The following is a 57,671-nucleotide window of genomic DNA, read 5'->3' on the forward strand; positions in this document are numbered from 1 at the left end:
GCGGAAAAATGGTACAAGCATTAAAATTAAAAATGAAAGAACAAAAAGGTTTTACTCTAATTGAATTGCTTGCAGTTATTGTTATTTTGGGGATTATCGCTGCGATTGCAATTCCTGCGATTGGGAATGTAATTACTAAATCGGATAATAAGGCAAAAGTACAAGATGCTTTACTTGTAATCAATGCTGCAAAATTATATGTTGCCGATAATAAACCTGATACAGAGATATTCTTATCTAAAGATGGTGGAGCTGTAACAGGTGTAACAACTGCATCTACCCCGATAAAATTAGGAGATTATCTTGAACGGGTTAAGGATGGTGACTTTGTTGTAAAAGTGTCTTTCGACGCTACATCAGGGAAATATACTTATTCAATTACTAATCATGATGCTGTTAAAGTTGTTAAAGGTACAGCCAAAAATGCTGGATATGCATTAGAGAATGAATTAGTAAATAAATAATGCTTACTTACAAAATTTTATTATTTATCTATGGCCTCCTCCTAGGCTCCTTCTTCAACGTAGTAGGCCTAAGAGTACCATTAAAGAAATCAATCGTAAAACCAAGATCATCATGTCCAACATGCGGGCATCAGTTGACCCCATTAGAACTTATTCCGGTTTTATCTTATATGCTTCAAAAGGGGAAATGCCGCGGCTGTCAGTCGCGGATTTCTCCTATCTATCCATTTTTTGAATTACTGACCGGAGTCTTGTTTGCAGCTGCACCATACTTGGTTGGATGGTCTGGAGAATTATTCGTTGCTTTAACGTTAATTTCAATGTTTATAATTATCATCGTATCTGATATTCATTATATGATCATCCCTGATAAAATTTTAATTTGGTTTGCAGGGATTTTTTTATTGGAACGAATTATTATGCCGTTAGACCCATGGTGGGATAGTGCAATAGGTGCTGTCACTGGGTTTTTACTGCTGTTTATTATTATGATCGTCAGCAAAGGCGGTATGGGCTTTGGAGATGTAAAGCTTTACGCCCTGCTCGGTCTAGTCTTAGGGTTTAAACTAGTTCTTTTATCATTCTTTCTTTCAACATTGTACGGTGCTGTAATTGGCGGATTAGCTCAACTTTTTAAAATTGTAAAAAAACGCCAGCCGATTCCATTTGGTCCCTTTATTGCAGCTGGTACTTTGACAGCCTATTTTTGGGGTTGGGATCTGATTGATTTATATTTTCAAATTCTTTTATAAGGATTTTTCATAAGGGGTTCATGATATGGCATTTTCCCTCTTCTCAACTAAAAACCGAATAATCAACTTAGTAATAAATGACCACTCGGTTCGCTTTTTAGAATTGAAACAAGCGAATCCCCCTACACCGCAAAGGTGGAATGAACGCTTCTTGCCGCCTGGAATTATTACGGATGGAAAAATCGTCGATATTGATTCACTTTCAAACATTGTTGAGGAATGTATTGATGAATGGAAAATTCGCAGACGTTCGATTCGCTTTATTGTTCCAGATCCGCTTGTCATTATTCGGAAAGTATCAATTCCTGCTGATGTGCAAGAAGATGAAATTAAGGGGTATCTTTATTTAGAGCTAGGTTCTAGTATACATTTACCGTTCGAGGAACCAGTATTCGACTATTACTCGCTTCCAGAGAACGGCAAGACAAAGGACTTGCTGTTATTTGCAGCGCCGGAACAGAACGTGATGGAGTATGTCGATTTACTCACAAGCCTTAAGTTAAATCCTGTTGCTGCAGATATCTCGCCACTATCTCTCTATCGCCTATATCATCATTTAGAACAGGCTGGCGAGAATGAAGTGCTATTTACGGTCCAATTTGATTTAACGAGCGTAAATTTGTGTATCTTTGATGATACAGTACCGTTAGTTATGCGTCATTTTGCTTTACCGTTTGATTATGACAAATGGGAGATTTCTAGAGATGTACTTGGTTTAATGGTTTGCAAATATACGGGTGAACCGGATGATTTGGTTCTTCAGTTTGAAGATATTTTTAAAGAAATAAATAAGTTGTTGGATTTTTACAGGTATTCCCTTAATAGTGAAAAGCACGATGTCACAAAATTTTTATTAAATGGCGACCATCCGATGCTTATGGCAATTTATGAAGAAATGATGGAAAGATTTGAAATTCCTATTGAACTAATCAATATCGAAAAGGAAGCAAAGAGTAAACCGTTTAGTGTACCGGCTAATTTAATACTGCCTTTAGGTCTTGCTTTAAAAGAGGTGCAATGATGTTAGTAGAAATTAACCTGCTTCCTCAAAAAGAGCCCAAAAAATTCAATATTATTTATTTAACATCTATAGTTGCAGTATTAGTGCTCATAGGCGGTATTTACTTTTGGCAAATTCAGTCTGTTAAAAGTGATTTGGAAGCTGTTGATAGTCAAATTGCGATGACAAAAAAGCTTGCAGATAAACAGCAGCAAAATGCTAGTCAAGCACAAGTAGCATCTTCTGCTGGAACATTAAAATCAGCCGTTGATTGGGCGAAAAACTATCCTATTCAAACAGTACCAGTAATGAGACACCTTACTTCGCTATTGCCAGAACGCGGGTTTATTCAATCCTTTGCTTATACTGAGGCAGGGACTGTCACACTTAGTGTTCAATTTGACAGCGCTAGGGAGGCTGCGTATTTCCTAGATAACTTAAAGGATTCAAAGTGGATTGCAGATGCCAGTCTTAATTCTTTAACTGCTGTCGAGTCTAAGGAAACCACTGGGACTACAGCGCAAAATACCACAACTAATACAAGCAGTCAAAGCACAGGTACCACTACAACGGTGGATAATCAAAATACGGCTAGTTCAAACACTGCAAACACAGGAAATCAAAGTACAGAACCTGCAGGTCAGGCTACTGCAACAGATCCAGCAACAAGTACCGCAAATAATTCAGGTGACGCAGCTAATGTCACAACTACCCAACCTGATAATAATATTCTTCCAAGATATCTTGGGCAATTTGAAATAAAGTTTAATAAAGATGTGATCAAAACTGATTTGAGCAAGAAGAAGGATGAAGGGGGGACTGGATCATGAAGTCTCGCCTCTCAAAATTAGATAAAATCATCGTTGGGGCTGGTTTGCTAATAATAATTCTGGTTTTTGTCTATGCCCAGTTCCTATCGCTAATTCCTTTGAAATCAGATTTAGCATCAAAGCAGCAAGAACAAAAGACTGAACAAAAACTGTTAGATATAATGAGTAAGAAACAGACTGATTCCCAAAAGACAGAACCTGAAAATACAAACGAATTGCAAAAGCAGCTGCCAGTGATGCCGCTGCAGGAACAATTTCTTTTGGATTTAGAAAAAGCTGAAACAGTTTCTAACAGTCAAATAAAATCCATGAGTTTCACAAAAGATGCCGATGTGGCACCACCAGCTAGCGAAACTGCTGCAGCTAACAATGGTACGAATCAAGGAGCAGCACAAAATCAAGGCACAACAAATCAAGCGAATGCTCAAAATCAATCTCCATCGCAAACTCAAACTGCAACTAATCCGGGTACCAATAATCAATCTGCTGCTCAGCAGCCAGCTGCAGCGGCTGCTCCGAACGGATTAAAAAAGATAACTGTTCAACTCCAAGTGGAATCGCAGACTTATGGAGACTTAGAAAAATTCATCGAAACGTTGGAATCCTTACCTCGAATTGTTGTAGTTGAGGCGATTAACTATTCAGGCGGAGAAGAGGTCACTAAGCTTGATCAAGAGAAGCAGCCGTTAAGCTATTCGCTCACACTATCTGCATTCTATATGCCCGGTTTAACTGATCTTGCTGGACAACTGCCAAAAATTGAGGCACCTGCCCCTGCAGGTAAAGATAATCCATTAAGCCAGTTTCCTGAAACGGCAACAACTCAACCATAATTAAAAGTATGCCGAACTTATAAATAATTTGACGAAACTCTAAGATAACAAGACGACAAAAGTCTTGTTATTTTTTTTTGCCGGTATGTTAGGATGGAACATATTACTGTCGAATAGAAAGGAGAGCGTATAGTGGACAAGCCTAAAAAGGGCAATACTATCACGATTAAATTAAATGGAGAACCCAAATCCTTTCGTGAAGAACCCCAAAAAATTGCGCCGGAACCTACACCAGAACCTATTCCAAACGAAATAAAAATAGATTCAGAATTACACGAATCAGAAGGAGTCAATGAAGCAGCAGCGGCTCAGGAATCAATCGAAGAAAGCTTTGATTGGATTATTCCTGAATCCTCTGAAAATGATGTAGAGGAATTTACAATAGCCAATTCCCAAAACTTTAAAAACAGCAAACCTAAAAAGTCTTTGATGTCATTTGCTAGTTTTTCCAACAAAAACAATCGTCGGCCGATAGGATCTATTGTCATTACCGCCGTTTTTGCGATTCTCATTGGATTAACGATTGGTTTTTTTATGCTGAAGCTAGTCATAACGGAATCGGGTGAAAAAGCTGTCACCGAACCAAATGTGGTTGGAGAAACAGGAAATGGAAAAGAACAACCGGAAACAACGGATAAAGCAGCATCAGCAGCTATCGAACAGTTGAACACCTATGTAGTCCAAGGCGGTGTTTTTACCTCGAAAGCAGGTGCAGAGGATACTGCTAAACAATTAAAGTCTAAAGGTATTCCTTCTGAACAGGTAGAAATCGGCGGCAAGTTTTATTTATTTTTAAGCGTGGCGGATTCGCTTGAAACGGCCAAATCAATAAGTACCAAATACAAAGATAAGGGTGCCGAGGGGGCCTTCGCGAAACAATTGATGCTAGATGAAAAGAAGCTTTCAAACCTTACAGATAATGAAAAGAGTTTTATCGAATCACTTCCTAGTATTTATCAATCTCTTTCAACCCAGGTTTCTGGAGCGCTTGTTTCGAGCAGCGTTTCTGCAGATGCTGGTAAAAGTGAAAAACTCAAAATAAACAATATTAAAAATGAAAATATCAATAAAATGAAATTAGAGTTAGTGGGTGCTGACGAAAAGGTAAAAGCTTTTCAAAAGTCCAAGGATACAAAAAGCCTGCTTGAAGCTGAGCAGCATTTGTTGAACTTCCTGTCCATTTATAATTCGTTGTAGCATCTTTTGACAAACTAAACCACCGCTCGATATTTTCCGGGAAATTATTGCAAAATAAAGCCTGCCGAATAGACGGCGGGCTTTTTATAGCACGCTATTCGGCAAATATTGATAAAAGTTGTATAATCTGACAAATTTCTTCAAAATTTAATAATATAAAAATTGTTTGCACCGCTCTTTTTTGATACGATTAAGTTGTATCTCCCTAAAGCGTTGCAAAAAAAGGTAAGGTGATGAAATGCAGAACCTCATTTTAGCCTCTTCTTCTCCACGGCGAAAAGAACTTCTAGAAAATCTCCATTTAACATTCGCAATTTCAAGCAGTGATGTGGATGAAAGCTTTGACCCCAAGCTTTCTCCGGAAGAAGTCGTAATGGAATTGGCGGAACGCAAGGCCCAGGCTGTTTTTAAAGAAAACAGGGATGCCTTTGTGATTGGTTCCGACACGATTGTGGTTGCAAATAATCAAATCTTGGGAAAGCCAGCTGATGAGGCGGAAGCTGTACAGATGTTAAAAATCCTTTCAGGCAGTCAGCATGAAGTATTTACAGGTGTTTCAATTCTATCTCCAACTAGCTCTACAAAGTTTTATGAAAAAACAGATGTTTGGTTTTGGGAGTTAACGGATGATGAAATACGGTCATATGTGAAAAGCGGTGAACCGCTTGATAAAGCAGGGGCATATGGCATTCAGCAGCTTGGAAGCATGCTTGTCAAAAAAATCCATGGGGACTATTTTGCGGTTGTCGGCCTGCCGGTTGCAAGAACAATTAGGGAATTGAAACGGTTAGGCTATCATTTGCCGTATTAATTTTTTTCTAACATTAACTCCCGACATTAAGGGAGGGAAAAGTAATGTCAAGCGACACATTAATGATTCGTGATTTCCCGCAAGATGAACGGCCAAGAGAACGGTTTATCCAGCATGGCCCGCAAAGTTTATCCAATCACGAGTTAATTGCAATATTGCTTCGTACCGGAACGAAGGATGAATCAGTGTTGCAATTATCGAATCGCCTCTTAACTCATTTTGAGGGTTTAAGGCTTTTAAAAGCGGCCACTTTAGAGGAAATTACCGAAATAAAAGGGATTGGCTCGGCGAAAGCGATTCAGCTTCTGGCGGCTGTTGAAATTGGCAGGAGAATTGCCAATTTGGAATATAATGACCGCTATGTGATCCGCTCGCCGGAAGACGGGGCCAAGTATGTCATGAACGATATGCGTTTTCTGTCGCAGGAGCATTTTGTCTGCTTGTATTTAAATACCAAGAATCAGGTCATGCATAAGCAAACGGTATTTATTGGCAGCTTAAACGCTTCCATCGTTCACCCGCGTGAGGTATATCGGGAGGCATTAAAGCGGTCTGCTGCATCCATTATTGCTCTTCACAATCACCCATCCGGTGACCCCGCGCCTAGCCGGGAGGACATTGAAGTGACAAAGCGGCTGGTAGAATGCGGCAAGATCATTGGCATCGATCTCCTTGATCACATCATCATCGGGGAAAATAAGTTTGTCAGCTTGAAGGAAAAAGGATATTTGTAATGCTATTATTTTATTTGACGTTAGGCTATAATATTGTTTATGATTTTTTAGGACTGCCTATTTATGTACGTTACAATTTTTTGAAATTTTTACGATAAACACCTGCCTTAGGACAGTGCATTTAGTATCAGAAAGGGAGATACAACGTTATGTTTGGAATTGGAACAAAGGATCTTGGGATAGATTTAGGAACTGCCAACACCCTTGTCTATGTAAAGGGGAAAGGGATTGTCACAAGGGAGCCATCTGTGGTGGCCATGCAAACAGATACAAAACACATAGTTGCGGTTGGAAATGACGCAAAAAACATGATAGGCCGGACTCCGGGAAATGTGGTGGCCGTTCGCCCAATGAAGGATGGCGTCATCGCTGATTTTGAAATAACAGCTATTATGATGAAGCATTTATTCCGCGAAGCCCAAAAGAATAAAGGCTTTTTCGCCGGTAAGCCGTATGTGATGGTCTGTGTACCATCAGGGATTACCGCAGTTGAAGAGAGAGCGGTTATCGATGCAACAAGACAAGCGGGAGCAAAGGATGCTTACACAATTGAAGAGCCGTTTGCTGCCGCTATTGGTGCCAACCTTCCAGTCTGGGAACCGACGGGAAGCATGGTTGTAGACATCGGCGGAGGTACAACGGAAGTAGCGATTATTTCTTTAGGGGGAATTGTTACTTGCCAGTCAATCCGTGTTGCCGGTGATGAGATGGATGAGGCGATTATTTCCTATATTAGAAAAACATATAATTTGATGATCGGTGACCGAACTGCGGAAACAATCAAAATGGAAATCGGTTCTGCAGGCACGCCTGAAGGTATCGATAACATGGAGATTCGCGGCCGTGACCTTCTGACTGGTTTGCCAAAAACAATTGAAATTTCCGCTAAGGAAATTGCCTCCGCTTTAAGTGATACTGTTTATGCCATTGTTGAAGCAGTGAAGAATACGCTTGAAAAAACACCACCGGAATTGGCTGCCGATATTATGGACCGCGGCATCGTCCTCACGGGCGGCGGGGCGCTGCTGCGCAATATTGACCGTGTTATTAGCGAGGAAACAAAAATGCCTGTCCTGATTGCAGAAAACCCGCTCGATTGCGTGGCAATCGGCACAGGAAAAGCTTTAGATCATATCCATTTATTTAAAAATAAAGCTAAAGATTCTAGATAAAGAGAAAAGCGGAAGCGCCTTGTTCAGGGGCTTATGACCCCGAGCCCCTAGGCGCTGGAGCTGGACAATGAAAAAAATAGAGGTGTAATATCATGCCACAGTTCTTTTTGAATAAGCGTTTGATCATTTTGCTCGTCAGCATCATTGTTCTCGTGGCATTGATTGGGTTTTCTTTAAGGGAGAGAAGTAAACTTACCTGGCCGGAACAGTTCGTCAAAGACACCACCGGTTGGGTTCAATCCCTGGTTTCAAGGCCTGCCCAGTATGTTGCGGGCTTTTTTGAAAATCTTCAGGATTTGCAAGATACATATGATGAGAATAAGGGATTAAAATCACGCGTTGAAAAAATTGCCAGCCTTGAAGCAGAAGTTCAAGAACTGAAAAAAGACAACAAAGAATTACGTGACGTTCTCGATGAAAAAAAGACCCTGAGAGATTTGGAACCAATGCCGGCAACAGTTATTGGCAGAAATCCTGATCGTTGGCATGAAATGATTATTATCAATAAAGGCAAGTTAGATGGAATTAAAAAAAATATGGCTGTTGTAACAGCAACAGGATTGATTGGAAAGGTGAAAAACGTCACCCAATTTAGCTCAACAGTGCAGCTATTGAGTGCGATGGACCCGAAAAACAGGATTTCTGCTGTGATTCAGGGGGAAACCGAGGTTTACGGATTCGTTCAGGGCTTTGATGATAAACAAAAAATGCTTCTCGTTAAAGCAATTCCATCAGGAGCAAAGGTGGAAAAAGGGCAGACGGTCATCACCTCAGGAATGGGCGGTGTTTTTCCTAAGGGGTTGATGATTGGAAAGGTAGAAGAGGTGAAACCGGACCAATATGGCTTAAATCAAACCGCACTAGTGAAGCCGGGAGCGGACTTTTACGATATTGAAAATGTCATGGTCATTAAAAGGTTAATGACAAGCCCCGAGGAAAGTGTGATGAAATCTGGGAAGGAGGAAGACTTGTGAGGAAATTCTTTCTCCCTCTTTTGTTTTTGCTCCTTTTTATTTTTGAAAGTCTGTTTGTTCAATTTTTGCCCGCTGAGTCCTTTGGAAACCGTATACTAGTTCCGCGGTTCCTGTTTGCCACTCTGCTTTTTTTGACAATATATGTTGGGAAAAATCAAGGGATTATCTATGCGGCCATCTTTGGACTTTTATTTGATATCGTATATGTCGAAATTATTGGCATCTATTTTTTCTTGTTTCCATTTATCTGCTACCTAGCAGCAAAGGTTATGCAGGTGATTCAGTCCAATATCGTTGTCGCTTTCTTCGTTTCCCTTTTGGGAGTTGCGCTGTTAGAAGCGGGCGTGTATGAAATTAATTATTTAATTCATGTGACAAATCTTGATTTTATGAGCTTTGTCAATTTGCGTTTCTATCCCACTCTTATATTAAATGGAACTTTTCTCCTGATAGCAGCCTATCCTTTAAAACGCGGCTTTGAAAAACATGCCGAAGCACTGCGGGAGGATTTATGAATCGGGGAATGGGGCAGGTATGGCCGCTTCCTCATTCACAGTTTTATCCTGAATAACAAAGTTTGGGGAATGTTTTTTTTAAAAAGGAGAATGGACAGTTCGTGTCGAATTCTTTAAAGATGGATGTTTATGATTTGGATTTGGAAAATAATGGCTTAAATCCGAAATTGTTTTTGTATTTTGAGGTGAAAATTCTCCATGAAAAATCGGCAAAATGTTACAATAAAAGGAACAAAGGACGGACTTGTCCTTCATCTGGATGATACCTGTTCCTATGAGGAATTAAAGCAAGAACTGGACCAAAAGCTCTCCGCCAACTCTAGAACGGAGGAGGAGCGCCACTTAATTTCTGTGAAAGTGGATATTGGCAATCGCTATTTAACGGACGGACAAAAGGAAGAACTAAAAGAATTAATCCGCCAAAAGAAAAACTTAATGGTGGATGATATTGAATCAAATGTGATTACGAAGGAAGAAGCCAATCGTCTAAAGGAAGAAAACGAGGTCGTAACGGTTTCAAGAATCGTCCGTTCCGGGCAGGTATTAAGAGTACCAGGGGATTTACTGTTAATTGGCGATGTGAATCCAGGTGGAACCGTGATTGCGGGCGGGAATATTTTTATAATGGGTGTCCTCAAAGGAGTTGCTCATGCAGGGTGTTTTGGCAATGAACAGGCAGTCATTGCCGCTTCGAGCATGAAGCCATCGCAGCTAAGAATCGGCGAATATATAAATAGATCCCCAGATTCGAATCCTGCTAATGAGCACAGAGAAATGGAATGTGCTTACATAAATGAGAACCATTATATTATTATCGATAGATTACAAGCTTTAAATCATTTAAGGCCTAATTTAACGAGATTAGAAGGGGGACATTAAAGTGGGAGAAGCAATCGTAATTACATCTGGTAAGGGCGGCGTCGGCAAAACAACAACCTCTGCTAATATCGGCACTTCGCTGGCTCTTCAGGGAAAGAAAGTATGCTTAATAGATACGGACATCGGCCTTCGAAACTTAGATGTCGTAATGGGGTTAGAAAATAGAATTATTTATGATTTAGTCGATGTGGTTGAAAAAAGATGCAAAACCCATCAGGCACTCGTTAAGGATAAGCGATTTGACGGCCTTTTGTATTTGCTTCCGGCAGCGCAGACTGTCGATAAGTCAGCTGTTACACCCGAGCAGATGCAAGAGTTAATTACTGAGTTAAAGCAGGACTATGACTACATAATCATCGATTGCCCGGCCGGAATCGAGCAGGGCTATAAGAATGCCGTGGCTGGTGCGGATAAAGCCATTGTGGTTACCACGCCGGAGGTTTCTGCTGTCCGCGATGCCGACAGGATCATCGGACTTTTAGAAAAAGAAAAAGATATGGAGCCGCCAAGGTTAATCGTCAACCGAATTCGCAATCATATGATGAAGACCGGTGATATGCTTGATATCGATGAAATTACCCAACATTTATCAATCGAACTGATTGGCATTGTTGCTGACGATGAAGAGGTCATCAAAGCCTCCAATCATGGTGAGCCGATTGCACTAAACCCAAACAGCAAGGCATCGATCGCCTACCGAAACATCGCAAGAAGAATTCTCGGAGAGTCCATCCCGCTTCAATCACTCGAAGATCAAAATAAAGGTGTATTTTCAAAACTGAAGAAATTCTTTGGAGTTCGATAAAATCAAAGCCTGTTCACAAGATCTGCGGACGGGCTTTTTTATATGCTTGTCATACTCTATTAAAACTCTACATAAACTTGTACAAACTGTGTGAAAAGGGTTGATGAGTATGGCGCGGTCTACTCCGGATGAAATACGGCGGCGAATCGCAAAGAGAAAAAAAGAGATGGGCAGCAGCAAGGCAAGTGCGCCAGAACGGAATTTGTTATGGCCAGGTGATGAAGAAAAATACGAATATAATTATATTCCCCCGTCTACAGGTGGCGATGATGATGATGGACACCCTTTATTTAAAAAGGAAGTCTTCTTTTTCAAAATTTTAGCATCCATTCTCTTGTTCCTAGTGGTGGCAATTATGTTCCGCAATCAATCGGCCACATTTCAGCCGGCGAGGGACGTCGTCCTAAAAACGATGGATCAAGATTTCAAGTTTGCTGTTGTTTCTAAGTGGTATGAAGATAAGTTCGGCAAGCCGCTTGCTTTGTTGCCTTTTTCTGAAAAAGACAAATCGGATGCGAAAGAGCAGGTCCAAAAAGGGGCTGTGCCTGTTACAGGAAAAATTCTTGAGAACTTTGAAAAGAACGGCCAGGGAATTATGATTGAGACTGGCAAAGGAGCGGCGGTCCAAGCAATCAGTGACGGGTTTGTCATGGATGCTGGAGAAAAAGAAGGCATCGGGAAAACCGTCGTGATCCAGCATTCCGATGGAACAGAAACATGGTATGGGAATTTAAAAGATATCAAGGTCAAACTCTATGAATATATCGATAAAAGAGCAGTGGTGGGGACAGTTTCTGATTCAGGGGGAGAGGACAAAACAAAAGGCCAGTATTATTTTGCTGTTAAAAAAGGCGAAGAGTTCATCGACCCAATTCAGGTGATTCGTCTTGAATAAATCGATCGAGTTACTCCGGCATGTTCACATCCACCCGCTGTTATGGTTAGTCATTGCACTATCAATCGCCACGGCCCATTTTATGGAAGTGAGTTTACTCCTGGGTATCATTTTCGTACATGAAATGGGGCATGCGGCGGCGGCTTCTTTTTTTTCCTGGAGAATCAAAAGAATCACCCTCCTGCCATTTGGCGGGGTCGCGGAGATGGATGAGCACGGGAATCGTCCATTAAAGGAAGAGGCGATTGTCGTCTTGGCAGGTCCGCTCCAGCATGTCTGGATGGTGGCAGCGGCATTTGCCCTCCTTCATTTCAACCTGTTTCCCGAGGATTTATTTCCATTATTTATCGAATATAATCTGATGATTTTAATTTTTAACCTTTTTCCAGTTTGGCCGCTCGATGGTGGGAAACTGGTATTTTTACTGCTATCATTGAAAAATTCTTTTGCAAGTGCCCATCGCACCACGCTGATGATTTCCTTCGTCAGTTTATGCATGTTTTCATTTGTAATATTAGCCACAGCACCAGCCCACATCAATGTTTGGGTAGTAATCGGCTTCTTATTCTTCTCGCTTTATTACGAATGGAAGCAGCGGCGCTTTATTTTCATGCGCTTTTTACTTGAACGTTATTACGGGAAAAAATCATCAAGTCCAGACTCCTTGAAACCCATCCAGGCAGACGAGCAGGATCTTTTGATTAACGTTTTGGAAAAATTCCAGCGCGGCTGCAAGCACCCTATAATTGTCGAGGTCGACGGCAGGGAAAAAGGCACTCTCGATGAAAATGAACTGCTGCATGCCTATTTCACAGAAAAACGTTTAAACGACAAAATTAGTGACCTTCTCTTTTTGTATTAGTAATGTATAATAGATAGAAAGCAGGGAGCGCTCGTGTGGGTACGAGCGCTTTTTCCTGTAACTTTGGGTAAAATAATGGTTAACCCAATAAGCTATTTTTAAAAAGGTGAGGAAACAAGGTTTGGAAACATTAATTATAAATTACATAGGGCGGGAAAAGCGCTTCGCTTATCTCCGTGGAAATCGTCTAGAAAAGATTATTTTTGACCGGCCAGAACATCGATCGCTGGTTGGTAATATCTATTATGGGACCGTGACAAAGGTTCTGCCCGGGATGAATGCTGTTTTTATCGATATCGGGGAAGAGAAGAATGCTTATTTACATCGTGATCAGCTTCCCACATATTTGTTAGCATCAGAAAAACAAGGAAATGTATCGTCCTATGTTCATCAAGGGGAAAAGCTGCTTGTTCAGGTTGACAAGGATGCGACAGGCAATAAGGGTCCAAAAGTAACAGGCATTATTGAAATACAAGGCACAAGCCTGATTTACATGCCAAAAGGGCGCTATGTAGCGGTATCGAAAAAAATTGCCGATGAAAAGCAAAAAGCAAAGCTCCGCCGGACTGGCAACCATATGAAAACCGAAGAAGAAGGCCTGATTTTTCGGACATCAAGCATTACCGCAACCGAAGATGAGCTCCGCGAAGAATTAAGCAGCCTGCGTATACAATATCAAGAATTTACCAAAAAAGCTGCGACCTTAAAAAAGCCGGGACTAATTTTTCAAAAAGATACCTTTCTCGAAATGATTCAAAATCAAGCCGAAAAAATGTCGGCGGGTGAAATCATCGTAGATGATCTGGAATTCAAAAAACTACTCGAAGAAAAGTATCCCTGCACCTATTATAATGGAAAAGAAAATATCTTTTCCGCTCACCAAATTGAGCATGAAATCGATAAAGCTCTAAAGCGGGTTGTCTGGCTTGACCATGGTGCCTATCTCATCTTTGATGAAACAGAGGCCCTCACCATTATTGATGTAAATACCGGGAAATTTTCCGGAAAAGCGGACTATCAGGATACCGTGCTTAAAACCAATCAGCTGGCAGCGAAAGAAATCGTCAGACAACTGCGCCTTCGTGATATTGGCGGTATTGTGCTTATTGATTTTATTGACATGAATCGTGATTCGGACAAGCAATCGATTCTAAATCTTTTTGAAAAAGAACTGTCAAAGGATGAGAAGAGAACGAAAGTGATTGGCTTTACGCTGCTAGGGATTCTGCAGCTGACTAGAAAAAAAACGAAGGTTACCTTGTCGGAAGCGTTGCAGGATAAGTGTCCGGTATGTGAGGGGACTGGAAAAATCTTAAGTGCAGAGACGATAGCGTTCCGACTAGAAAGGGAGCTATTGGAGCATCGCTATTCTGAATTTGAAGCAGTCCTGGTAGAAACGACAAAAGAGGTTAAAGAGCATCTCCTTCCCCATTTAGAAATCTTGGAAGAAATGCTTCATTTTAAGGTGTTTTTTACAACCACCACAGTCCCAGCACATTATTATTTATTGAAGCAATTCGGGCCAGTGGATGAGATATCCCAAAAAGCTGTTGACACTTTCGTCTAAATTATGTATGATTTTAATGTTATGTTTGTAGCGCACCCGTGCTACAACCGCACATGACAGGTAGTAAGTCTTACGCCTTAGCATAAGCGCCTGTTTTTGGCGAGTCTGAGTTTATAAGGAGGTGCAGTTCATGTACGCAATTATCGAAACTGGCGGAAAGCAAGTGAAAGTTGAAGAAGGTCAAGCTATCTACATTGAAAAACTAAATGCAGAAGCTGGCGAAACAGTTACTTTTGACAAGGTTCTTTTCGTTGGCGGTGAAAATGTAAAAGTAGGAAGCCCTGTTGTTGCAGGCGCTACTGTTACAGCTAAAGTTGAAAAACAAGGCCGTCAAAAGAAAATCATTGTTTTCAAGTACAAGGCGAAGAAAAACAACCGTAAGAAGCAAGGTCATCGTCAACCTTATACTAAAGTAGTCATCGAAAAAATCAACGCGTAAGGTGTTGAGCAATAGATGATTCGCATTACGATTAATCGTACTGAATACGGACTCGTTCACTCCTTTACGATGAGCGGACATGCTGACTTTGCAAAACATGGCCAAGATATTGTTTGTGCTGGTGCATCGGCTGTTTCATTTGGAACAGTTAATGCCATCGAGGCTCTTACGGGAGTCAAAGCACAAGTTAAACAAGGGAATGGCGGCTTTCTCCAATGTACGTTTCCAGAGAATATTTCAAACGAAACACAAGAGAAAGTACAGTTATTGCTTGAGGCGATGATTGTCTCACTCCAAGGGATTGAACAGGAGTACGGAAAGCACATAAAATTAACCTTCAAACAGTAGGAGGTGGAACAAATGTTAAGATTAGATCTTCAGTTTTTCGCTTCTAAAAAGGGAGTAGGTTCTACAAAGAACGGACGTGACTCAATCGCAAAGCGCCTTGGTGCTAAGCGTGCGGACGGTCAATTCGTAACTGGTGGTTCTATCCTATACCGTCAACGCGGTACTAAGATTTACCCAGGTGAAAACGTTGGCCGCGGCGGAGACGACACTCTATTTGCGAAAATCGACGGCGTTGTAAAATTTGAGCGCTTAGGTCGTGACCGCAAAAAAGTGAGCGTATATCCAGTAGCTCAAGAAGCTTAAAGTTACTAGAAAACTCTAACCATAACGGTTAGAGTTTTCTTTTTACCTTAACACCTCACCTGTTTATTCATCATCATTGCACTTTTGCCTCTCCAAATCGTATCATTCAACATAAAAATTGCTTACTCATGGTTGTTTTTTTGATATACTAACAGAAAATAGTTTCCGATAAAGGATTGGGAGAGTACGCATGGAGAAAGAATGGGATATTATCGAAGTGCTGCGGCATTCACGACATGATTGGTTAAATAAGCTGCAGCTCATCAAAGGTAACCTCGACTTAAATCGAATTGACCGGGTTAAAGAGGTCATAACGGAAATTGTAGTGGAGGCACAGCATGAGACAAAGCTGTCTAATCTGGGACTTCCGCAATTTGCCTCATTATTATTTACAGCTAATTGGGAAAGTCATTCCTTTCAGCTAGAATATGAGGTTTTTGAGGATTCTGAGTACATAAAGATTAATGACTTCAAATTGACTGAATGGACAAAATCCCTTTTTACCGGTTTAAATCAGGCGATTGAAGCATTTCAAGAAAACCATTTATCCATAACAATTGAACCGCAGTCGGATGGAATTCGTTTCTTTTTTGATTTTCGCGGGATAATAAATAATAAGGAACTGATTGAAAAATTCCTGTCCGGATCACAAGAGGTGACCGTAAAGGAATTTACCGAAAGCGAATTCGCGTTAGAGGTGTTTATGCCTGCTGTTAAATAGAGGTAAGCACTTGCGATCTCGTCGCATTCATCAGTTATTTCAAAGTACGACGGGAGGATCAACATGTTTGTCGATCAAGTAAAAATTTATGTAAAAGGCGGCGATGGCGGTAACGGAATGGTTGCGTTTCGCCGTGAGAAATATGTACCTAATGGCGGTCCCGCTGGAGGCGACGGCGGTAAAGGTGCTAATGTAGTTTTTGAAGTAGAAGAAGGCTTGCGGACGCTGATGGATTTCCGCTATCAGCGCCATTTTAAGGCACCTCGGGGCGAGCATGGCATGTCCAAGGGGCAGCACGGAAGAGGCGCCAAGGATATGATTGTTAAAGTGCCGCCTGGAACGGTTGTCATGGATGCGGCTACAAATGAGGTCATTGCCGATTTAGTTGAGCATGGTCAGCGTGCAGTTATCGCCAAAGGCGGACGCGGCGGACGCGGTAATACAAGATTCGCGACTCCAGCAAACCCTGCACCTGAGATAGCCGAAAATGGTGAACCGGGCCAGGAGCGCGATGTGATCTTGGAATTAAAGCTCCTTGCTGATGTTGGTCTTGTTGGATTCCCAAGTGTTGGAAAGTCGACATTGTTGTCAGTTGTATCTTCAGCCAAGCCAAAAATTGCGGAATATCATTTTACGACCATCGTTCCTAATCTCGGAATGGTTGAAACCGAAGATGGACGCAGCTTTGTCATGGCCGACCTGCCTGGCCTTATTGAAGGGGCACATGCGGGTGTTGGGTTAGGGCACCAATTCTTACGTCATATTGAACGGACAAGAGTCATCGTCCATGTCATTGACATGGCGGCAACTGAAGGCAGGGACCCGTATGAGGACTATCTAACGATTAACCGGGAACTGCAAGAATACAATCTCCGTTTAACTGAGCGTCCGCAGATTATCGTCGCGAACAAAATGGATATGCCTGATGCAGAAGAGAACTTGCAAAAATTTAAAGAGAAGCTGCAGGAGGATTACCCGATTTTTCCGATTTCTGCACTATCGCGGAAAGGCCTCCGCGAGCTGTTGTTTGCCGTTGCTGATAAGATTGAGGAAACACCGGAATTCCCGCTTCAGCATGAAGAAGAAGAGGAAACAGGTGTTCACCGCGTTGTATATAAACACGAAGCCGATGCTGATGCGTTTAACATTACAAGAGACCCGGATGGAGCATTTGTCCTTTCAGGTGAGAAAATTGAAAGGCTGTTTAAGATGACTGATTTTTCAAGGGATGAATCTGTGCGCCGTTTTTCACGCCAGCTCCGCGGCTTTGGGGTTGACGATGCCTTAAGAAAAAGAGGGGCAAAAGATGGGGATATCGTGAGGCTGCTGGAATTTGAATTTGAGTTTTTAGAATAAGTTGAGGTCCCTAAGAGGGAGAGATGAGCATGGCTAACTTTGATAAAAAATTTTATTTGGTCCGTGAGGATGTTCTGTCGGATGCGATGAAGAAAACCATCGAAGCGAAGGACATGCTGGAAAGAGGGAAGGCTGAATCCATTGGGGATGCAGTTCAAAAGGTGGATTTAAGTAGAAGTGCTTTTTATAAATATAGAGACACTGTCTTTCCTTTTTCTTCGGTTTCAAAGGACCGGATTATGTCGCTATTTTTCCATTTGGAGGACCGTTCCGGAACCCTGTCAAAACTGTTAAGTGTTGTTGCGGGTTCAGGCTGCAATGTTCTAACGATTCACCAAACGATTCCGCTTATGGGGCGAGCTAATGTTACACTTTCATTAAACACTGCAGGTATGGTTCATGATATAGATTCTTTGCTGGCCGAACTGAGAAAGCTAGAATTTGTAGAAAAAGTTGAAGTGCTGGGAACAGGTGCATAGTGAACAAAAGTTCACTGGCCCGGCTCTCAGCTTTCTTTTTAGAAAGGGAGTAGAGAAAAGTGAAGGTAGGATACTTAGGACCAAAGGCGACATTCACAGAGATAGCCGTAAGAAGAGTTTTTTCGGGATTTGAACATATACCGTTCCAGACGATTCCGGGATGCATGGATGCTGTTGTTGAACAGGAAGTGGATTTCGCTGTTGTTCCGCTTGAGAATGCGCTCGAAGGGTCCGTCAATATTACCCTTGATTATTTAACCCAGGAAGTCGATCTTCCGATTATTGGCGAAATTACGCTTCCCATTAAGCAGCATTTAATGGTTCATCCTTCAAATGCCTCGGACTGGCACCAGGTTTCAAAAGTCTATAGCCATTCGCATGCGATTGCCCAGTGCCATAAATTTTTACATACGCAATTAAAAGGTGTTCCATTTGAAAGTGTGTCATCCACCGCGGCGGCTGCTAAAATGGTGATGGAAACACCAGAGGCTAATATTGCCGCTATTGCAAATGAGCTTGCTGCTGAGGAATACGGTCTTTCTATTGTCCGGAGAAATATCCATGATTTTGATTATAACCATACTCGATTTGTTGTTTTAGCAAAGGAACAAACTGAATTGAAGGGCTTGAGTGGCTCAGCTCACCATAAAACGACCTTAATGGTTACTCTTCCATCAGACCAGGCAGGTGCGCTGCATCAGGTTCTGTCTGCATTTGCGTGGAGACGGATTAACCTCTCGAAAATAGAGTCTAGACCAATGAAAACCGGTATCGGTAATTACTTTTTCATTATTGATTTAGAAATGAATCTTGATGAAGTGTTAATTCCAGGGGCCATGGCTGAGTTGGAAGCATTGGGCTGCGGCGTGAAGCTGTTGGGGAGTTATCCTTCGGTGATGGTTGAGATGAGCTAGTACAATAAAGAAAAATCAGGACCCGTCAACCGACGAGTCCTTTTAAAATTCCATCAAAAATCCGGCTTCCTTCATGGCCGCCTCCGTACGCGTTATTGCTTCCTCACTAGAAGCAGAAATTGTATGCAGATGGATGCCATCTGTCAGTTCCGATAAAAAAGCTGCCTTATTGCTGCGAATTCTTTCGATAAACTGCTTCACTTCCTGCCGGTTCGAAACCATAATCGAAGCTGTTAAGTCCCCGTAAACAGCATGCTCAATTCTAACATCCTTTACGGTCACGCCATTGTCAACAAAAATATACAGCTCTTTTTCCGTATCCTCTGGGTTATGTCGGCAGGCAATTGTTTTTTCGAAAACATGGGCGCCGGGAGCTTGGCTAAAATACATGTACCCTTGACTTGTCGCAATTATCGGTTCATTTTTCGCTTTAAGGAGAGTGATATCGCCTACGATGACCTGCCTGCTTACATTAGTTCTAGCAGCAAGGTCGCTTCCAGTTAGAGGAGAAGCACTTTCCTTTAGCAGTTTTAATATCAGAGTCCTCCTTTCCTCTCCTAAGATTTTCTTTTGCTCCGTCATAAAAACCCTCCCGTTTGATATCTGTGAACCTATTCTAACATAATTTCGCCTAATTAAATAACAGATGAGACCGCAAATTCATTGGCAATTTTCAATATCCCTGCGCCCAAAGCTTCGATTTCATTCATCGTTGTGGGATGGCCGAATGAGATACGGATAAATTCCTTCGATTCATCAATTGTCAGCCCCAATGCCTGGGTGACCTTTGCAGGCGTCAGCATGCCAATCTGGCAGGCACTTCCGGTTGATATTGCAAAACCCAACCGGTTGCATTCAAGCATCATCCATTGGCCCTCGATGCCGGAAATCCGCATGCCGATGATATTCGGCAACTGTGAATCGCCTTCAGCCTGATAGACGTGGACTCGTTCACTGATAGGTTGAAGGGCGTTAAGAATAGCGTGCCGGAGTTCAACAAATCTTCGCGCATTCTCTTGAATTCTGCCCGTAATTTTCTGGGCTGCGGTGGTCATCGCGGCAATTGCAGGCACATTAACAGTGCCGGGTCTAAATCCTTTTTCATGAGAAGTCCCCGGAAAAAACGGATTCCATCCAATTTTTGGATTAACATACGCCCCTCCAATTCCTTTTGGACCGTAAATTTTATGTCCGGAAAAAGAAAAGCTGCCTACCAAAGGAGTAATGTTTCGTACATCAATTTTTCCAAAGGACTGGACCATATCGGTATGAAAATGGATATCGTGCTCAGTGCAGATTTTTGCAAGCTGCTCGATGGGCTGGATGGTGCCTATTTCAGAATTAACATGCTGAATGGCAGCAAGAATGGTATCCGGTTTGATGGCATTTAATAGATTTTCAGGATCAATCACCCCGGATGAATTGAATGGTAAATAGGTAATAGAATAACCATCTTTTTCAAGCCGTTTCAAGATTCCATGGACGGACGAGTGCTCCGCCATTCCAGCAATGATATGTTTGCCTTGTTTTTTTGGAGCAGATAATAATGCCTCAATAGCTAAGAAATTTCCTTCAGAACCCCCGCTTGTAAAAAACAAACCCTGTTTATCCACGCCCAAAAGCTGGGCCATTTCTTCCCGGCAATGCTCAAGCAATGCAGCAGATTGTCCCCCGATATCATGGAGGCTGCTGGAATTACCAAAGAACTCGGTCGAAGCCTTTACAAAAATCTCTGCTGCTTCTGGATCCAACGGGGTTGTGGCAGCATAATCAAAATATTTCATTTTTGCACTCCCTTAGTTTAATAGAAAAATATGTTTACTACATGCCCGACATCGTGAAAAAACCGGTGCCCTGGTCACGTAGAGTTGGTTCTACGTGACCGACCTCGTGGAAAAACCGGAGCCCTGGTCACGTAGAGTGGTTCTACGTGCACGACTTTGTTAAAAAACCGGAGCCCTGGTCACGTAGAGTGGTTCTACGTGCCCGACTTTGTGGAAAAACCGGAGCCCTGGTCACGTAGAGTGGTTCTACGTGCCCGACTTTGTTAAAAAACCGGAGCCCTGGTCACGTAGAGTGGTTCTACGTGCCCGACCTCGTGGAAAAACCGGAGCCCTGGTCACGTAGAGTGGTTCAACGTGCCCGACTTTGTTAAAAAACCGGAGCCCTGGTCACGTAGAGTGGTTCTACGTGCCCGACTTTGTTAAAAAACCGGAGCCCTGGTCACGTATAGCCGTTCTACGTGCCCGACTTTGTTAAAAAACCGGAGCCCTGGTCACGTATAGCCGTTCTACGTGCCCGACTTTGTTAAAAAACCGGAGCACCTGTCACATAGAGTGGTTCTACGTGCCCGACTTCGTGAAAAAACCGGCAATAGATCACCTAGACCTAATCTACCTGCCCGGTTCCAGAAAAAATATCTTGTATTTAGTGTAATTCTGTGTAAATATATATGTCAAGACACCTGTTAATCCAGGAGGGTCAAACAATGACAAAATCAGATGTTGTAATTATTGGAAGCGGGATAGCAGCTCTACAGCTGGCTGTCCACTTAAGTGAAAATAATAATGTGAGAGTTCTCACAAAGTCGAAATTACGAACAGCAAATTCTTACCTTGCCCAAGGCGGAATAGCAGCAGCTATCGGACCAGCAGACCATCCGGAAAAACATGTAGAGGACACCTTAGAGGCGGGGGCGTTTCATAATGACCCGGAAGCTGTTCGAGAAATCATTTATGAAGCACCTAACCTAATACAAGAAATATCCAAGGTATTTGACCGTGATTCAGATGGGAAATTGCAGCTTGGAATGGAGGGTGCCCACAGTGAACACCGAATTGTCCATGCCGGCGGTGATGCGACGGGTAAGAACGTCGTGGAGTACCTTATTAGCAAACTTAAAGCACATATCACGGTTGAAGAGGACACCTTTGCATATGAATTAGTCATTAATCCTGTAAACAACCACTGTATCGGGGTAAAAGTTAAAGACTCAAAAGGTAACCTTAAAGTGCATTTTGCCAGCCACATCATTCTAGCAACTGGCGGCTGTGGGCAATTGTATCGCTATACCTCCAATGCCCAAACAGTCAATGGTGATGGGATAGCCCTGGCTTACCGGGCGGGTGCTGACATTATCGATATGGAATTTATTCAGTTTCATCCGACGCTTTTATATGTCAATGGTGAAACTAAAGGCCTTATTTCTGAGGCGGTGAGAGGAGAAGGCGCAAATCTTATATCAGAGGAAGGCACTCCGATTATGGAAGGAGTTCATCCTTTAGGAGACCTTGCCCCAAGACATATTGTTTCGCAAACGATCTATGACTATTTGAAAAATGGCCATAAAGTATTCTTAGATATAACGAATGTAAGAGATTTTGAGGCAAGATTCCCTACCATCACCGAGCTTTGTGAAAACAATGGAATTCACTTAACTGAAGGGAAAATTCCGGTTGTGCCCGGTAGCCATTTCTTAATGGGGGGAATAAAAACGGACCTTATCGGCCGCACATCAATCCAAGGATTGTATGCCATTGGGGAATCAGCTTGTACAGGCCTGCACGGGGCCAACCGGCTGGCCAGCAATTCCTTGCTGGAAGGACTGTTTCATGGAAAAAAACTGGCGGACTGGATTAATAAAGGGCCAACAGAGATCATTCCAGCAATCTCAGTTACAACCAAAAGCAGGCACACTCATAAAAAACTAAAGCTGCCTTCCATCCAGCAAATAAAGAATTCTATGATGGACCAAGTAGGAATCGTCCGCAATGAGCTTGCCTTAACAAATCAAAAAAAGTGGCTTGAGCAATTTAAAATTGATGAATTGCAAACGATTGATTCTTTTTCAAAACAAGAATTAACAAAAATCTTTATGCTAATTACAGCAAAATTGATAACAGAATCAGCCCTAAAAAGGACAGAAAGCCGCGGCGGTCACTTCCGAAGTGATTACCCGGTTGAGGACAATCAAAATTGGCTTCAGAAATCCATCATTCATACAAAAAAAGAAGTGGAGAGGAATCATGAACAAATTAAAACTGCGCTCACTACTTGAAAGTTTTTTTATTGAAGATATCGGCGAACAGGATATCACAACAGATTTAATTTTTTCGGATGATACGAAAGGCGAGATCGTTTTTCTTGCCAAGGATGACGGTATATTTTGCGGGGAAGAAATTATCAAAACGGGATTCGAATTATTAAATCAGGATCTTTTAACCCGGGTTCTTGTAAAGGATGGGGAACAGTTCGAAAAGGGACAGCAGCTGGCAACCGTCACCGGAAAAATTTCCGACTTGTTAAAAGGAGAACGGGTTGTGTTGAACCTGGTGCAGCGGATGAGCGGGATTGCAACGCTTACTAACAAAGCCGTAACAACTCTTAATAGCGATTTTACAAGGATTTGCGACACAAGGAAAACGACGCCGGGGCTTCGCATGCTTGAAAAATATGCAGTCCGCTCCGGAGGCGGCTATAATCACCGCTTTGGGTTGTATGATGCCGTGATGATTAAAGATAACCATATTTCCTTTGCGGGATCCATCAGTAGGGCAGTGGAGGCAGTAAGAAAACAAGCCGGTCATATGGTGAAGGTGGAAGTAGAGGTTGAAACGGAGGAGCAGGTAAGAGAGGCAGTCCAAGCCGGTGCGGATGTCATCATGTTTGACAACCGGACACCTGATGAAATAAAAGAGCTGATTAAATTGGTGCCGCAGGGAATTATCACCGAAGCTTCAGGCGGGATTCAATTGAGCAATCTTGCTTCCTATGGAGACACAGGCGTTCATTACATTTCCTTGGGATTTTTGACTCATTCCTATAAAGCGTTAGATATTAGTGTAAAAGTGCTATGGAGCAAAGGAGAGGAATAAGATGAGCATTTTGGCAGCCTTCCAGGCAAATAAAATGATTCCTGAAAAATACAAGCAAATGTCCCGCGAGGATCTTGAGGTCCGCGTGAAGGAAGTAAAAGAAAAATACGGCTCCCGTCTGTTTATACCGGGACACCATTATCAAAAGGATGAAGTCATTCAATTTGCCGATGCAACTGGGGATTCCTTGAAATTAGCGCAGTTATCAGCGGAAAATACAGAAGCCGAATTCATTATTTTCTGCGGAGTCCATTTTATGGCGGAAACAGCAGATATTTTAACCAGCAAAAGTCAAAAGGTATTTTTGCCTGACATGAGGGCTGGCTGCTCAATGGCCGACATGGCCGACCTAAACCAAACTGAAAGAGCGTGGGATAAACTCCAAAGTTTATTTGGAGACACCATTCTACCATTAACCTATGTCAATTCCACTGCAGCTATTAAAGCTTTTGTCGGTGCGAACGGAGGTGCAACCGTTACTTCTTCCAATGCTGAGACAATGGTCAAATGGGCATTTGGACAAAAGGAGCGGATTCTCTTCCTGCCGGATCAGCATCTTGGGCGGAACACAGCCGTCGAGCTAGGGGTTGGATTGGATGAAATGGCGATTTGGAATCCTATCAGTGACAGCCTCGAATACGAGGGTGATTTTTCAAAAATTAAAGTCATCCTATGGAAGGGGCATTGCTCCGTCCATGAAAACTTTACGGTGCAAAATGTGATTGACACACGAGAACAATATCCAGACATGAAAATCATCGTCCATCCGGAATGCCGTCGCGAGGTTGTAGAAATTTCCGATTTGGCCGGTTCAACAAGTTTTATCATTAATACTATTGAAAAGGCGGAACCAGGCTCTTCATGGGCTATTGGTACAGAAATGAATCTTGTTAACCGCTTAATCCAGAATCATCCGGATAAGCACATTATTTCTCTAAACCCTCATATGTGCCCATGCCTGACGATGAACCGGATTGACCTTCCACATCTTGTATGGAGCCTCGATACCATTGAGGACCAAAATAACAATAATATCATTAAAGTGAGCTCAGAGATTGCGAAAAACGCAAAATTAGCTTTAAAGAGAATGCTAAGCCACTCATGAAATAGATGCAGGGATTGCATCTATTTTTTTTGCCCTGCTATGGTCCTATTCATAATTCTTGATAAAATAGCATAAGTTTTTGTGAAGAATATTAGCATTTTGCCTATTTCCACATACACTATATGGACTTATGCCATAGGAGGGAAATCAGAGTGAAGATCCATATCGTACAGAAAGGGGATACTCTTTGGAAGATCGCCAAGAAGTACGGCGTGAATTTTGAAGAGCTGAAGAAGTTGAATTCGCAGCTCAGCAACCCTGATATGATTATGCCCGGTATGAAAATAAAGGTTCCGACAGCTGGCGGATCCATAAAAAAAGAAGGCGCAATCAATTTAGGAGCGAAAAAAGAGGTTCCGCTGAAAGAACACCCATTTGCCAAGGAGAAACCTGTACCAATTAAAGAAATGCCAATCAAAGAGATGCCGGTCAAGGAAATCCCGATTAAAGAGATGCCAATCAAAGAAGTACCAAAAGTACCATATACTCCAAAAATGCCTCTACAAGTCGTCCCTGAAATTGACATCAAAAAACACTACCAAGTGAGTATGCAAAAAATGGCGGTTAAAGAACAACCGAATCTCCCGCCAAAACCAGTAAATATTCTTCCAGAAGTTAAAGAAGTTCCAAAGAAAGAAATTCCTTTTCCAGCACCTGTTGCTCCTGTACAAGAAATGCCGCAGGATTATTGTGTACCGATGACTCCAGTCATGCCTGGACCGGGATTCTGTCCGCCATACGGTGGTTTCCCTGCAGGGCCGTATATGCCGTACGCAGGTGGTCCTGGAATGCCAATGGCCCCGGGTATGGTAGGCGGTCCTGGAATGCCAATGGCCCCGGGTATGGTAGGCGGTCCTGGAATGCCGATGGATCCGGGGATGGCAGGTTACGCTGGAATGCCAATGGCCCCAGGCATGGCAGGTTTTCCAGGAATGGCAGGCGTACCGGGTGCGGTGGGCCCAGCCGGATACCCAGCAGCTGCAGGCCCGGGCTATATGCCATATCATTATGATGATGAATCGTCAGCTTTCATGCCGCATATGCCGGCTGTAAATCCGGGTTATAACCCAGGTGCTGTTATGGGCGCTCAAAACCCAGGATTCAATCCGGCTATGCAAACAACTTACATGGACCCGTCAGCCTTTGGACAGATGCCTACGGGATACAGCCAAATGCCGGCAGGATACAGCCATGCCCCGGTTGGATACGGTCAAGTCCCGGCTGGATACGGTCAGGCGCCAGGTGGTTATGGCCAAATGCCAATGGATTATGGCCAAATGCCTGGAGGGTATGGTCAAATGCCAATGGAATACGGCCAAATGCCTGCAGGATATGGGCAGAGGCCAGTTGGATATGGCCCTGCTCCAGCGGGAGTTCCTCAACAAGGAGGTTATCCTGCAGGAGTGGAATTTGGCCCATCCATGCAAGCTGCCCCTGAAACAACATTGGGCGGCCAGGCCCCGAGCGTTCCTTACGGAGCGGGAGCACCTTATGGTCAATTGCCCTACGGTTATCCGCAAATGTCTGGGCCGGCCCCTCAGGTAATGGGGGCAATGGATTTCCCGTCTTCAGCCGATATGGTGCAAGGAGCAACAGCTCCATTCCTGCAAAATCCTGCACAGGGCTTGCCGGTTGGAACCGGAGCGTTGGATGACTGCGGCTGCGGAGCGCCGGCTGAAGAACTAGCACCACAAGCTTTTGTTCCACCGACCCCGCTAATTTACAGTGCGCCATATACTGCACCATTAAATGTTGCCCAGCCGCCATTTATGAACCCTTATGGAATGGGGCCGGCAGGCTATGGCATGACGGGTTTTCCTGATGAGAGCAGTTAATATAAGAAGTGGAAACGGAGACGATGCATATTTTGATCGTCTCTTCTCTTATTTTCAGTCACAGTTTCAGGGGGGAATAAGGAAATTTGGTCCAATTCGTGGGGATGTTTTTTTAATCAAGACGAAAAAACAAAACTATATCCTTAAGGGGTATTCGAACCATCGAAAGCTGAAATTGCAGGAGGCTTTTACTGCAACGCTGAGAAAAGAGGGATTCAAGAAAACCTATCGTTTTTTAGAATCTCCCTCAAAGGAAGAGCTATATTTTGAAGGAACCCATTATGGCTGTCTCGAATATCTTTCCGCAAATAAATCTGCCTTTTCTTTCCATACCCACAGTAACCGTCAAGAAGGTTTAGACCTAATCGAACAATTTCACGATACGACTAAGTCTTTTGAAAAAAGGTATCGTACATTGCTGCCGAAGGGAGATATTCTGGCAAAATGGACGGAAAGGTATCATTTATTTTTAAATAATCTTCCCGTCCTTCGCTATTTTATAAAGGAACCTTTTGTCTCGGAAATGGTCTCGTGGGCGTATTGGTCGCTGTCAGGAATGGAACAGCAACAAACTTTTTATCATAACGAAGCCGATGTGATATTGCATGGTGATGTTGCACATCATAATTTTTTAAGGGACAAAACAGGTAAACTGCATATAATTGATTTTGATTTGATTAATATTGGGCCGCCGATATTTGATTATTTACAATATGCAAATCGCATTCTTCCTTTTATCGATTGGTCCTACGACAATTTGCTAACCTATACTCAAATGAAGAAATACAAAAGAGAACCGGCTTTTTTATATGCTTTAGCGTATCCTGCCGATATTTTTCGGGAATGGAATCGGATTATCAGGGAAAAATCTTATTCTGATGAGACGAAATTAAAGCAGGTTATTGAATTGTCCATCGGCCAGTTTTCCGACAGAAAAAACTTTGTGGAGCAATTAAAGGACCTTTTGGAATAATCATGAAGCTGTTCTACGAGAATGAAACTCCCTTAAAATTAACACCCTAATAAAGAGCATTCTTTATATGCTCAGGATGTTTAGAAGGGGGTTTTTCGCTTGAACAAGAAACAGTGGATGATTCCTTTTTCTGCCCTTATGCTAATGGGTGCAGCTGGCTGTGCAAACGACAACAAAAGCTCCGGGCAAAATAATAATCTGATGCGACCAGTTGGTTATTATTCCAATGAAAACCATTCCGATAATAATTATGGGTACTTAAGGGATAATGACGGCGCCTTGCCGGAAGCATTGGATCACACAATTGGCGACGAGGACAATGTGATCAATGAAAACAGACGTAATGCGCTGCAAACAAAAGATGAAAATGGGAATCCGAAAAATCCTACAACACCTTTAGCCAAAACCGATCGGAATTTTTTCCAGCGGGATAACCGTTTCAGTACTGCGGATATGAATTACCACGGCCACTTGAATAAACCTATAGGGTCAGGAACAGTAACTGATCCAAGGTTTCAAGAGCAAGTGACAGATCAAATTAGAGACAGGGTGGCCGATATCGATAATGTTCGCAGCATAAGGTCGGTGGCTTTCGGTGATCAGGTGATTATCTCAGTAAAACTAAACAACCAAGACCGTGCTGCTGAAACAAAGCGGGCAATCAAGAATGCGGTCAAGAAATATGCCGCAGGAAGAAGCATAAATGTTATTACGGATGACGGTGCCCTTGGAAGGGACCGCAATCATAACAACGAACTTCCGCAGCCAGAACCTGATGGCCGATAGAACTAAGGGGCAAAGCGAAAATATGCTTTGCCCTTTTGTATTGTTTGTGTTCGGATAAAAAAGGAAAAAAAGGCTAAACTAGAATTGTAAACATGTTCAATTCTTAACAATAAAGAGGTGATTAGCATGAGGTTCAAACAAAAAATGATATGGTGGTCATGGTTAGCTATTCTCTTAATAGGTGGAGGAGTCTTTGGAGGAATAAGCACTGTCACAGCAACCCAGCTCAATGACCAAAGAAATACCGAACCTCTGCAAATGACAGTGACTTTAGAAAGAGTTTACCTTGATGGTGAAATCAGTCAGGAAACATTCCAGGAAACAGTCTGGTCCATGGAGAACTTTTGGGCAAAGTATGACCAATGGCAGGTTTTAAGTATTGATGAATCTACTGTAGTGTTTAAACAGCAGGTCGATGATATTTCCCCGTTATTAAAGGGAAACGGCTATTTTGGAATTACTGATGACGGCGTCTTAACTATTTTTAATGGAAGACCTGATCGCTCGCGGATTATTCAATCGTTTTTTCAAATAGACATCAAAAAGCTCGAAAGTAAGGCGCAAAAAGAACTGCTTCAAGGAATTCCTATTAAAAACAAAGATCGATATGTCGAGGTTTTGGAGACATTTAAGCCTTATTCAATAAAAAAAGAATAAAGAGGAATTAAATCAGTCTGAAATTTAGTTATCAGCCTGATTTTTTTTTGTTAATTTTGAAATATTTACCTGTTTATTGAAATAAAAACCTTCTATTGGCGAATTTTAAGGTTCTATCAGCGAATTAAAGCATTCTATTGGCGATTTTTAGCATTCTATTGGCGAATTTCACGATTCTATTGGCGAATCAAATAAACGCAGCGATTTTCTTCAACTCACCCAAAATTGTATGATAGAATGGAATACAGTGTATAAGCACAGCAGGAAACTAGGGGAGAGAATCAGATTGTTTGAATTTATAAAAGGTACCGTTGAGTTTGTCGGTCCAGAATATATCGTTATCGAAAACAATGACATCGGCTACCAGATTGCCACGCCAAATCCGTTCGTTTATTCGCGAAAAATGGAAACCAAAGTGACGGTCTATACGTATCACTATGTACGGGAAGATGTCATGGCGTTGTACGGTTTTGAATCTCGTGAGGAAAAAAGGCTTTTTACAAAGCTGTTAAATGTATCAGGCATCGGGCCGAAAGGGGCTCTGGCCATCCTGGCATCAGGCGAGGTCCAACAGGTTGTCAACGCGATTGAAAATGAGGACGAAGGCTTTTTAATTAAATTCCCGGGGGTTGGCAAAAAAACCGCTCGGCAAATGATCCTTGATTTAAAAGGGAAATTACAGGATATCGTTCCGGATTATTTTCCGAATCTTTTCAATGCGGATACACTTCCAATACATACACAGGACGGCGGCGAGGCATTTGAGGAAGCAGTCCTTGCTTTAAAAGCTTTGGGCTACTCCGATAAAGAAATTAAAAAGATTTCCCCTGAATTAAGAAAGGAACAGCTGACAACAGACCAATATATCAAAAAGGCCCTTCAACGGCTTTTGAAATAGGTGATGGTTTATGGAAGAACGGATTATTTCCGGTGAAGTAAACGAGCAGGAGATAAGTTTGGAACAAAGTCTTAGGCCGCAGACATTAAAGCAATACATCGGGCAGAATCAGGTGAAAGGGAATCTGGAAGTTTTTATCAAGGCTGCAAAGCTCCGGAGAGAAACCTTGGATCACGTCCTTCTTTACGGACCGCCCGGACTCGGAAAGACGACGCTTGCTGTCATCATCGCAAATGAAATGGGCGTTAATATCAGGACCACGTCCGGGCCAGCAATTGAACGTCCGGGTGATCTGGCTGCGATATTGACTGCTCTTGAACCGGGAGATGTATTGTTTATTGATGAAATTCATCGGCTGCCAAGGTCCATTGAAGAAGTGTTATATCCAGCGATGGAGGATTTTTGCCTGGACATCGTCATCGGGAAGGGGCCGACCGCCCGCTCGGTGCGCCTCGATCTTCCGCCGTTTACGCTCGTCGGTGCCACTACTAGGGCTGGCGCGCTTTCAGCACCGCTCCGGGATCGATTTGGAGTTTTGGGCAGGCTCGAGTATTATAATGAGGATGAGTTGAAAAATATTGTCAAACGGACGGCTGAATTATTTGATACGGAAATTGATGATCAATCGGCCGGTGAAATCGCCAGACGTGCTCGTGGGACCCCGAGGATAGCCAACCGCCTTCTAAGAAGGGTTCGGGATTTTGCCCAGGTAAAAGGGGACGGTTCCATCAACCTTAACCTGGCCAAGGAAGCGTTGGAACTTTTGCAGGTCGACCGGCTTGGCCTTGACCATATTGACCATAAACTCTTAAAGGGGATTATCGAAAAATTCCGCGGCGGTCCTGTCGGCTTGGACACAATTGCTGCTTCTATCGGAGAAGAGGCAGAAACCATCGAGGATGTATATGAACCATATTTGCTGCAAATTGGTTTTCTTCAAAGAACCCCAAGGGGAAGGTTGGTAACCCCTAAAGTTTATCATCATTTTGGCATGGAGGTGCCAACAAAGTGACAGGCCTTTCCAAAACGCTTATGATTATAGGCGGAATCGTATTTCTAATCGGTTTTTTAATGCAGTTTTTGCATCTCGGAAAGCTTCCGGGGGATATTGTTTTTAAAAAGGGGAATACTACCTTTTATTTCCCTGTAGTTACCTCCATTTTGCTTAGTATTGTGTTATCCCTGATTTTTTACATCATGGGAAGATTTCGTTAAGAGTAGGGATGTTTAATTATGAAAGTAGATATCTTTGATTTCCATTTGCCAGAGGAATTAATCGCGCAGGTACCGCTGAAAAATCGGACCGATAGCCGATTAATGGTCGTAAATAAAGAAACTGGCGACATAAAGCACGAAGTGTTTAAAAATATTAGTGAATACTTGCGTGAGGGAGATTGCCTTGTCCTTAATGATACCAAGGTTCTTCCTGCACGCCTTTTTGGTGTAAAAAATGACACTGGCGCCAAAATTGAAGTGCTGCTCCTAAAGCAGACTGAAGGCGACCGTTGGGAGACCTTGGTAAAGCCTGCAAAACGTGTGAAGGAAGGGACCGAAATTGAATTCGGCGATGGCCTTCTAAAAGCTGTTTGCACGGGGACGTCCGACCATGGTGGTCGTGTGTTGGAATTCACCTACGAAGGAATTTTTTACGAGGTGCTCGACCAGCTTGGCGAAATGCCGCTTCCGCCATACATTAAAGAACAGCTTGAAGACCGTGATCGCTATCAGACAGTGTATGCCCGCGAACCAGGATCAGCTGCAGCGCCGACGGCCGGCCTGCATTTTACGGAAGAGCTGTTGGAAGAGATTAAAGCAAAAGGGGTCCATGTTACCTTTATCACCCTGCATGTTGGTCTAGGTACCTTTAGGCCGGTAAGTGTGGATAATGTAGAAGGACATGACATGCATTCTGAATTTTACATAATGACCGAGGGAACAGCGGAGCTTCTAAATGAGGTGAGAAGGAACGGCGGCAGGATCATTACAGTCGGAACCACTTCAACCCGGACGTTGGAAACAATTGCTTCCGCAAACGATGGGAAGTTCAAAGCAGGGAGCGGTTGGACCAGTATCTTCATTTATCCAGGATACGAATTTAAAGGCATCGATGGCATGATTACTAATTTTCATTTGCCAAAATCGACACTAATCATGCTGGTCAGTGCCTTGGCTGGCCGGGAAAATATATTGCGAGCTTATCAAACTGCCGTTGAGGAACGGTATCGCTTCTTCAGCTTTGGCGATGCGATGTTTATCATTTAGTGGAAAAGGGGCGGAGCGCTCGCAAAAGTGAATCACTTTAGCAAGGCTTGCTATAAATAATACATTATTGACTAAATAAGTTTTTGCTAAGCTCAGCTCACACAGCCTTTTGGAAGGAGAAAAGAATTTGACTGCAATTCGCTATGAATTAATCAAAACATGTAAGCAAACGGGTGCCCGCCTCGGCCGGGTCCACACCCCGCACGGTTCCTTCGACACCCCAGCCTTTATGCCGGTGGGGACGCTGGCAACCGTTAAAACAATGTCACCGGAAGACCTTAAAGAAATGGGTGCCGGCATTATTTTAAGCAATACCTATCATCTTTGGCTACGTCCCGGCCATGAAATCATTAAAGAGGCTGGCGGGCTGCATAAATTTATGAACTGGGACCGGGCGATTTTAACCGATTCCGGCGGCTTCCAGGTGTTCAGTTTAAGTGAATTCCGAAAAATTGAAGAAGAAGGAGTTCATTTCCGCAACCATCTCAGCGGTGAGAAATTATTTTTGTCGCCGGAAAAAGCAATGGAAATCCAAAATGCCCTTGGTTCTGATATCATGATGGCTTTTGACGAATGCCCGCCCTTCCCGGCTACCTTTGAATATATGAAAAAATCCGTTGAGCGGACTTCAAGATGGGCCGAACGCTGCTTAAATGCCCACCAGCGCCCTGAAGACCAAGGATTGTTTGGAATTGTTCAAGGCGGGGAATATGAGGAGTTGCGCAAGCAGAGTGCCCAGGATCTCGTGTCACTGGATTTCCCGGGTTATGCCGTTGGCGGCCTGTCCGTTGGCGAGCCAAAGGACGTAATGAATCGTGTGCTTGAATTTACGACTCCGCTGCTGCCAGTCAATAAACCTCGCTATTTAATGGGGGTTGGTTCACCAGATTCACTTATTGACGGGGCTATTCGCGGGATTGACATGTTTGACTGCGTCCTGCCGACTAGAATTGCTCGGAACGGGACTTTGATGACAAGCTCTGGCCGGCTTGTCGTGAAAAATGCCAAATATGCAAAAGATTTTGGTCCGCTTGATCCTGAGTGTGACTGCTATACGTGCCGAAATTACAGCAGGGCATATATCCGCCACTTAATTCGTTGTAATGAAACGTTCGGAATTCGTCTAACGTCTTACCATAATCTTTATTTTCTGTTAAGATTAATGGAGAAGGTCAGACAAGCCATCATGGAAGACCGGCTTGGTGATTTCCGCGAAGAATTTTTTGAGCGTTATGGGTTTAATCAGCCAAACGCGAAGAATTTCTGATAGATATTTTTTGAAAGGAGGGAAACAGTATGGGAAATCTGGGATCCATTATTCCATTAATTTTAATGTTTGTCTTGTTTTATTTCCTGTTAATTCGCCCGCAGCAGAAGCGCCAAAAGGCGGTTCAGAATATGCAAAGTGAATTGAAAAAGGGTGACAAGATTGTCACGATTGGCGGCTTGCATGGTTTTGTCGATTCAATCGATGAAAATAAGGTTGTCATCAAATGTGGCGATGGAAGCCGTCTTACATATGACCGCTCTGCCATTCGTGAAGTGACTGAGTCCGGTAAGGAAGCACAAGTATAAGACAGGAAAGGAAGCTGTTTCGATAACAGCTTCCTTTTTTTGCTCTTTTACGCAGTTCTTGAATTATTGGTGGCAATATTAACTCCTAAAATCCCGCCCATCATTGAAATTAATGTATAGCAGGTATGATAGATTACTTGTTCAGCAGAAAACAGCCGGTCATAGCCGAGGTATTGAAATAAAAAGACGATTAGTGAGTAAATTAGGCCGGTAACGCCGCCAATCAGCCAGCCCTTTTCTTTCCGCTTGCCGCCGGAAAGGAAACCGCCCCCAAACAAGCCAATAAATGATAGGGCCGTTACCACATATTGAAGCGTTGACTCCTGGGCGGACGTGAATCTTAACACAAAGGAAAAAATAAGGCTGGCAATGCTCGCAAAAGCGAAAATAAAAATTAATCCGTACAGTATGGCTGTACCAAAGCTCTTTGATTCGATGGCTCTCTCCCCCTTTTGTTCCTGCCGGGCTAAATTTAATCTATTTTGGATATTTTATTCGCGAAGGCCCGGAATACAGTTTTCTTCCTAGTACAAGCGTATTCGGTAGGGCGGTAAAGTAGAATTAAATTTTCGTTTATTCCTAAAAATTGCATTTGGAATATTATTCCTTTCATGATTTTTTCCTTAGGGGCAAACAATATAATGGAATGCAATTAAAGGGGCGACAATAGGGTGGAAGATTTTCTAACGATACTTTTTAGGACGCTTTTTTTATATGCTGTTATTCTTGTCATTTTTCGCTCTATGGGAAAACGGGAAATTGGAGAACTTAGTATTCTTGATCTTGTCGTCTTTATCATGATTGGTGAATTGGCCGTTGTCGCAATCGAAAGACCAAATGTTAAATTATTTCATGCTGTTTTGCCGATGTTCTTGCTCATGATTATCCAAATTGTAATGGCGCTTCTTTCCTTAAAAAGTAAAAAGTTCCGCGATATGGTCGATGGAAAGCCGACTGTTATCATTAACAGGGGGAAGGTAGACGAGGATGCAATGCGGAAACAGCGCTATAATTTTGATGATTTATTGACCCAGTTAAGAGAGAAGGACATTCGCAGCATTGCAGATGTTGAGTTTGCTATTCTAGAGTCCTCAGGAAGCCTGTCCGTAATTGAAAGACAGAAGGGAAGTCAGAACGAGCCGAAAAATGGCGATATCACCATTCCATTAATCATGGACGGAACGATTGATGAAGAAAACCTAAAAAAAATAAACAAAACAAACCTTTGGCTTCGTCAGGAATTAAAGAAAAAGGGGTATCGTGACATTAAAAAAATTTCCTTCTGCAGTTATGAAAACGGAAAATTTTTTATCGATTTATTAGATGAAGAATAAAAGACACGCCAAGAAATGTGCGTGTCTTCATAGCTAATAAGAAAGGATAAATTTTTCTAAATTTATTCTTTCCTAACCCATAAATTCAACTACGCCTCATGAACCGTCCTATCGGACTCGCCAATCGGTGAGTTTTCATTTATTTTGCTATAAAAAATTTTTTAATCCATGGGATTCTTTGCAATTCATCTTTTTTAATTAGACCTAATAATAAAAGCATCAAACAATATGATATACTCATCGCGAATAAAGCGGCCAGAACTCTCACAGCTAAAGGTTCTGATAAAAGCATGTTGTCAAATAGCCAGAATCCCAGCCAGCCTGATGCCCCCATTACCAAAAATCCTTTTAAGTAGTCGCGGATATAAAAAGGAAAGGAAATCCTTTTTAAGACCGTCGCAAAGTGAAGGAGGGTAACAGCGACAAAGCCTACGATAATCCCTAGTGCAGCACCGGTAATTCCGAAGGCAGGCTGGGCAGCGAGTATAAAGATGACGGCCGTTTTCACAATCGCCCCGATTAAACTATTAATCATTGCCGCTCTCGCTAAGTTCAATGCTTGAAGGACGGCTTGAAGCGGACCTTGATAATAATAAAACAAAAAGAATGGGGCCATCAGCCGGATAAAATAAGCCCCCTTTGTGGAACCATACATCAATTGCATCAGAGGATCAGCTAACACATATAGAACGATGACAGCAAGTCCGCCTGTCAAAAAAGTCAATCTTAATGCCTGCTGGAGCCTGTACTCTATTAATTTATAGTTTTTACGCGAATTTGCTTCGCTGATGGCTGGCACAAGGGAGGTAGCCAACGAGAAAGTCACAAAGGAAGGAAGCATCAACAATGGCATTGCATAACCTGTCAGGGCTCCGTATTGTTTTGTCGCATCAACCGCCATCACTCCCGCAATTGCCAAGCTGTGAACCACCACAATTGGCTCAAAAAACCACGAAACCGACCCAATCATTCGGCTTCCCATTGTCGGAATCGCGATCTCCATCAAATCTTTAAAGGTTTGTTTCCCCTTATGGACAAACTGGAAAAAATTCTTGCGCAGCCTGAAGCGTTTTTTAAATTTAAAGGTTGTCATTAAGTAAATAAGAGAAACTACCTCACCTAAAACGGAAGCCGCCATCGCAGCAGCCGCCGCATATTCGACTCCGTAAGGGAGAAAGGCTTTGGTCATAACGGCAATTAAGGTAATCCGCACAAGCTGTTCCAAAATTTGCGATACAGCTGATGGCCGCATGTTCTGTCTTCCTTGGAAGTATCCTCTTAACACTGAGGAAATAGCGATAATGGGAACCGCTGGTGCAATTGCCATCAAAGGATAATAGGTTCTTGGGTCGGTAAAAAGTGTTGTTGACAAAACAGGTGCCAGCAATAATAATGCAGGTGTTATAATGATAGATAGCGAAATCGTTGTGGCAAGGGAGACGACAAGAATTTTTTTAATCCCGGCATGATCACCTTTTGCCTCCGCCTCAGCAATATTTTTCGAAATCGCCACCGGCAGCCCAAGCTGTACAATCGTCACCACAAGGATAAATGTAGGATATGCCATCATATATAAGCCGACGCCTTCTTCACCAATGCTGCGCGCCAGGACAATCCGATAAATGAAACCAAGGACTCTCGTAACCAATCCGGCAACTAATAGGATAAAAGTCCCCTTTAAAAACTTTGACATACTACTTCCCACCTTCTCAAAATAGGCGATATCATATACAATTATCTATATGCGATATGGTGGACAAAGCATGACAAGCATTTGTAAGGCAGTTTAATTTATGGATACTTCTTTCGGGGGGCAATGAAGATGGATAATGGGCAATTTCGTACTCAAGTAAAACCTGCTATGGTGAGCAAGCTGGAAGAATTTCGTTTGCTGGGTTATGATTCAGTCAGCGAATCAGAGCTCTGGGAATACCTGACCAAGAAAAAGTGGAGAAAGGTAACAGACGAAAAGAAGCTTTACGAAATCATCCAGGATATTCTCTCCATTAAGGTAAGTGATTACATCAGCTTTGCAACGATCGAAACATATAAAACTGCCGAATTCTCTCTTGAAGATGAAGAGGAATGGAAAGAGCTTTTAAAATAGACTTATCTATTTTTTCTAAATTGACAGTTGCTGTTGACATATTCCATAATGAAGGAAGTGATTTTGGACAGTATTGGACTAAGAAAAAGCAAACTGTGCTTTTGTTTTATTTAAGGAGGAACAATACATAATGGTGAAACGCAGTCGAATTTTGGCCTTCCTTCTAATAGTTGTGTTATTAGGAAGTACAATGGGAGTTACAACAAAGGGAATTTTGAACAACATTAAGCTGGGCTTGGACCTGCAAGGTGGTTTTGAGGTTTTATACGAGGTGCAGCCGGCGAAAAAAGGTCAGAAAATTGACAAAGATGTCTTGGCCAGTACGGCTGAAGCACTCGATAAGCGGATTAACGTTCTCGGGGTAAGTGAGCCAAACATTCAAATCGAAGGAACGAACCGAATCCGTGTTCAGCTTGCCGGTGTCGAAGACCAAAATCAAGCGCGCGAAATTTTGTCTACCCAAGCAAATCTTACCTTCCGGGATGCCAATGATCAGCTGAAGATGGATGGTACTGATTTAAAAGAAGGCGGAGCGAAGCAAACCTTTGACGAAAACGGAAAACCCAGCGTTTCTTTAACGTTAAAAAGCGCTGACAAGTTCAAAAAGGTAACCCAGGAAATAGTCAATACGTCACCGAATGTTCTTGTCATTTGGATGGATTTTGAAGAAGGAAAAGATTCTTTTAAAAATGAAGTAACGAAGAAAGACCCTAAATATATTTCTGCTCCAACTGTAAGTCAGGTCTTTAACCAAAATACGGTTTCAATTGTCGGTAATTTTACTTCCCAGGAAGCCCAAACATTGGCCTCCCTTTTAAACGCAGGTGCTCTTCCTGTTAAACTGAAGGAAGTTTATTCTACATCTGTCGGAGCTAGTTTCGGCGAGCAGGCATTAAATGAAACCATTCTGGCTGGTATAATCGGTATCGCCATTATTTATCTGTTCATGCTTGTTTATTATCGCTTCCCAGGGTTCATCGCAACCGTAACATTATCGATTTATATTTATCTCGTTTTACTCATTTTTGACTGGATGAACGGAGTATTGACGCTGCCGGGAATTGCCGCCTTGATCCTCGGGGTGGGGATGGCTGTTGATGCCAACATCATCACCTATGAGAGGATACGGGAAGAAATTAAGGTTGGTAAATCCATTAAGTCTGCGTTCCAAGCAGGAAGCAAGAACTCCTTTTCATCGATTCTTGATGCCAACCTGACAACGGTTTTGGCTGCCGGGGTGCTGTTCTTTTATGGGACTAGCTCGGTAAAAGGATTTGCCACGATGTTATTGGTAAGTATCCTGTTAAGCTTTGTGACAGCTGTTTTTGCATCCCGTCTATTTTTGGCGTTATGGGTTAACAGCGGCTTTTTAAATAAAAAGCCGGGCTGGTTTGCTGTTAAGAAGTCTGCGATTAAGGATATTGCCGAAAACTTTGATACATTAGATTTGCCTACCCGTTTTGATAAGCTTGATTTTGTTAAAGGCAGAAGGGTGTTCTTCATCATTTCGGGCGCGCTGTTAGCTATCGGTGTTGTCCTGCTGCTAGTGTTCCGTTTGAATCTGTCGATTGATTTTTCAAAGGGAACCAGGATTGAAGTATTATCTGATAAACCTTTAACAACCCAAACAGTTGAAACGGCATTAACCAAGCATCATATTACACCAGATGATGTTGTCATTTCCGGTGATAAAAATGAAAGAGCCTCCGCCCGTACGAAGGATGTTTTATCGAAGGATGAAATTGCTAAGTTAAAATCAGATTTCAAGAAGGAATACGGGTCAGAGCCAAACGTCAGCACCGTCTCGCCTACTGTCGGAAAAGAACTGGCGAAAAATGCATTTTTTGCCTTGATTATCGCATCAATTGGGATTATTCTTTACGTTACGATTCGCTTTGAATGGGCGATGGCCGTTTCCGCCGTTGTTTCCTTATTGCATGATGCCTTCTTCATGGTTGCCTTCTTCAGTATCACAAGGCTGGAGGTTGACTTAACGTTCATCGCTGCCGTGTTAACGATTGTCGGTTATTCGATTAACGATACTATCGTTACGTTCGACCGGATGCGTGAAAACATGCAGAAGAAGAAGCGTCTTAAAACGAATGAAGATATTGCTGAAGTATTGAATGTAAGTATCAGACAGACATTGACGCGCTCTGTCAATACAGTCTTTACCGTATTGGTAACGGTTGTTGCGATGATTATCTTTGGCAGTCCGTCCATCCAGAACTTCTCGATCGCCTTGTTTGTCGGGTTAATCACTGGTGTATATTCATCCATTTGTATCGCCGGTCCATTATGGTACGTCTTTAAGACACGTGAGCTTAAAAAGAAAGGTGTCATTAAAACCGTTAAAGAAAAAAGAAAGTATTCCGATCAGCCGCAAGTTTAATACAAATAAAAAACCGCAGCCCAGTCTGCGGTTTTGTTTTGTCCATAAATATCCTCATTGAAAGGGACCTCCTGCTCCTGTATAATAAGAAGGTCTAAAGGGGTGAACTTCTACATGTTAAAGTCTAAAACAAGATGGATTGTTCGTGAATCAGATCCGACCCTAGTGAAAAAACTGGAAAACGAGTTGAAAATTACACCTCTAGTGGCTTCGCTGCTTGTCAACCGTGGATTAGATACCGTTGATTCTGCACGGTATTTTTTATTTGGAAAAGCTGACTTCCACGACCCCTATTTGTTAAAAGGGATGGATATTGCCGTTAAAAGAATTCGTGAAGCAATCGAACGGAAGGAACCGATTCTTATATTTGGCGATTATGATGCGGATGGCGTCAGTAGTACATCCGTGTTAATGATTACACTCAGAGATTTAGGGGCAGATGTCCAATTCTATATTCCAAACCGTTTTACAGAGGGCTATGGCCCTAATGAGCCTGCATTTCGCCATGCGGCGGAAGCAGGAATAAAATTGATTATTACCGTAGATACCGGAATTGCCGCTATTCATGAAGCGGCGGTGGCAAAGGAATTGGGTGTGGATTTAATCATTACGGACCACCATGAACCAGGGCCTGTTTTGCCGGAAGCTTTGGCGATTATTCATCCAAAGCTGCCTGACAGCATTTACCCGTTTCGCGAACTTGCTGGTGTGGGGGTTGCCTTTAAATTAGCCCATGCTTTATATGGAAAAGTGCCTGAGCATTTGTTTGAAATTGCGGTGATTGGTACAATTGCCGATTTAGTCTCTTTAAAAGACGAAAACCGGCTGATTGCCAAAAAGGGCCTAGAAAAATTGAAGGTCACTGAGAACATTGGTTTAAAGGCCATATTTAAAATCGCTGGTGTTGATTTGCAATCAATAAATGAAGAAACCATTGGTTTTACACTAGCACCTCGTATCAATGCAGTAGGTAGGCTAGAGGATGCCGATTTGGCAGTCCGTCTCCTTCTTACCGATGACTCTATGGAGGCTGAGGAATTAGCCGCTGAGATGGATGCCCTCAATAAAACAAGGCAAACCATCGTAAACACAATAACCGAAGAGGCAATTGAGGAAGTTGAAAAGAATTTCCCGATTGAGGCGGGTACGGTTCTTGTGATTGGGAAGGAAGGCTGGAATGCCGGTGTCATTGGTATCGTCGCCTCGAGACTGGTTGAAAAATATTACCGCCCAACGATCGTGCTAAGTTTTGACCATGAAAAAGGGCTGGCAAAGGGCTCGGCACGAAGTATTCCCGGTTTTGATCTTTTTCATAATTTATCAACTTGCAGGGAAATCCTGCCGCATTTTGGCGGACATCCAATGGCTGCCGGAATGACCCTGAAAATTGATGACGTACCAATCCTAAGGGCGCGCTTAAATAAGTTAGCCGATGACCTACTAACGGATGAGGATTTTATTCCGGTAACCTTTCTTGATGAAGAGGTTCATCTAGAGGATATTCATTTAACCTCCCTGGAAGAAATGAACCTGTTGTCACCATTCGGAATGGATAACTCGAAACCAAAGGTGTTAATCAATCAGGTGGATGTTGCTAGTATCAGAAAAATTGGCAGCGAGCAAAATCATATGAAACTATCGCTTACTGAAAATGACGCCAATCTTGATGGGGTAGGCTTCGGTTTGGGTTCCATTGTTGATGAGATTTCTCCATTGGCTAAAATTTCGTTAATTGGTGAATTATCGATTAATGAATGGAACAATATACGTAAACCGCAAATCATGGTACAGGACATTGCTGTAGAGTCTTGGCAGCTGTTTGATTTTCGCGGCCAAAAGCGGCTGAATAGCATTGGTGCTACAGTGCCTGCAGAAAATAGGAAGATTATCTTTTTTAATCAGTCCCATATTGAAAAACTTGCTCCAAACCTTCATCAGGAAAGTATTATTATCCGGGACACAATTGAAGCGAGTGCATTTAATGGATATGAAGGTAACATTATACTAGCAGATTTTCCATCTTCAAAAGAGCTTTTAACGGAATTGTTAAAGGGGAATAAGCCGGGAAGGATTTACGCTTATTTTTATAAAGAATCCAGCGATTTTTTCAGCACCTTACCGACAAGAGAACATTTTAAATGGTATTATGCTTTTCTTTTGAAAAATGGACCTATTGATCTGAAAAGGTATGGCGACGATATCGCCAAGCACCGCGGCTGGTCAAAGGAAACGATTAATTTTATGTCAAAGGTGTTTTATGAATTGGATTTTGTTACAATAAATAATGGTTTTATTACTTTAAATCGGTCAGCGCAAAAGCGCGATTTAACTTATTCGCCAACCTATCAATTGAAAAAGAACCAATATGATCTTGAAAGGGAATTATTGTTTTCATCCTATCAAGAATTAAAAGGCTGGTTTGATGGGATTATTGGTGAGTCAGTTGTAATTGAGGAGGCAGTAAAGGAATGGATTTAACAAAGTTTGTGGCTATTGTACCGGATTACCCAAAACAAGGTATTGTCTTTAAAGATATTACTCCCTTAATGGGGGATGGTGAAGCTTATAAATATGCGACAGACCAAATCGTCGCCTATGCCAAGGATAAGGACATCGATATTATAGTTGGACCTGAAGCGCGCGGCTTCATCATTGGCTGCCCGGTTGCGTATTCTCTTGGAGTGGGCTTTGCTCCAGTTCGTAAAGAAGGAAAGCTTCCTCGCGAAACAGTTAAAGTCAGTTATGGATTGGAATATGGGACAGATGTCTTAACCATTCATAAAGATGCGATTAAACCTGGTCAGCGTGTCTTGATTACGGACGATTTGCTGGCAACCGGCGGAACGATTGATGCAACGATTAAGCTGGTTGAGCAGCTGGGCGGTGTAGTGGCTGGTATCGCCTTTATCATCGAATTGACCTACCTAAACGGCAGAAGCAAGCTTGATGATTATGATATATTAACATTAATGCAGTATTAACGTTTCATGAGGGCACTCGAAAGCATGAGTGCTCTCTTTATATAATGAAAAAAGATTAAACTCTTTACATCTTGGTTATTTTTTTCGATAATAGTAACAATCATTCTAATTTAGGAACAATTTTTCCTAGATTGAATTTATATAAAAATACAAATTCCGTTTTTTGACATATAGAGAAACAACAAGCTCGTCAGATTCTAGAAAAAGAATGCTGATTAGCCCATAAAACGAGATGGAAAATAAAAAAGGTGATTTCATGGCGAATGATCAAGTGTTAACATCCGACCAAGTCATCGACAAGACCAGAAAGTATTTAAACGAAGAGCATGTGGAATTAGTCAAGAAGGCATATGATTTTGCTAAGCATGCTCATCGTGATCAATATCGTAAATCAGGTGAGCCATATATTATCCATCCAATCCAGGTCGCCGGCATTTTGGCCGATTTGGAAATGGATCCATCAACGGTGGCCGCAGGTTTTCTTCACGACGTCGTTGAGGATACGAATGTTTCCTTGAAGGATATTGAACATACTTTTAATGCCGAAGTGGCTATGCTTGTCGATGGGGTTACGAAACTGGGGAAAATTAAATATAAATCTCATGAGGAACAGCAGGCGGAGAACCATCGGAAAATGTTCGTGGCCATGGCACAGGACATCAGGGTTATCCTTATTAAGCTTGCCGACCGTTTGCATAATATGCGGACGTTAAAGCATCTTCCGTTGGAAAAGCAGCGTCGGATTGCCAATGAGACACTTGAAATATTTGCCCCTTTAGCCCATCGTCTTGGTATTTCAACAATTAAGTGGGAGCTTGAGGATACTGCATTACGATATTTAAATCCGCAGCAATATTACCGGATCGTCAACTTAATGAAGAAGAAGCGGGCGGAGCGGGAGCAATATCTTGACGATGTTATTGACGAAGTGAAGGAGCGCCTTTCTGATGTCTCCATTAAAGCAGATCTTTCTGGACGTCCCAAGCATATTTACAGCATTTATCGAAAAATGGCCTTGCAGAACAAGCAATTCAGTGAAATTTATGACTTGCTCGCCGTTCGGATTGTCGTAAATAGCATAAAGGATTGCTACGCCGTTTTAGGAATTATCCATACGTGCTGGAAGCCAATGCCGGGACGTTTCAAGGATTATATTGCGATGCCGAAGCCGAATATGTATCAGTCCCTTCATACAACAGTTATCGGTCCAAAGGGCGATCCGCTTGAGGTGCAGATTCGTACGTCTGATATGCACCGCATTGCCGAGTTTGGGGTTGCCGCCCATTGGGCCTATAAAGAGGGGAAATCTCTCAGCGAAAGTTCTTCTTTTGAACAAAAGCTGACTTGGTTTAGAGAAATTCTAGAGTTTCAGAACGATACAGCCAATGCCGAAGAGTTTATGGAATCATTAAAAATTGACCTATTCTCGGATATGGTGTTTATCTTTACACCAAAGGGTGATGTAATTGAATTGCCGTCCGGTTCCGTTCCGATTGACTTTGCTTACCGGATACACTCCGAAATCGGGAATAAGACAATCGGGGCCAAAGTAAACGGCAAAATGGTTACGCTTGATTATCGGCTTAAAACAGGCGATATTATAGAAATATTAACCTCCAAGCATTCTTATGGACCAAGTCAGGACTGGTTGAAGCTGGCGCAAACATCGCAGGCGAAAAATAAGATTCGCGCTTTCTTTAAGAAGCAGCGCCGCGATGAAAATGTCGTCAAGGGCAGAGAGCTGGTTGAAAAAGAAATCCGGAATTTGGAGTTTGATATTAAAGAAATTTTAACGCCAGACAATCTTAAAAAAGTAGCCGAAAAATTTAATTTTACCAATGAAGAGGATATGTATGCAGCTGTTGGCTATAATGGGGTAACTGCCCTTCAGGTGGCCAATCGCTTAACGGAAAAATGGCGCAAAAAACGAGATCAGGAGCAGTCAGCAAGTCTTGCCAATGCGATTACTGATTTAAAGGCGTTCCCGCAGTCTAAAAAGCGGGAATCCGGAGTCCGTGTCCAAGGTATTGATAATCTGCTAATCCGCCTGTCCAGGTGCTGTAATCCTGTTCCAGGGGACGAAATTGTCGGCTATATTACGAAAGGGCGCGGCGTTTCCGTTCACCGTTCGGATTGTACGAATATTGACACCGGTGATGCCCAGTCGAGACTTATTCAGGTAGAATGGGAATCTGCCTTAAATGACCGGAAAGAATACAATGTTGATATTGAAATCAGCGGCTATGACCGGAGAGGGCTGTTAAATGAGGTTCTGCAGGCTGTGAACGAGACGAAAACAAATATCTCTGCCGTATCCGGCAAAACGGACCGCAATAAGATGGCGATGATTAACATGTCCATTGCGATTCATAATGTCGCTCATTTACAAAAGGTCGTTGAACGAATTAAACAGATTTCCGATATTTACTCGGTTCGCCGGATGATGAATTAAAGGAGTTTTTGTGATGCGAATAGTAGTTCAACGTAGCAAGGCGGCCAAGGTGACGGTGGGTGGCGAGGTGATTGGGCAGATTGAGAAAGGTCTTGTCCTGCTTGTTGGAGTCACCCATGACGATAAGATAGAGGATGCTGCTTATCTTGCAGATAAAATCGTCAATTTAAGAATTTTTGAGGATGCGAACGAAAAAATGAACATGTCCTTGCTGGATGTTGGCGGGGAGATTTTGTCCGTTTCGCAATTTACCCTTTACGGGGATTGCAGCAACGGAAGACGGCCAAGCTTCATCAAAGCGGCGAGACCCGAATATGCGGTGGAAATTTATGAAACCTTCAATCGTTTATTACGTGAAAAAGGTGTTCATGTCGAAACCGGTCAATTCGGGGCTATGATGGATGTGCAGTTAACTAACGACGGCCCGGTAACGTTAATTGTCGAAAGTAAATAACTGCTTTCATGCGTTAAAAAGAGACTGACCTGGTCAGTCTCTTTTAGCTAATAGGAAGTATAAATTTTCACAAATTTATACTTTCCTAACGCATAAATTCAACTACGCCTCTGTCTTCGTCCTATCGGACTCGCCAATCGGCGAGTTTTCATTTAATTTGCCTTGAAATATCTTGCAAGTCCCTCGTATAACCCTGATGCTGCATTTTCTTGGTAAGTGCTTGAGTTCAAAGTCATTTCTTCTTCCGGGTTGCTTAAATAACCTAACTCCATAAGCACAGCTTTTTGATTATTTTCCCGAATGACATGATAATCGCCAATGCGAACTCCGCGATTTTTCAGTTTAGCTTGTCCTACCGCAGCGTTGTATAAGGTGTCAGCCAGATTTCTTTGATAGACATGATAATAATAGCCTGTAATTCCGCGCACGCTTCGATCTAAGTCACTGTCATAATGGAGACTGACGAACGCATCGGCATTATATGAATGGGCCATTCCAACCCGTGACTGCAGGGAGATAAAGGAATCGTTGTTTCTTGTAAGATAAACATTTGCTCCGGCTGCCTTCAATTTATCATATAAAAGACGTGCAGTCCGAAGTGTCAAATCCTTTTCTAATGTCCCGCCCGCTCCCGTTGTTCCGTTGTCTCCGCCGCCGTGGCCAGGGTCAAGGACAATCGTTTTATTTTTCAAATACCCTTCTGCTCCCGCTTTCTCAATCTGCGGTGCAGAGCCGTTAGCCGAGACGACCCAGCCGGCTATATAAGCAGTACTTCCATCTTTAAGTTTAATTTCATACCAATCATTCTGCACGCTGCTGACAGAATAAGTTTCTCCTTCATTTGCACGCACCACTACATCTGATTGTACGCTAGGCGATTTACGGATGTTAGTTCCATTTTGCAGAATGCTGATGGCATTTTCCTTTACAGTTTGGCCAGCATCCGCAGAGGTTTTTGTTCCTGTCTTATCCAGATAAAAACCGGATATCCAGCCGAAGCTGCCGGATTTCAACTCTATTTTTGCCCAGTTATTGTTCTCTTCAACGATAGTAAAGCGCTGTCCTCTTGTAACTGTTCCAATGACTGAGGAATTTAAAGTGGCCTCGGAGCGAACTCTTAAACTATCGGCCGTAACCAAACCGGATATACCGGTTGTTTGCTTACTTTTAGCTGTATTTTTTGAGGCCTCTGAATCAAGGTTAATAAATTCAGCGCTGACCCAGCCCTTCACATTTAAATAGCTAACCTGTACCCATTTATTTTGCTGGGATAAAATCGCCACACTTGTCCCTTTTGTCAGTTTCCCGATAACCGGACTTGCTGCATCTGGTGACTGCCTTACATTTAACGTGTCGCCAATTACACTGCCCGTATCGGTACCGGCACGAGTACTTGTTTTACTACCAGCATTAGTAGTTGAACTATTTTCCTGCTGACCCGCTGCTTTTAAATCAATAAATTCCTTCGCAACCCAGCCCTCTCCGAACATTGAGGAGATTTTGTACCAATTTTCATTTTGGTCAATTACCTTAACCTCTTGCCCTTTTGTTAAAGAACCGATGACGCGGAAGCTTGTCCCTGGGCCGGTTCGGATTCTTAATTGATTGGAATTGGCAGTTGCAGCAGATTGACTGGAAGAGGAGACGGCCTTGGCTGTTTGTTCATTATCCTTTGTTACGAGCCAATTGACTACCCAGCCTGTTTTGGCAAAGGAAACTTGAATTTGTATCCATTCGCCTTGTTCTTTTACGATTGGAAATGTTTCGCCGCGGTTCACTTGCTTCAATAATGGATAGCTTAAACCGGGACCGGTGCGTACATTAAGCGAATCCACAGCAATCGATACGCTGCCGCTTGCAGCGCTGCTTTTTCCTTCAGGCAGGAAGGCCCCCAAAAAAAGAATGATAGATAATAATAGCAGACTTAACCTTCTGTGCATATCTTCCTCCTTTACCATTTTATTTTAACGTAAAATGTACTGAAAATCATTCCTTAAATGGTCATTTTTGGGTAACCTTTTTCGAAAAAACGAAATAGCATGAAATTTTTTCTCCACTGATGGAAATAATAAACACAAAAGGAAGTTTAACAGGGGGGATTTGCGATGCGGTCAAGTGACAAGGGAATGAACATCCAATCGATGAATGGCCGGCTGTTCGGAATGGATTTCCATGATTTTATTGAAAAAGAACAGCATTCTGGTTCCTATGAGCTTGCATCTGAATTTGGATTAACGATGAGGGATGTTAGAAAGCTAAAAAAACGTTTGGAGCGATCTTAAAACTTGCTTGACAAAAGTTGCTGTTGCTCCGTATTATTATTAAATAATCAAAATATTATTTGCATAAAACCAATGATGGAGCATAGTAGTTAAGTCAATCCATGAAAAGAGAGAAAATGCCCTGGGCTGAAAGCATTTTTGCATGAATCTTAATGAATGAACACTCCGTAGGTTTCTCTCTGAAAAAGGTTGTCCCTCTATTAGGAGAAGAACGTGACAGGCGTTAACTGTTTGAGAGGAAGCCGCTGAACTTCAGCGCGCTTCAACTAGGGTGGCACCGCGGAATAAACTTCCGTCCCTTGTTTTTATACAAGGGATGGGAGTTTTTTATTTTGCCTAAAAACATCCATACATAAAAAATTATTACAAAGGAGGTCTTCGACTATGTCGATTAACATACCAAGAGGAACGCAAGATATATTGCCTGGCGAAGTGGAGCTGTGGCAAAGGATTGAGAAAAAGGCAAGAGAACTTTGTGAAAAGTATCAATACCAGGAAATCCGAACACCTATTTTTGAACATACGGACCTTTTTTCCAGAGGTGTCGGTGACACGACGGATATCGTTCAAAAGGAGATGTATACTTTTGAAGATCGTGGCGGCCGCAGTATTACCCTAAGACCTGAAGGAACGGCATCTACGGTACGGGCATTTGTGGAGAAAAAGATGTTTGGGCTTCCCGGCCAGCCGGTCAAGCTTTATTATATGGGGCCAATGTTCCGCTATGAACGTCCCCAATCTGGCCGTTTCCGCCAATTTGTCCAATTTGGGGTTGAAGCATTAGGCAGCAACGACCCGGCGATTGATGCAGAAGTCATTTCGCTTGCGATGAATCTATATAAAGAAATGGGCTTATCAAAGCTGAAGCTGATTATTAACAGCCTTGGTGACAAGGAGAGCCGAAATACGCACCGTGAGGCGTTAATCAATCATTTCAAACCAAGAATCGGTGAGTTTTGTTCGGACTGTCAAAACCGTTTGGAAAAAAATCCGCTTCGAATTTTGGATTGCAAGCAGGACCGCGACCATGAGCTAATGAAGACGGCTCCGTCCATCATTGATTATCTCAATGAAGAATCCAAAGCTTATTTTGGAAAAGTACAGCAGTATTTAACCCATCTTAATATTGAATTTGAGGTTGACCCAAACCTTGTCCGTGGTCTGGATTATTACAACCACACTGCCTTTGAAATTATGAGTAATGCCGAGGGCTTTGGTGCCATTACGACACTCTGCGGGGGCGGCCGCTATAACGGGTTGGTGGAGGAAATCGGCGGTCCGGAAACGCCGGGCATCGGTTTTGCTTTGAGTATTGAGCGTTTCATTGCCGCTCTTAAAGCAGAAGGCATTGAAATGGAAATCAATCAAGGGATTGACTGCTACCTTGCCGCACTTGGAGAGGAAGCAAAGGATTATACAGTCGGCCTTCTGCAACAGCTTCGTTTGGCTGGTTTTTCCGCAGAGCGGGATTATTTAAATCGAAAAATTAAAGCGCAATTCAAGGCTGCTGACCGATTACAAGCTCGTTATGTAGCAGTACTTGGCGATGATGAATTAAAAAACAATAAAATTAATGTAAAAAATATGGAGACAGGTGAACAGGTAGAGGTTGAACTGGATTCCCTCGTCAACTATTTTCAAGGTTTAAAAGCATAAAGGAGGATTTTTAGCATGTTTGGGAGATCGTATTTTTGCGGTGAAGTTCCAGAGACCGCAGTTGGGGAAAAAGTAACATTAAAGGGCTGGGTTCAAAGAAGACGCGACCTTGGCGGATTAATTTTTATCGATTTGCGCGACAGATCCGGCATTGTTCAGATTGTTTTCAATCCGGATGTTTCAAAAGAAGCTTTAGAAACTGCGGAAAAAATCCGTAATGAATATGTTCTTGATGTAGTCGGCACAGTCATTGCCCGCGAACCTGGAACAATTAATGAAAATCTTAAAACGGGAAAAATTGAAGTTCAAGCAGAAAAGGTAACGATCATTAACGAGGCAAAAACACCTCCATTTACCATTTCTGACAGGACTGACGCTTCTGAGGATGTCCGCCTGAAATACCGTTATTTAGACTTCCGCCGTCCGGTCATTTTTGAAACATTAAAGATGCGTCACCAAGTGACAAAAGAAATCAGGAACTTCCTTGATGCGGAAGGTTTTTTGGATATTGAAACACCGATTTTGACCAAAAGTACACCAGAAGGAGCCCGTGATTATTTAGTTCCAAGCCGCGTGCATCCTGGTGAATTCTACGCACTGCCGCAATCACCGCAGCTGTTTAAGCAATTATTGATGGTCGGCGGCGTAGAACGCTACTATCAAATTGCCCGCTGCTTCCGCGACGAAGACTTGCGTGCAGACCGCCAGCCGGAATTCACACAAATCGATATTGAAACAAGCTTTTTAAGTCAAGAGGACATTATGGCCTTGATGGAAAAAATGATGTCCAAACTGATGAAGGAAGTAAAAGGTGTAGAGGTGTCAGCGCCATTCCCGCGCATGGGCTATGACGAGGCGATGAGCCGCTTCGGTTCAGATAAGCCGGATACCCGCTTTGGTTTGGAGTTAGTGGATGTATCTGAAATCGTGAAAGAGTCTGGATTTAAAGTGTTTGCTTCGGCAGTTTCAAGCGGCGGCCAAGTGAAGGCAATCAATGTAAAAGGCGCGGCAGATAAATACTCCCGTAAAGATATCGATGCACTTACTGAATTTGTGGCTGTTTACGGAGCGAAAGGTCTTGCTTGGCTTAAAGCAGAAGCAGATGGACTAAAAGGGCCGATTGCAAAGTTCTTCTCTGAAGAAGATGCTGCAGCCCTGAAAGCTACACTAGAGGCTTCCGAAGGTGACCTACTGCTGTTTGTAGCTGATAAAAAGAGTGTAGTAGCTGACTCGCTGGGAGCGTTACGGTTAAAGCTTGGCAAGGAATTAGAGCTAATCGACCAAAGCCTGTTCAATTTCTTATGGGTGACAGACTGGCCGCTGCTTGAATTCTCAGAAGAAGATGGCCGCTATTATGCTGCCCATCATCCGTTCACGATGCCTTTTAGAGAAGACCTGGAGTACTTAGATACTGAACCTTCCAAAGTCCGCGCTCAAGCCTATGACCTTGTATTAAACGGCTATGAGCTAGGCGGCGGGTCGTTAAGAATTTTTGAACGGGATATTCAGGAGAAAATGTTCAGTGTTCTTGGTTTCACACCTGAACAGGCCAAAGAACAATTTGGCTTCCTGCTGAATGCCTTTGAATACGGTACACCACCGCATGGCGGAATCGCCCTTGGACTCGACAGATTGGTGATGCTGTTAGCTGGCAGCACCAACCTTCGCGATACGATTGCCTTCCCTAAGACAGCGAGCGCAAGCGACCTGCTAATGGCAGCACCAAGCGAGGTTTCCGAGGCCCAATTACAGGAACTCAATTTGTCACTAAAAATTAATAAATAGCAGGCATTAGCTTACATGGTCACCTTGAAGGTGCTTTGAAAATATGCTATGATTAAGTCAATCAAGAAGAGTCCTGAAATGTACGTTGTGTTACCTGAAGTTTTGACCGAACATTGTTTATTTGGGAGTCCGGAGTTTTCTGAATGCGTAAATGCCCCACTCCATTGCGAGTAAGGGGACTTACAATAACAGGAATAGGACACCCCCCTGCTGAGTGCGGGATCAAAACGAAGGATCAAAAAGCGACGGCACCATTGGGACTCTTCGTTTTTTTCACAAACACACCTTCTGTCATTGATGGCAGAAGGTTTTTATTTTAAAAATGGTATATTGCTATATGTAATCGACCAATCCAAAGGGAATTTGACTACCTGGTCGCAAAAAGGGGTTATATGAGCCCGAACATAATGGAAAATGCGCCAACACGGTAGTATAAAATGGTTATATGAGCCCGAATACATGGAAAATGCGCCAACACGGTAGTATAAAATGGTTATATGAGCCCGACACGTGGAAAATGCGCCAGCTTGGTTGTATAGAGGGGTTATATGAGCCCGAACACATGGAAAATGCGCCAACTTGGTAGTGTAGAGGGGTTATATGAGCCCGAACACATGGAAAATGCGCCAACTTGTGTAGAGGGGTTATATGAGCCCGAACACATGGAAAATGCGCCAACTCGGTAGCATAGAAGGGTTATATGAGCCCGAACAGATGGAAAATGCGCCAGCTCGGTAACATAGAAGGGTTATATGAGCCCGAACACATGGAAAATGCGCCAACTTGGTAGTGTAGAGGGGTTATATGAGCCCGAACACATGGAAAATGCGCCAACTTGGTAGTGTAGAGGGGTTATATGAGCCCGAACACATGAAAAATGCGCCAACTTGGTAGTGTAGAGGGGTTATATGAGCCCGAATACATGGAAAATGCGCCAACTTGGTAGCATAGAGGGGTTATATGAGCCCGAATACATGGAAAATGCGCCAACTTGGTAGCATAGAGGGGTTATATGAGCCCGAATACATGGAAAATGCGCCAATATGGTAGCATAGAAGGGTTATATGAGCCCGAACACATGGAAAATGCGCCAGCTCGGTAGCATAGAAGGGTTATATGAGCCCGAACACATGGAAAATGCGCCAGCTCGGTAGCATGGAGGGGGTTATATGTGCCCTATCGCTTGGAAATGGAGGGATTAACCATGAAGACGCTCTATTTTGATTGTACTTTTGGCATTGCCGGGGACAGGGCTTTGGCCGCACTAATCGATTTAGGAGCCGACATCTCTTACATAGTTGATCATTTGAGAAAGTTACCAATAGAGCCGTTTGGAATCGAAGTACATAACAGGACGAATCAAGGCATTGCTGCAAAAAAAATAAGCATCTTTTACCAATCGGAAAAAAATCAACATCAGAGTACGCATGAGATATCTAAAATAATTGCAGAAAGTGAGCTCCCAGTTAAAACAATGGAATGCAGTTTGGCAATATTTCATGAATTCGCAAATGCCAAAGGAAAGCTAAATGGTATCGACTCCAATGAGGTTTATTTTGAAATAGCTTCTATAATCGAAATCATTGGCTTCTGCCTAGCGCTTGAAAGTCTCGAAATCACAGAAATATTGGCTTCTCCTGTTCCGGCAGGCTTTGGCCATAAGATGACGGTGCAAGGATCTTACCCGATACCGGCACCAACTACGCTTGAGCTGTTAAAAGGGATTCCGCTTGCAGAACTAAACCTCAAAGGAGAATTGACCACACCAACAGGGGCAGCAATCTTGCGGGCGCTTGTAAAAAAATTTATGCCTATTGGTGGTCTTATTGTTGACAAGGTGGGGTATGGTGCCGGTGAAAAAGACCACCCAAATGTCCTTCGAGCATTACTCATTTCGCCTTCGGACATTCAGCCAACCCCTAAGACTGTAACCAATCAGGATAGGGAATCTATCTATATATTGGAGGCCCAGCTTGATGATATGACTGGAGAGGGTCTTGGGTTTGCAATGGAACGTCTGCTGGCTGCAGGAGCACTTGATGTTTTTTATACCCCTGTTTACATGAAGAAAAATCGGCCAGGCACCCTTGTAACCGTTTTGGTATCCTTAAACCTGGCGGACCGCTGTGAACAAATTTTATTGGAAGAGACTACTACTTTAGGGGTCCGAAGAAGCATGTGGAGCCGCAATATCCTAGACAGGAGATTTATTGAGGTTGAAACCCCCTATGGGCCAATTAAGGTGAAGCAGGCATGCAGGGGGAATAAAATCCTCCACCAAGCACCGGAATATGAGGATGTTGCAAGAGCAGCAAGGGAGCAGCAGGTTGCGTTTCAACTCGTTTACCAATATGCGATGAAATTAGCGATGAGTCAAATGGGGGAATAAATATGGTTAATTTCCTTCCCATAAAAGCGGTTGTTTTGGCTGCTGGTACCTCCTCAAGGATGGGGGATTTTAAGCCTTTGCTGCCTATCCAAGGGATTCCCATGCTTGAACTGGTGCTAAGGAATGTTTTATCGTTCCCTTTTGAAAATGTGATGGCAATAATCGGACACAATGAAAATAAAATTAAAGATGCCATACATATTCCTGATCAGCGTTTTGAATGGGTTAGCAATATTAATTTTCATGAAGGTTTAAGCAGTTCAATAAAAACAGCTGTTCAGCAATGCAATGATGAAACATGCGGTCTAATGGTCTTTCTGGGCGATCAGCCTTTACTTAAGAAGTCAACCATACAACAAATGATCCAGACAATCTTGGAAACGAACGCAATTCAATCAAAGTACATTATTCAGCCAATCTACAACAGTATTCCAGGACATCCAGTTTTTATATCTTCACAGCTGTTTTTATATGTTGGTGAAATAACTGGAGATCAAGGGGCAAAGGCTATATTTAAGTTTGCCGATAAACATTTCCAAATTCCCATAGACGATGAAGGGACCATTTTAGATGCAGACACCTATGAGGATTATCAAGATATTATCCAAAAGATAAAAAAATCATTCTAGGTGCTTCTGTTTTCAGGAAAGTATGATATATTTTTTAAGGTGAAAAAATAATAAAATAAATCGAATTCAATTTTTGGAGTGAACACTATGCTGCATCAATTTTCTCGTAATGAGCTTGCAATTGGTAAAGAAGGCCTTGATATAATGAAAAACAGCACGGTTGCCGTATTAGGGATTGGCGGCGTCGGTTCTTTTGCCGCGGAGGCGCTTGCCCGTTCTGGAGTCGGCCGTCTAGTGTTGATAGATAAAGACGATGTTGACATTACTAATGTTAACCGCCAATTAATTGCCTTGCTGTCCACTGTAGGCAGACCTAAGGTTGAAATTATGGAGGAGCGGATTAAGGATATTAATCCCGATTGTGAAGTTATTTCCCTAAAGATGTTTTATACAGAGGAAACATATGAAGAAATTTTCGGCCACAAGTTAGATTTTGTTGTTGATGCTTCAGATACAATCATGTATAAAATCCATTTGATGAAAGAATGTTTAAAGCGAAATATCCCTATTATATCGAGTATGGGTGCAGCCAATAAAATGGATCCCACCCGCTTCAAAATTGCGGATATTTCAAAGACGCATACAGACCCGATTGCTAAGGTAATTAGAACAAAATTGCGTAAAGAACGAATTCACAAAGGCATTCCGGTTGTCTTCTCAGATGAAAGCCCGATTGTTATTCGTGAGGATGTTAGAAAAGTTGTTGGAAACGAAAAAGCTGAGATTCGGAAAGCCAAAATGCCGCCATCTTCTAATGCATTCGTGCCATCTGCATGTGGGTTAATCATGGCAAGCTATGTGGTCAGAGAATTACTAAAAGATATCAAAATCGTGCGCGTAGCAGATGAGAAATAGTTTACCAAGCTCTAAGCAAAAAATGCTTAGGGCTTTTTTTTGCTAAAAAATCATAAATGTCCCTAAAATTGGAAAGCTATAAAAAAATTGGGTGGGGTGGTTTATGATGAAAAAAAGCTTTTTAAAGCCGCTTCGCAATTTGTTTAAAACGGAACCTCAATTTTACGAACAATCAAACCAACAAAGAATTCATTTAAAAGAACAGGATATAAGCAGTCATTATGAGCAAAATTTAGAAACTTTTAAGTCCATCTTTTCAATTCCAAAAAACTTTGATGTCAAGATACACGACTTCACCATCCGTGCCCTTAATCGCCGTGCATTTTTACTGTACATCAGTACCATGGTCGACTTAGAACAAATTCGGAAAAATATTTTCGGGCCTCTTATTGAAAGCAATCAGCCAATAAGAGAGATTCAAGAGATTGTTACCTTCCCAATTGAGCGGACAAGCACCCAAATAGGAGAAATTACGGAGACCATCACCAGTGGCTTTACCGCGCTAATTATCGATGGTGATCCTCAATGTTATTTATTTGGAACATCGAAAGTCCAAGGACGCAGCATTGAAAAATCGGATAACGAAGTAATTGTCAGAGGGGCCAAGGAAGCCTTTAACGAAAAGCTGGTCGATAATATTTCGTTAATCCGGAAAAAGATTAAAAATGAAAACTTAATTATAGAGGCGCACGTCGTTTCTAAACGCTCCAGGAATGACGTGTTGATCGTTTATGAACAAGACCTAGTGAATGATGAATTGCTGAAGACGATAAAGGATAAGCTTGAATCTTTGAATACTGACAGTATTATCGATTTAAGCATATTGGAGCAGTACCTTGAGGAACGGCCAAGATCGTTGTTTCCGACCATTTTAAACACGGAACGCCCTGACCGGGCGGTGTCATTTATAGAAGAGGGCCACATTATTTTGTTGATGTCCAACTCGCCTAACTGCCTTGTTTTGCCGGCAACCTTTTGGGCCTTGTTCCATTCACCGGAAGACCATTACCTGCGGACACCGTATGGTAATTTCATTCGGCTTTTGCGATTTATGGCATTATTTATCTCAATGTTTTCCTCTTCCTTTTATATTGCGATAACAAACTATCATGTCGGGATGATTCCGCCTGATTTGTTGATGGCCATGGCTGGTACAAGAGAACGAGTCCCTTTCCCTTCCATCATTGAAATTCTCATGATGGAACTGGCCTTTGAACTGATTCGGGAAGCGGGACTGCGCGTGCCCTCTCCGATTGGGCCAACGATCGGGATTGTCGGAGCTTTGATTTTGGGCCAGGCTGCAGTTCAAGCCAACATTATCAGTCCAATTGTCATCATCGTCATTGCCTTAAGCGGGTTAAGTTCCTTTATTATCAGTGATACCAGTATGAATTTTGCGATTCGTTTATGCCGCTTTTTGTTTATTTTTGCCGCAGGCTTTATGGGGATTTATGGTATGGGGGCATTAATGGTTTTGGGTCTCTTTTATTTGGTTTCAATAAAGTCATTCGGTGTCCCTTACTTTGCACCGATGACCCCGCATTTCTCTTCGGGAAGGGACTTAATCATCCGTCCAGTACCTATGAATCAAAGGTTACGCCCGGGGTATCTAAAGCCGAAAGATATGGTGAAACAAAGAAAGGATTAAGATAAGCATGAAACAGCAGCGGGGAAAACTTGGTATTCGAGAGTATGTATCAATCGCGATTATGATGGTCGGTTTAAAAGCGACTGAAGAAACACCAGCCCGTTTATATAATATGGCCCAAAATGCGGCGTGGATGATTCCACTTTTATCGGCTGTATTCTTCTTCATCCCGCTCTTTTTGTTGATTAAAACAATGTCTTTATTTAAGGGGGAAAACTTGTTTTATGTGGTTCAAAAATTACTTGGCCGTTATTTTGGTTTTTTTGTTTGCCTTGTTATTTTTGTTCTCAGTTCATTTGCCTTTTCGTTCGATACGCGAGATTATTCCAATATCATTCGGGCATTTTATTTTAATACGACACCCTTGTTGGTTCTTTTTGCCATTTTAATGACGATTTGTGCTTATGGAGCGAAGAAAGGAATTCAGCATATCGGGTCGGTTTCTTATTTGATTATTTTTTATGTCATTATCTCTTTCATTGTTGCGTTATTATTAAGTACTCAAGATAGCAATATTCAAGCCTTGCTGCCAATTTGGGGGGCGGGAAAACTTGCTATTTTAAAGCAAAGCTCACAAAGAATATCGATGTTTGCTGAATTTTTTATGCTTACCATGCTTGTTCCTTACTTGAAGTCAAATAAGGAATTTCGTAAAGGCACTTGGATTGCCTATTTTTGTGTCAGTATTCAAACTAGTGTTGCAACGCTATTTTTCATTTGTTTAATGGACCAATCTTTAGGGGGAATGGGTTATCCATTTCATACGACGATTCGCTATATCTCACTGGGAAGTTATATTCCCAATATCGAAATATTCTTTTTTGTCATCTGGATAATGGGAGTCTTTATCCGTTTCGCTGCTTTTTTGTATATAATTGCCCTGATGTTTGGT

56 protein-coding genes, 1 other RNA gene and 2 other annotated features (1 of these 59 cut by a window edge) are annotated in these 57,671 nt (G+C 42.5%); of the genes, 52 read left to right on the forward strand and 5 right to left on the reverse strand.

Features of this window, described 5'->3' with window-relative positions:
- Nucleotides 1–8: 8 nt before the first annotated feature.
- The 23 genes from KHA99_RS23950 to pheA all read left to right on the forward strand — a co-directional run bounded on the left by KHA99_RS23950 (nucleotide 9) and on the right by pheA (nucleotide 18,850).
- Nucleotides 9–464, forward strand: a complete 456-nt coding sequence (locus tag KHA99_RS23950) for a prepilin-type N-terminal cleavage/methylation domain-containing protein (RefSeq protein WP_307852156.1) — start codon at nucleotides 9–11, stop codon at nucleotides 462–464.
- Nucleotides 464–1,216, forward strand: coding sequence for a prepilin peptidase (locus KHA99_RS23955; protein WP_213120009.1), 753 nt, complete (start codon nucleotides 464–466; stop codon nucleotides 1,214–1,216). The genes KHA99_RS23950 and KHA99_RS23955 overlap by 1 nt, the downstream gene beginning before the upstream one ends.
- A gap of 25 nt (nucleotides 1,217–1,241) precedes the next feature.
- Nucleotides 1,242–2,237 carry a type IV pilus biogenesis protein PilM gene (gene pilM / locus KHA99_RS23960; RefSeq protein WP_213120010.1) on the forward strand — a complete coding sequence of 332 codons (996 nt, stop codon included), beginning with the start codon at nucleotides 1,242–1,244 and terminating at the stop codon, nucleotides 2,235–2,237.
- Entirely contained in the window at nucleotides 2,237–3,046 is an 810-nt protein-coding gene (locus tag KHA99_RS23965; RefSeq protein ID WP_213120011.1) for a PilN domain-containing protein, read from the forward strand. Before pilM ends, KHA99_RS23965 begins: the two co-directional genes overlap by 1 nt.
- On the forward strand, nucleotides 3,043–3,879 hold the full coding sequence (locus KHA99_RS23970) for a hypothetical protein (RefSeq protein WP_213120012.1): 837 nt from the start codon (nucleotides 3,043–3,045) through the stop codon (nucleotides 3,877–3,879). The genes KHA99_RS23965 and KHA99_RS23970 overlap by 4 nt, the downstream gene beginning before the upstream one ends.
- Before the next feature lie 132 nt (nucleotides 3,880–4,011).
- On the forward strand, nucleotides 4,012–5,076 hold the full coding sequence (locus KHA99_RS31435) for an SPOR domain-containing protein (protein ID WP_213120013.1): 1,065 nt from the start codon (nucleotides 4,012–4,014) through the stop codon (nucleotides 5,074–5,076).
- Between the two features lie 238 nt (nucleotides 5,077–5,314).
- The gene (locus tag KHA99_RS23980; RefSeq protein ID WP_213120014.1) at nucleotides 5,315–5,887 is read left to right on the forward strand and encodes a Maf family protein; all 573 of its coding nucleotides are present in this window, start codon (nucleotides 5,315–5,317) and stop codon (nucleotides 5,885–5,887) included.
- A 44-nt stretch (nucleotides 5,888–5,931) separates the two neighbouring features.
- Entirely contained in the window at nucleotides 5,932–6,621 is a 690-nt protein-coding gene (gene radC / locus KHA99_RS23985; protein WP_213120015.1) for a RadC family protein, read from the forward strand.
- Nucleotides 6,622–6,770: 149 nt separating this feature from the next.
- Nucleotides 6,771–7,793 (forward strand): rod shape-determining protein, encoded by a 1,023-nt coding sequence (locus KHA99_RS23990; protein ID WP_213120016.1) that lies wholly within the window; start codon nucleotides 6,771–6,773, stop codon nucleotides 7,791–7,793.
- 92 nt (nucleotides 7,794–7,885) lie between these two features.
- Nucleotides 7,886–8,767, forward strand: coding sequence for a rod shape-determining protein MreC (mreC, locus tag KHA99_RS23995; protein WP_213120017.1), 882 nt, complete (start codon nucleotides 7,886–7,888; stop codon nucleotides 8,765–8,767).
- A complete protein-coding gene (gene mreD / locus KHA99_RS24000; RefSeq protein ID WP_213120018.1) occupies nucleotides 8,764–9,282 on the forward strand; it encodes a rod shape-determining protein MreD in 519 nt (172 codons plus the stop codon). Before mreC ends, mreD begins: the two co-directional genes overlap by 4 nt.
- A gap of 198 nt (nucleotides 9,283–9,480) precedes the next feature.
- Nucleotides 9,481–10,161: a septum site-determining protein MinC gene (gene minC / locus KHA99_RS24005; RefSeq protein ID WP_213120019.1), complete on the forward strand. Its 681-nt coding sequence runs from the start codon at nucleotides 9,481–9,483 to the stop codon at nucleotides 10,159–10,161.
- 1 nt (nucleotide 10,162) lies between these two features.
- Nucleotides 10,163–10,966 (forward strand): septum site-determining protein MinD, encoded by an 804-nt coding sequence (minD, locus tag KHA99_RS24010; RefSeq protein ID WP_213120020.1) that lies wholly within the window; start codon nucleotides 10,163–10,165, stop codon nucleotides 10,964–10,966.
- Between the two features lie 109 nt (nucleotides 10,967–11,075).
- Nucleotides 11,076–11,861 carry a M23 family metallopeptidase gene (locus tag KHA99_RS24015; protein WP_213120021.1) on the forward strand — a complete coding sequence of 262 codons (786 nt, stop codon included), beginning with the start codon at nucleotides 11,076–11,078 and terminating at the stop codon, nucleotides 11,859–11,861.
- A complete protein-coding gene (locus tag KHA99_RS24020; RefSeq protein ID WP_213120022.1) occupies nucleotides 11,854–12,723 on the forward strand; it encodes a M50 family metallopeptidase in 870 nt (289 codons plus the stop codon). Before KHA99_RS24015 ends, KHA99_RS24020 begins: the two co-directional genes overlap by 8 nt.
- 121 nt (nucleotides 12,724–12,844) lie before the next feature.
- Complete coding sequence (locus KHA99_RS24025) at nucleotides 12,845–14,290, forward strand: Rne/Rng family ribonuclease (RefSeq protein ID WP_213120023.1); 1,446 nt, start codon at nucleotides 12,845–12,847, stop codon at nucleotides 14,288–14,290.
- Nucleotides 14,291–14,325: 35 nt separating this feature from the next.
- Nucleotides 14,326–14,407: a sequence feature (ribosomal protein L21 leader region), on the forward strand.
- A 13-nt stretch (nucleotides 14,408–14,420) separates the two neighbouring features.
- Nucleotides 14,421–14,729: a 50S ribosomal protein L21 gene (rplU, locus tag KHA99_RS24030; RefSeq protein ID WP_213120024.1), complete on the forward strand. Its 309-nt coding sequence runs from the start codon at nucleotides 14,421–14,423 to the stop codon at nucleotides 14,727–14,729.
- A 15-nt stretch (nucleotides 14,730–14,744) separates the two neighbouring features.
- Nucleotides 14,745–15,077: a ribosomal-processing cysteine protease Prp gene (locus tag KHA99_RS24035; RefSeq protein ID WP_213120025.1), complete on the forward strand. Its 333-nt coding sequence runs from the start codon at nucleotides 14,745–14,747 to the stop codon at nucleotides 15,075–15,077.
- A gap of 12 nt (nucleotides 15,078–15,089) precedes the next feature.
- Nucleotides 15,090–15,380 (forward strand): 50S ribosomal protein L27, encoded by a 291-nt coding sequence (gene rpmA / locus KHA99_RS24040; RefSeq protein WP_213120026.1) that lies wholly within the window; start codon nucleotides 15,090–15,092, stop codon nucleotides 15,378–15,380.
- A 190-nt stretch (nucleotides 15,381–15,570) separates the two neighbouring features.
- Nucleotides 15,571–16,101 carry a sporulation initiation phosphotransferase B gene (locus tag KHA99_RS24045; protein WP_213120027.1) on the forward strand — a complete coding sequence of 177 codons (531 nt, stop codon included), beginning with the start codon at nucleotides 15,571–15,573 and terminating at the stop codon, nucleotides 16,099–16,101.
- Nucleotides 16,102–16,164: 63 nt separating this feature from the next.
- On the forward strand, nucleotides 16,165–17,457 hold the full coding sequence (obgE, locus tag KHA99_RS24050; RefSeq protein ID WP_213120028.1) for a GTPase ObgE: 1,293 nt from the start codon (nucleotides 16,165–16,167) through the stop codon (nucleotides 17,455–17,457).
- 23 nt (nucleotides 17,458–17,480) lie between these two features.
- Nucleotides 17,481–17,936, forward strand: coding sequence for a transcriptional regulator ThrR (gene thrR / locus KHA99_RS24055; protein ID WP_372447635.1), 456 nt, complete (start codon nucleotides 17,481–17,483; stop codon nucleotides 17,934–17,936).
- A 59-nt stretch (nucleotides 17,937–17,995) separates the two neighbouring features.
- Nucleotides 17,996–18,850, forward strand: a complete 855-nt coding sequence (pheA, locus tag KHA99_RS24060; protein WP_213120030.1) for a prephenate dehydratase — start codon at nucleotides 17,996–17,998, stop codon at nucleotides 18,848–18,850.
- 42 nt (nucleotides 18,851–18,892) lie between these two features.
- Here pheA and KHA99_RS24065 read toward each other — a convergent pair whose 3' ends face one another.
- Both KHA99_RS24065 and KHA99_RS24070 read right to left on the reverse strand, forming a co-directional pair.
- On the reverse strand, nucleotides 18,893–19,432 hold the full coding sequence (locus tag KHA99_RS24065; RefSeq protein WP_213120031.1) for a transcription repressor NadR: 540 nt from the start codon (nucleotides 19,430–19,432) through the stop codon (nucleotides 18,893–18,895).
- Between the two features lie 53 nt (nucleotides 19,433–19,485).
- Nucleotides 19,486–20,634, reverse strand: coding sequence for an IscS subfamily cysteine desulfurase (locus tag KHA99_RS24070; protein WP_213120032.1), 1,149 nt, complete (start codon nucleotides 20,632–20,634; stop codon nucleotides 19,486–19,488).
- 704 nt (nucleotides 20,635–21,338) lie between these two features.
- Here KHA99_RS24070 and nadB point away from each other — a divergent pair.
- The 13 genes from nadB to yajC all read left to right on the forward strand — a co-directional run bounded on the left by nadB (nucleotide 21,339) and on the right by yajC (nucleotide 33,815).
- The gene (gene nadB, locus KHA99_RS24075) at nucleotides 21,339–22,907 is read left to right on the forward strand and encodes an L-aspartate oxidase (RefSeq protein ID WP_213120033.1); all 1,569 of its coding nucleotides are present in this window, start codon (nucleotides 21,339–21,341) and stop codon (nucleotides 22,905–22,907) included.
- Nucleotides 22,876–23,724 (forward strand): carboxylating nicotinate-nucleotide diphosphorylase, encoded by an 849-nt coding sequence (nadC, locus tag KHA99_RS24080; RefSeq protein ID WP_213120034.1) that lies wholly within the window; start codon nucleotides 22,876–22,878, stop codon nucleotides 23,722–23,724. Before nadB ends, nadC begins: the two co-directional genes overlap by 32 nt.
- A 1-nt stretch (nucleotide 23,725) precedes the next feature.
- Nucleotides 23,726–24,829 (forward strand): quinolinate synthase NadA, encoded by a 1,104-nt coding sequence (gene nadA, locus KHA99_RS24085; protein ID WP_213120035.1) that lies wholly within the window; start codon nucleotides 23,726–23,728, stop codon nucleotides 24,827–24,829.
- Nucleotides 24,830–24,981: 152 nt separating this feature from the next.
- Nucleotides 24,982–26,664, forward strand: a complete 1,683-nt coding sequence (safA, locus tag KHA99_RS31020) for a SafA/ExsA family spore coat assembly protein (RefSeq protein ID WP_307852157.1) — start codon at nucleotides 24,982–24,984, stop codon at nucleotides 26,662–26,664.
- Nucleotides 26,651–27,637, forward strand: a complete 987-nt coding sequence (locus KHA99_RS24095) for a phosphotransferase (protein WP_213120036.1) — start codon at nucleotides 26,651–26,653, stop codon at nucleotides 27,635–27,637. Before safA ends, KHA99_RS24095 begins: the two co-directional genes overlap by 14 nt.
- A gap of 99 nt (nucleotides 27,638–27,736) precedes the next feature.
- Nucleotides 27,737–28,423 (forward strand): YhcN/YlaJ family sporulation lipoprotein, encoded by a 687-nt coding sequence (locus tag KHA99_RS24100; protein ID WP_213120037.1) that lies wholly within the window; start codon nucleotides 27,737–27,739, stop codon nucleotides 28,421–28,423.
- A gap of 126 nt (nucleotides 28,424–28,549) precedes the next feature.
- A complete protein-coding gene (locus KHA99_RS24105) occupies nucleotides 28,550–29,080 on the forward strand; it encodes a BofC C-terminal domain-containing protein (RefSeq protein WP_213120038.1) in 531 nt (176 codons plus the stop codon).
- A gap of 286 nt (nucleotides 29,081–29,366) precedes the next feature.
- On the forward strand, nucleotides 29,367–29,978 hold the full coding sequence (gene ruvA, locus KHA99_RS24110) for a Holliday junction branch migration protein RuvA (RefSeq protein ID WP_213120039.1): 612 nt from the start codon (nucleotides 29,367–29,369) through the stop codon (nucleotides 29,976–29,978).
- Between the two features lie 10 nt (nucleotides 29,979–29,988).
- Entirely contained in the window at nucleotides 29,989–30,990 is a 1,002-nt protein-coding gene (gene ruvB, locus KHA99_RS24115; RefSeq protein ID WP_213120040.1) for a Holliday junction branch migration DNA helicase RuvB, read from the forward strand.
- A 20-nt stretch (nucleotides 30,991–31,010) separates the two neighbouring features.
- On the forward strand, nucleotides 31,011–31,193 hold the full coding sequence (locus tag KHA99_RS24120) for a DUF2905 domain-containing protein (protein WP_249366929.1): 183 nt from the start codon (nucleotides 31,011–31,013) through the stop codon (nucleotides 31,191–31,193).
- An 18-nt stretch (nucleotides 31,194–31,211) separates the two neighbouring features.
- Complete coding sequence (gene queA / locus KHA99_RS24125; protein ID WP_213120042.1) at nucleotides 31,212–32,240, forward strand: tRNA preQ1(34) S-adenosylmethionine ribosyltransferase-isomerase QueA; 1,029 nt, start codon at nucleotides 31,212–31,214, stop codon at nucleotides 32,238–32,240.
- 127 nt (nucleotides 32,241–32,367) lie between these two features.
- A complete protein-coding gene (tgt, locus tag KHA99_RS24130) occupies nucleotides 32,368–33,507 on the forward strand; it encodes a tRNA guanosine(34) transglycosylase Tgt (protein WP_213120043.1) in 1,140 nt (379 codons plus the stop codon).
- Between the two features lie 29 nt (nucleotides 33,508–33,536).
- Complete coding sequence (yajC, locus tag KHA99_RS24135) at nucleotides 33,537–33,815, forward strand: preprotein translocase subunit YajC (RefSeq protein WP_213120044.1); 279 nt, start codon at nucleotides 33,537–33,539, stop codon at nucleotides 33,813–33,815.
- Nucleotides 33,816–33,862: 47 nt separating this feature from the next.
- Here yajC and KHA99_RS24140 read toward each other — a convergent pair whose 3' ends face one another.
- Entirely contained in the window at nucleotides 33,863–34,303 is a 441-nt protein-coding gene (locus KHA99_RS24140; protein ID WP_307852199.1) for a TIGR04086 family membrane protein, read from the reverse strand.
- 183 nt (nucleotides 34,304–34,486) lie between these two features.
- On the opposite strand from KHA99_RS24140, the gene KHA99_RS24145 reads away from it, so the two are divergent.
- The gene (locus tag KHA99_RS24145; protein ID WP_213120045.1) at nucleotides 34,487–35,149 is read left to right on the forward strand and encodes a DUF421 domain-containing protein; all 663 of its coding nucleotides are present in this window, start codon (nucleotides 34,487–34,489) and stop codon (nucleotides 35,147–35,149) included.
- Between the two features lie 139 nt (nucleotides 35,150–35,288).
- Here the strand turns inward: KHA99_RS24145 and spoVB are convergent, their stop codons facing one another.
- A complete protein-coding gene (gene spoVB, locus KHA99_RS24150; RefSeq protein WP_213120046.1) occupies nucleotides 35,289–36,842 on the reverse strand; it encodes a stage V sporulation protein B in 1,554 nt (517 codons plus the stop codon).
- A gap of 129 nt (nucleotides 36,843–36,971) precedes the next feature.
- Here spoVB and KHA99_RS24155 point away from each other — a divergent pair, with 129 nt between their 5' ends.
- The 6 genes from KHA99_RS24155 to dtd all read left to right on the forward strand — a co-directional run bounded on the left by KHA99_RS24155 (nucleotide 36,972) and on the right by dtd (nucleotide 45,535).
- A complete protein-coding gene (locus KHA99_RS24155; RefSeq protein WP_307852161.1) occupies nucleotides 36,972–37,256 on the forward strand; it encodes a post-transcriptional regulator in 285 nt (94 codons plus the stop codon).
- Nucleotides 37,257–37,386: 130 nt separating this feature from the next.
- Complete coding sequence (secDF, locus tag KHA99_RS24160; protein ID WP_213120048.1) at nucleotides 37,387–39,648, forward strand: protein translocase subunit SecDF; 2,262 nt, start codon at nucleotides 37,387–37,389, stop codon at nucleotides 39,646–39,648.
- Between the two features lie 114 nt (nucleotides 39,649–39,762).
- Entirely contained in the window at nucleotides 39,763–42,126 is a 2,364-nt protein-coding gene (gene recJ, locus KHA99_RS24165; RefSeq protein ID WP_213120049.1) for a single-stranded-DNA-specific exonuclease RecJ, read from the forward strand.
- Nucleotides 42,117–42,629 carry an adenine phosphoribosyltransferase gene (locus KHA99_RS24170; RefSeq protein WP_213120050.1) on the forward strand — a complete coding sequence of 171 codons (513 nt, stop codon included), beginning with the start codon at nucleotides 42,117–42,119 and terminating at the stop codon, nucleotides 42,627–42,629. Before recJ ends, KHA99_RS24170 begins: the two co-directional genes overlap by 10 nt.
- 256 nt (nucleotides 42,630–42,885) lie before the next feature.
- Nucleotides 42,886–45,081, forward strand: coding sequence for a RelA/SpoT family protein (locus KHA99_RS24175; RefSeq protein WP_213120051.1), 2,196 nt, complete (start codon nucleotides 42,886–42,888; stop codon nucleotides 45,079–45,081).
- Nucleotides 45,082–45,094: 13 nt separating this feature from the next.
- Nucleotides 45,095–45,535: a D-aminoacyl-tRNA deacylase gene (dtd, locus tag KHA99_RS24180; protein ID WP_213120052.1), complete on the forward strand. Its 441-nt coding sequence runs from the start codon at nucleotides 45,095–45,097 to the stop codon at nucleotides 45,533–45,535.
- 152 nt (nucleotides 45,536–45,687) lie between these two features.
- On the opposite strand, the gene KHA99_RS24185 is transcribed toward dtd, so the two are convergent.
- Nucleotides 45,688–47,475 (reverse strand): N-acetylmuramoyl-L-alanine amidase family protein, encoded by a 1,788-nt coding sequence (locus KHA99_RS24185; protein ID WP_213120053.1) that lies wholly within the window; start codon nucleotides 47,473–47,475, stop codon nucleotides 45,688–45,690.
- 165 nt (nucleotides 47,476–47,640) lie between these two features.
- Here KHA99_RS24185 and KHA99_RS24190 point away from each other — a divergent pair, with 165 nt between their 5' ends.
- From KHA99_RS24190 to KHA99_RS24230, 9 genes are all read left to right on the forward strand, one after another.
- Nucleotides 47,641–47,817 carry a hypothetical protein gene (locus KHA99_RS24190; protein ID WP_213120054.1) on the forward strand — a complete coding sequence of 59 codons (177 nt, stop codon included), beginning with the start codon at nucleotides 47,641–47,643 and terminating at the stop codon, nucleotides 47,815–47,817.
- A gap of 63 nt (nucleotides 47,818–47,880) precedes the next feature.
- Nucleotides 47,881–48,120 (forward strand) — a binding site (T-box leader).
- Between the two features lie 81 nt (nucleotides 48,121–48,201).
- Complete coding sequence (gene hisS, locus KHA99_RS24195) at nucleotides 48,202–49,473, forward strand: histidine--tRNA ligase (RefSeq protein WP_213120055.1); 1,272 nt, start codon at nucleotides 48,202–48,204, stop codon at nucleotides 49,471–49,473.
- Nucleotides 49,474–49,488: 15 nt separating this feature from the next.
- Nucleotides 49,489–51,258, forward strand: coding sequence for an aspartate--tRNA ligase (aspS, locus tag KHA99_RS24200; RefSeq protein WP_213120056.1), 1,770 nt, complete (start codon nucleotides 49,489–49,491; stop codon nucleotides 51,256–51,258).
- A 67-nt stretch (nucleotides 51,259–51,325) separates the two neighbouring features.
- A non-coding RNA gene (gene ssrS, locus KHA99_RS24205) (6S RNA) lies at nucleotides 51,326–51,523 on the forward strand.
- 906 nt (nucleotides 51,524–52,429) lie between these two features.
- A complete protein-coding gene (gene larC2 / locus KHA99_RS24210; RefSeq protein WP_307852162.1) occupies nucleotides 52,430–53,647 on the forward strand; it encodes a nickel pincer cofactor biosynthesis protein LarC2 in 1,218 nt (405 codons plus the stop codon).
- A gap of 2 nt (nucleotides 53,648–53,649) precedes the next feature.
- The gene (locus KHA99_RS24215) at nucleotides 53,650–54,276 is read left to right on the forward strand and encodes a nucleotidyltransferase family protein (protein WP_213120057.1); all 627 of its coding nucleotides are present in this window, start codon (nucleotides 53,650–53,652) and stop codon (nucleotides 54,274–54,276) included.
- Nucleotides 54,277–54,363: 87 nt separating this feature from the next.
- Nucleotides 54,364–55,131 carry a tRNA threonylcarbamoyladenosine dehydratase gene (locus KHA99_RS24220; RefSeq protein WP_213120058.1) on the forward strand — a complete coding sequence of 256 codons (768 nt, stop codon included), beginning with the start codon at nucleotides 54,364–54,366 and terminating at the stop codon, nucleotides 55,129–55,131.
- A gap of 106 nt (nucleotides 55,132–55,237) precedes the next feature.
- Nucleotides 55,238–56,779: a spore germination protein gene (locus tag KHA99_RS24225; protein WP_213120059.1), complete on the forward strand. Its 1,542-nt coding sequence runs from the start codon at nucleotides 55,238–55,240 to the stop codon at nucleotides 56,777–56,779.
- A gap of 7 nt (nucleotides 56,780–56,786) precedes the next feature.
- Nucleotides 56,787–57,671, forward strand: partial view of a GerAB/ArcD/ProY family transporter gene (locus KHA99_RS24230; protein ID WP_213120060.1) — the 5' portion only. It continues 225 nt past the right edge of the window; the window shows 885 of its 1,110 coding nt (coding positions 1–885); the start codon lies at nucleotides 56,787–56,789; the stop codon falls past the right edge of the window.

The sequence above is a fragment of the Neobacillus rhizophilus genome, assembly GCF_018343535.1.
Lineage (GTDB): Bacteria > Bacillota > Bacilli > Bacillales > Cytobacillaceae > Neobacillus > Neobacillus rhizophilus.

What these genes read in the sequence shown, in the direction of transcription:
- KHA99_RS23950 (WP_307852156.1), top strand. Translation starts at nt 9, where the DNA reads ATGGTACAAGCATTAAAATTAAAAATGAAAGAACAAAAAGGTTTTACT.
- KHA99_RS23955 (WP_213120009.1), top strand. Translation starts at nt 464, where the DNA reads ATGCTTACTTACAAAATTTTATTATTTATCTATGGCCTCCTCCTAGGC.
- pilM (WP_213120010.1), top strand. Translation starts at nt 1,242, where the DNA reads ATGGCATTTTCCCTCTTCTCAACTAAAAACCGAATAATCAACTTAGTA.
- KHA99_RS23965 (WP_213120011.1), top strand. Translation starts at nt 2,237, where the DNA reads ATGTTAGTAGAAATTAACCTGCTTCCTCAAAAAGAGCCCAAAAAATTC.
- KHA99_RS23970 (WP_213120012.1), top strand. Translation starts at nt 3,043, where the DNA reads ATGAAGTCTCGCCTCTCAAAATTAGATAAAATCATCGTTGGGGCTGGT.
- KHA99_RS23980 (WP_213120014.1), top strand. Translation starts at nt 5,315, where the DNA reads ATGCAGAACCTCATTTTAGCCTCTTCTTCTCCACGGCGAAAAGAACTT.
- radC (WP_213120015.1), top strand. Translation starts at nt 5,932, where the DNA reads ATGTCAAGCGACACATTAATGATTCGTGATTTCCCGCAAGATGAACGG.
- KHA99_RS23990 (WP_213120016.1), top strand. Translation starts at nt 6,771, where the DNA reads ATGTTTGGAATTGGAACAAAGGATCTTGGGATAGATTTAGGAACTGCC.
- mreC (WP_213120017.1), top strand. Translation starts at nt 7,886, where the DNA reads ATGCCACAGTTCTTTTTGAATAAGCGTTTGATCATTTTGCTCGTCAGC.
- minC (WP_213120019.1), top strand. Translation starts at nt 9,481, where the DNA reads ATGAAAAATCGGCAAAATGTTACAATAAAAGGAACAAAGGACGGACTT.
- KHA99_RS24015 (WP_213120021.1), top strand. Translation starts at nt 11,076, where the DNA reads ATGGCGCGGTCTACTCCGGATGAAATACGGCGGCGAATCGCAAAGAGA.
- rplU (WP_213120024.1), top strand. Translation starts at nt 14,421, where the DNA reads ATGTACGCAATTATCGAAACTGGCGGAAAGCAAGTGAAAGTTGAAGAA.
- KHA99_RS24035 (WP_213120025.1), top strand. Translation starts at nt 14,745, where the DNA reads ATGATTCGCATTACGATTAATCGTACTGAATACGGACTCGTTCACTCC.
- rpmA (WP_213120026.1), top strand. Translation starts at nt 15,090, where the DNA reads ATGTTAAGATTAGATCTTCAGTTTTTCGCTTCTAAAAAGGGAGTAGGT.
- KHA99_RS24045 (WP_213120027.1), top strand. Translation starts at nt 15,571, where the DNA reads ATGGAGAAAGAATGGGATATTATCGAAGTGCTGCGGCATTCACGACAT.
- obgE (WP_213120028.1), top strand. Translation starts at nt 16,165, where the DNA reads ATGTTTGTCGATCAAGTAAAAATTTATGTAAAAGGCGGCGATGGCGGT.
- thrR (WP_372447635.1), top strand. Translation starts at nt 17,481, where the DNA reads ATGAGCATGGCTAACTTTGATAAAAAATTTTATTTGGTCCGTGAGGAT.
- KHA99_RS24065 (WP_213120031.1), bottom strand. Translation starts at nt 19,432, where the DNA reads ATGACGGAGCAAAAGAAAATCTTAGGAGAGGAAAGGAGGACTCTGATA.
- KHA99_RS24070 (WP_213120032.1), bottom strand. Translation starts at nt 20,634, where the DNA reads ATGAAATATTTTGATTATGCTGCCACAACCCCGTTGGATCCAGAAGCA.
- nadB (WP_213120033.1), top strand. Translation starts at nt 21,339, where the DNA reads ATGACAAAATCAGATGTTGTAATTATTGGAAGCGGGATAGCAGCTCTA.
- nadC (WP_213120034.1), top strand. Translation starts at nt 22,876, where the DNA reads ATGAACAAATTAAAACTGCGCTCACTACTTGAAAGTTTTTTTATTGAA.
- nadA (WP_213120035.1), top strand. Translation starts at nt 23,726, where the DNA reads ATGAGCATTTTGGCAGCCTTCCAGGCAAATAAAATGATTCCTGAAAAA.
- KHA99_RS24095 (WP_213120036.1), top strand. Translation starts at nt 26,651, where the DNA reads ATGAGAGCAGTTAATATAAGAAGTGGAAACGGAGACGATGCATATTTT.
- KHA99_RS24105 (WP_213120038.1), top strand. Translation starts at nt 28,550, where the DNA reads ATGAGGTTCAAACAAAAAATGATATGGTGGTCATGGTTAGCTATTCTC.
- ruvB (WP_213120040.1), top strand. Translation starts at nt 29,989, where the DNA reads ATGGAAGAACGGATTATTTCCGGTGAAGTAAACGAGCAGGAGATAAGT.
- KHA99_RS24120 (WP_249366929.1), top strand. Translation starts at nt 31,011, where the DNA reads ATGATTATAGGCGGAATCGTATTTCTAATCGGTTTTTTAATGCAGTTT.
- queA (WP_213120042.1), top strand. Translation starts at nt 31,212, where the DNA reads ATGAAAGTAGATATCTTTGATTTCCATTTGCCAGAGGAATTAATCGCG.
- yajC (WP_213120044.1), top strand. Translation starts at nt 33,537, where the DNA reads ATGGGAAATCTGGGATCCATTATTCCATTAATTTTAATGTTTGTCTTG.
- spoVB (WP_213120046.1), bottom strand. Translation starts at nt 36,842, where the DNA reads ATGTCAAAGTTTTTAAAGGGGACTTTTATCCTATTAGTTGCCGGATTG.
- KHA99_RS24155 (WP_307852161.1), top strand. Translation starts at nt 36,972, where the DNA reads ATGGATAATGGGCAATTTCGTACTCAAGTAAAACCTGCTATGGTGAGC.
- secDF (WP_213120048.1), top strand. Translation starts at nt 37,387, where the DNA reads ATGGTGAAACGCAGTCGAATTTTGGCCTTCCTTCTAATAGTTGTGTTA.
- recJ (WP_213120049.1), top strand. Translation starts at nt 39,763, where the DNA reads ATGTTAAAGTCTAAAACAAGATGGATTGTTCGTGAATCAGATCCGACC.
- KHA99_RS24170 (WP_213120050.1), top strand. Translation starts at nt 42,117, where the DNA reads ATGGATTTAACAAAGTTTGTGGCTATTGTACCGGATTACCCAAAACAA.
- KHA99_RS24175 (WP_213120051.1), top strand. Translation starts at nt 42,886, where the DNA reads ATGGCGAATGATCAAGTGTTAACATCCGACCAAGTCATCGACAAGACC.
- dtd (WP_213120052.1), top strand. Translation starts at nt 45,095, where the DNA reads ATGCGAATAGTAGTTCAACGTAGCAAGGCGGCCAAGGTGACGGTGGGT.
- KHA99_RS24185 (WP_213120053.1), bottom strand. Translation starts at nt 47,475, where the DNA reads ATGCACAGAAGGTTAAGTCTGCTATTATTATCTATCATTCTTTTTTTG.
- KHA99_RS24190 (WP_213120054.1), top strand. Translation starts at nt 47,641, where the DNA reads ATGCGGTCAAGTGACAAGGGAATGAACATCCAATCGATGAATGGCCGG.
- hisS (WP_213120055.1), top strand. Translation starts at nt 48,202, where the DNA reads ATGTCGATTAACATACCAAGAGGAACGCAAGATATATTGCCTGGCGAA.
- aspS (WP_213120056.1), top strand. Translation starts at nt 49,489, where the DNA reads ATGTTTGGGAGATCGTATTTTTGCGGTGAAGTTCCAGAGACCGCAGTT.
- KHA99_RS24215 (WP_213120057.1), top strand. Translation starts at nt 53,650, where the DNA reads ATGGTTAATTTCCTTCCCATAAAAGCGGTTGTTTTGGCTGCTGGTACC.
- KHA99_RS24220 (WP_213120058.1), top strand. Translation starts at nt 54,364, where the DNA reads ATGCTGCATCAATTTTCTCGTAATGAGCTTGCAATTGGTAAAGAAGGC.
- KHA99_RS24225 (WP_213120059.1), top strand. Translation starts at nt 55,238, where the DNA reads ATGAAAAAAAGCTTTTTAAAGCCGCTTCGCAATTTGTTTAAAACGGAA.